This is a genomic window from Conchiformibius steedae (genome assembly GCF_014054725.1).
Taxonomy (GTDB): Bacteria; Pseudomonadota; Gammaproteobacteria; order Burkholderiales; family Neisseriaceae; genus Conchiformibius; species Conchiformibius steedae.
The window spans coordinates 2,006,273-2,060,668 of record NZ_CP059563.1 but is presented as its reverse complement, the minus strand read 5'-3'; the positions used below and the strand labels follow the sequence as shown (position 1 = coordinate 2,060,668).

The window sequence follows — 54,396 nt, the reverse complement described above, 5'->3', positions numbered from 1 at the left end:
GCAAATCCGTTATAATCGCAGCAGGTGCACAAATTGGGTGCAACGATTAAATCTTTTTGTTTTTTAAAGTAAAACGCCGTTTGTTGCGGTGTTTTGCGTTTTTTGTCCCCATGTGGGCTGCCTTGCCGCAAGGTGTGGGGCAGCCGCCTTTTTTAGCCGAGCCATCATGTTTTCCAGAGACAAAACCACCGCCGACAAACCCGCCGCGTCTGCACGCCCGAAAGCCGCCGCGCCGCGCCTGCCCAAACAACCGCCTGCCCGCGCCGCAGACAGTGCGCCCGCCGCCGAACCCAAACGCCACAGCACTGTGGTACACGATTCGGTGTGGCTGATGATGCTGATTGCCACGGTTTACGTTGCCTTGGCATTAGCCAGCTTCCACATGGACGACCCCGCCATGTCGCGCAGCGTGCCGCGTGGCGCAGACGTGCATAACTGGGGCGGATTGGCGGGCGCGTATCTGGCAGACGTGGGCTATTACGCTGTGGGTTTGTCGGTGTGGTGGGTGGTGGTGGCAGCCTGCGTGTGGCTGTACCGCAACTTCCGCGCTTTAGACCACGGCGAGCGTTATTCGCCTGTGGTGGCGGGCATCGGCTTGGGCGTGCTGATGCTGTTTAGTCCCGTATTGGAAAGCCTGTTGTGGAGCGATACCTTTACCGACAGCCTGCCCAACGGCGTAGGCGGTTTTTCCGGCAAAATCATTTCTCAAGGCATGGTGATGTTTTTGGGACAGATTGGCAGTATGCTGGTGTTGTTGGCGATGGTGTTGGTGGGCGTGAAGCTGCTGGTACAGTTTTCCTACCGCGAAACCGCCGCCATGCTGTGGCGCGAAATCAAGCAGACATGGCGCAACCTCTCGCCCGCAGCCCCCGTAGCCAGCGCACAAACCGCCACGCCCCAACCCGAAGCAAGCGCCGAAAAGAAAAGTTTTTTATCCAATTTGTTACCCAAAAAAGAAAAAAAAGCCGCTGCTAAAAAAGCCGAACCCTCTGCCAAAGCCGAACGTGTCCGTTCCGCCGTATCTGCTGCCAACAGCGCCGATAAACCCGCCGTATCGCGCCCCGCGCCCAGCCCGCGCAGCGACGGTTATTGCCTGCCCGCTGCGGACTTGCTTAAAGCCCCCGTGCGCGATGATTTTGCCGAAGTAGATGAAGCCAAAATTGAAGCCATTGGCGGACGCATTGTCGATAAACTTGCCGAATTCGGTATCAATGCCAGCGTGACTTCTGCCACACAAGGTCCTGTGATTACCCGTTACGAAATTGAGCCTGCGCGTGGTGTCAAAGGCAGTCAGATTGTCAATCTGGCAAAAGATTTGGCGCGTGCCTTATCGGTGCAATCGGTGCGTGTGGTGGAAACCATTCCAGGTAAAAGCACCATGGGCATTGAATTGCCTAACGAACACCGTCAAGAAGTGCTGTTGCAGGAAATCATTGCTTCCGATTTGTTTGCCGATGCCGAATCCAAATTATCGGTGGCATTGGGTAAAAACATTGAAGGTGCAGCCATGGTGGGCGATTTGGCGAAAATGCCGCATTTGCTGGTGGGCGGTATGACGGGTTCGGGCAAATCGGTAGGCATCAACGCCATGATTGTGTCCATTTTATATAAAGCCGCGCCTTCAGAAGTGCGCTTTATTATGATTGACCCGAAAATGCTGGAACTGTCGGTTTACGAAGGCATTCCCCACCTGCTTGCCCCTGTGGTAACCGATATGAAAGCCGCAGGCAACGCGCTCAATTGGTGCGTGGCGGAAATGGAACGCCGTTACCGTTTGATGTCGCATTTTGGTGTGCGCCATTTGGCGGGCTTTAACGAAAAAGTGCGCGATGCCAAACAACGGGGCGAAACTTTGGCGCACCCCTTTGATGCGTCAGAAGAAGTAGGCGAACTGCCACAAATCGTTGTCGTTATTGACGAATTGGCAGATTTGATGATGACCGAGAAAAAAGCCGTAGAAGTGCAAATTGCCCGTTTGGCACAAAAAGCGCGCGCCGCAGGCATTCACATGATTATCGCTACCCAACGCCCCAGCGTGGATGTGGTAACAGGCTTGATTAAAGCCAATGTGCCTACCCGCATGGCATTTACCGTGCAAAGCCGTATTGACAGTCGCACCATTCTCGACCAAACAGGCGCGGAAGACCTGTTGAAAAACGGCGATTTGCTGTTCTTGCGCCCCGGTGATGCCGAGCCTGTGCGTATGCAAGGCGCGTATGTAGATGATGCCGAAGTGCATCGTGTGGTTGCCTTTGTAAAAACGCAGGGCGAGCCTGATTATGTGGAAGGTATTTTAGACGGTGCTGCAAATGGGGATATGGGCGTAGCCCCACGCGGTACGGCAGGCGTGCGAGATGAATTGTTTGAACAGGCGGTGGATTTTGTGGTCAGCAGCCGCAAGGCTTCCATTTCGTCGCTGCAACGGCATTTGCGTATCGGCTACAACCGCGCTGCCAACCTGATGCAGGATTTGGAAGAAGCGGGCATTGTGTCGCCGCCCGAACCCAACGGCACACGCCATATTTACGGGCGCGAAGAGTAAAATTTTAAAACCCAATATCGGGACGGATAAGAAACTATCCGTCCCGATATTTTTGGGGCAAGACAAGGCAAAAAATACGCCCTGCGCAGGAAAACGCAGGGCGTGGGGGTGTCGGAATGGGGGAATAAATCGGAAAACCGAATAATGGGGAAGGTATTCCGGCGCAAGCCGATGAAGCAAAACGGCTGAACATGCCTGAAAATGCCACAACCAAAGAAGTGCGTAAGGCATTGGAAAGCTATTTGAAGCAGTCTCAGGGCAAAACCGTTATCACATCGGACGGTAAAACGGTGCGTTTTAGCGGCAAAAGCACTTCGCATTTGGTAAATAATAGTGTTTACGATAAGCGACTGATGGTTCAATCTGTTGCAAAAATTATTGAAGTGTTTAAAACAGGCGAATTTATTGCACGCCAAGATTTATATAAGGAGCGTAAGGATAAATTTGTAGCATTTCATATTTATCGCAAATGGGTTGATGTTGAAACGGAGAGTGTTTTACTACAAGTTAAAGCGGCTGAATTGGATAGTGGGAAATTAGTTGCTGGTGATGGTTTATTGGCGTATTCCGCCAAAGAATTAGAAAAGGGTACTTCTCAAACAGCTACGCTAGATAGCGTGCCAACGGCAAATAATACCTTAAGTCCGAGCCGTACCCATAGCGACCATTCTAACGAAATGAACAATAAGATACAAGTAGATAATTCGGCACAAGATGAACCGTATATTTTCCTTGAAATTTTGGAAGTGCGCGACCGGTAGGTTTCAGTCGGAAGCACGTTACAGGCATATTTTAGGGTTGAAGCGCGGCTTTGAGTTCGCGTACCAGTGCGCCTACGGCTTGGGTTTCGCGCTGGGGGTTGGCTTCAATTTCGGCAACAATGCGGCTGCCAATAATCACGGCATCTGCCACCGATGCCACGGCGCGGGCATCTTGGGCGTTGGCAATGCCGAAACCTACGCCAATGGGCAGGCTGAAATGACGGCGCAGCAGGGTCATTTTTTCAGCAACTTGGGCGGTATTCAGTTGGGCAGAACCGGTTACGCCTTTGAGAGAGACATAATACACAAATCCACCTGCATAGCGGGCAATGGCTTGCATGCGTGTTTCGTCGGTTGTGGGGGTAACGAGAAAAACGGTGGCAAGCTGTTGGGCTTGTAGGGCTTGGTGCAGGGGTTCGGCAACGTCAATGGGGCAATCAACGGTGAGTACGCCATCTACGCCTGCTTGGGCGGCGGCTTGGGCAAATGTTTCATAGCCCATGGCGTGTACGGGATTGAGATAACCCATCAGCACAACGGGGGTATGCTGATTGTTTTGGCGGAAACGGCGCACGATGTCTAAAACGGTAGTCAGATTAACGCCTTGGGCGAGGGCGCGTTCGGCAGCGCGTTGGATAACGGGTCCGTCTGCCATGGGGTCGGAAAAGGGGACACCCAGTTCAATAATGTCTGCGCCCGATTCGGCAAGGGTGTGCATTAGGGCGAGGGTGGTGTCGGGGTGGGGGTCGCCTGCGGTAATGTAGCTGATGAGGGCGGGGGTGGAGGCGTGAAAGGCTTGGGCGATGCGGTTCATGGGGATAACTTGTTCGGTTACGGAAAACAGGGGCTATTATAACGCGCCGTTTGGGGGAATGGGCGCGGTGGTATAATCGGGCAACAAAATCAGTAGGGGATAGACTTTGATGTTGCGATTGGCGGGCGAGAGCGATTTGCCTGATTTGGCGGCTTTAGACGGGCGCAGCCGTGCACACGCTTGGACGGCGGCGCAGTTTGCCGATTCATTGAATGCGCCGCATACGCAGATATGGCTGGCGGAACAGGACGGGCAAACCGTGGGTTTGGCGGTGTGGCAAACGGTGTGCGGGGAAACGGAACTGCATTTGATTGTTACCGATCCTGCTTGGCGGCGGCGCGGTTTGGCATCGCGCCTATTGGCAAAGTTGTTAGATGAAACGGCGGCGCAGGGCGGCAATCGGGTGTTGTTGGAAGTGGCAGCGGGCAACGCAGCGGCACAGGCTTTGTATTACGCTCACGGTTTTGTGGTCATGGGGCGGCGGACACAGTATTACGCCGATGGCGAAGACGCGGTTTTAATGGAAAAAATATGGTAAACAGCCGTTATGTGCATTTGCACGAAGCCTTGGGGCTGGGGGTAATGTGGTTGCCGCAGGGCTGGACGGTGCATGCTGGGTCGGAAATTGTGAATGGGGAAAAGGTATCGCGTTCTGCTGTGGCAACGCCGTCTCATTCCGCTGCTCGCGCTGATGTTGTGGATAACCAAAATAAAGCCAAACGGCATAATGTGAATTTGCCTGCGCGTTTGGCGGCATTGCAGCATGTACGCGCCCACGCACCTGAAACACCAAACCACGACCCAGCGCCTGTAACGGTGGTGTCTGCGCCGCCACCTGTGTTGTTGGGTAGCAAGCCGAAACCCGCACAGGTGGCGGCGTTGTGTGTGTGTGCTTCGCCAGCCGATATTGTGGCGGGGCGTTTGTTAAGCGGTGCGGCGGGCGATTTGTTTGACAAAATGTTAGATGCTATTCAGTTATCACGCGAACAGGTTTATTTGTCCTGCTGGTTGAAACAACTGCCTGACTTTAATCCCGACCCGCCTGCCGATTTAGTAGCGGCTGCCGTTGCGCCCTTGGCAGGGGAATTGGCAGCGGTGCGCCCGCAGGCATTGTTGCTGATGGGGCGTTTTTTTGAACGGGAAGACGTGCGCCGTCATCTGCATACTTTGGCGGCGGACGTGCCAGCGTTTTACATCGCCCATCCGCAACAAATGGTAGCAGACGCGCAATTAAAACGCCCTGCGTGGGCGACTTTGCAGCAGCTGCAAACTACCTTGTCTCAAAATTAATCTTTTAAATCAATTGCAAAAATCATGTTAAAACACCATCAAAAAGCCTTGGAAAGCCTGAATCCCGCCACTTTGTATATTGTTGCCACGCCGATAGGCAATTTGTCTGACATTACTTTACGCGCTTTGGCGGTGCTGCAAAAAGCCGATTGGATTTGTGCCGAAGACACCCGCGTTACCGCGCAATTATTGGGTGCATACGGCATACGCGCCAAGCTGTTGAGCGTGCGTGAACACAATGAACGGCAAATGGCGGGCAAGGTAATTGAGGCTTTGCGGGCAGGACAGACGGTGGCGCAGGTTTCCGATGCGGGTACGCCTGCGGTGTGTGACCCTGGTGCCAAGCTGGTGCAGTCGGTGCGCGAAGCGGGATTTAAGGTTGTGCCTGTGGCGGGGGCATCGGCGTTGATGGCGGTGTTGAGCGTGGCGGGCATCAGCGAACCGAATGTGTATTTTCACGGTTTTTTACCCGCCAAAAGCGGCGAAAGACAAAAACTGTTGGCAAGCTGGCGCGACTGTCCGTATGCCGTGATGGCGTTTGAAAGTCCGCACCGCATCGCCGCTGCCTTGGACGACATCGCCGCCGTGTTGCCGCAACGTCAAATCATGCTGGCGCGGGAAGTGAGTAAAACCTTTGAAACCTTTTTACACGGCAGCGTGGAACAGGTGCGCGATGCCGTACAAACCGATGCCGACCAGCGGCGCGGCGAAATGGTGCTGGTGTTGTATCCCGCGCCGCCGCAGCCTGCTGACGACACCTTACCCGAAGAAGCGCAACGGGTGATGCGGATTTTGTCAGCGCAACTGCCCACCAAACAAGCAGCGGATTTGGCGGCGCAAATTAGCGGCGCAGGTAAAAAGGCTTTGTATGATTGGGCGGTGGCGCAGAAAAATCAGGCGGGATAAGTTTGATGATTAAAGTAAATTATCTACTAGTTCGGGCGGACGGCATAGTGCTGCGCCTTTGTCGCTTTGCACAAAAGGGCGGTTGAGCAGGGCAGGATAACGCACCATGAGCGCGATACATTCGGCTTCGCTTAAATTTTGTTTGGCAACATATTGGGCATAGGCTGCATGGTCTTGGCGCATGGCATCTTGGGCGTTTACGCCGCTTTGCTGCAACAGTTGCGCGAGGGTATCGCCATCCAAACCGCCGTTTAGGTATTCAACAATATGCGGTTCAATGCCTGCGGCGCGGATGCGTGCCAGCACGGCGCGGGATTTGCTGCAATGTGGGTTGTGATACAGGATAACGGTGGTCATGGCATTAACAATCGGGTTGAAAAACAATCTGTTCGCCGCGATGCTGTTCTATCCAACGGCAATCGCGGGCTTGCAGGGCGTGTTGCAGAATTTGGCGGGCGTGTTGCAGCTTTAGTTCGCCGCATAAAAAAATATCGGCAGCGGCAAAACTGTGTTCGGGCCAAGTGTGAATACTGATGTGGGATTCGGCAAGCAGCAGCACACCCGTTACCCCGCCGCCGCCGCCAAATGTGTGCAGCTTGTGCCATAATACCGTTGCGCCCGCCGCTTCGGCACTTCGGCGCAAAATCTGTTCCAAAGCAGCGGCATCGCGCAGCAAATCAGGCGGACAGCCGTATAAATCCAGCAAGCCGTGCCGCTGTTTCACTTGTGTCCCCCGCCAAAACCGCCGCCGAATCCGCCGACAAACCCGCCACCGTGATGGCGAGAACCGCCATCGTCGTCAGAAAGCAAACCGTAGTTAAACAGCGTACCGAATAAAACCGTGGCAGATGCCACAATAATATAAGTCAGGCGCGACATGGTTTATCCTTGTAAAAAATGGTATGGGGCATTATACCCAATTCTCGGCAAGCGCATCGGCAGCCAGTGCGCCCCAGTGCGCCGCTTCTTCAAACACCGAATAGCCGCTTAAATCGCTGTGGGCAAACACGATACGTGAACGGTGTCGGCGCAGGGCGAGCAGGTCGGGACGGTTCAAATAACCGCGCAGCGGTACCGACATGGCGTGGGCGCGTACCGTTAAATCAATATGGGAAACGTGTTGCCAAAAGCGTTTGCCATAGACGGTGAGCAAATCGGCGGCGGCGGGTTCTAATAGGGCTTGAGCATCGGCGTTCAGCAATTCTTGGCGCACTTGCGCGGGTGGCGCGTGATGAAAGGCGCGGTAAGCGGTAAACACGGTGCGCGGCGGTTTGGCGGCGCGAATCAGTTGATGCGTGGCAACCACATAGCCCAAACCCGTTGAACCGTGTACCACATTATCCCATGCCAATTCGCTGTGTTTGGCTTCGGCGGGAAAACGGTGCAAAACAAAATTACTCACCAGCCAAGGCGCGTATTCGGGTGGGCGCAGCGGCAAACCGTAACGTTCGGGCTGATGCAGCAAACGCGCAGCCAGCAGCAGCGGCATGGCGCACACCACCTGTTCGGCGTGAACGGCAACGGTTTTGCCCGTGAGATTGTGGCGCAGATGCACTGCTACAAAGTCAGAATGTTCGCGTATGGCAACCGCGCTGGCAGCACAACTTGCGGGTGCGTCAAAATGCCATTCGCCTGTAGCGGGAAAATCGGACACGGGGCGCAGTTTTGCCAAACGGCGCAAGCCTTCGCCAATGTGGTTTAAGCCGTCAGACCACGTTAATACGCTGTCTTGCTCGTTGGCACGGGCGCAAAAATAATGCAGTCCCGCAAATGCGGAAACTTGGTTGATGCCTTGTCCGTAATCGTCGCGGCAGCAGTAATCCAAATAATGGCGCAGACTGGGGGAATGCAAACCCTGTGCGTTCAGCCATTGCGCGAAAGTGAGTTCGTCCAAACGCCGCCATGTTTCGTCTGCGGACGACAGCGCAATCGGAATGGCAAAAATTTTGCGCCCGTCGCTGCCTCGGGCGTGTTTCAGCGGGGCAATCAGCTGTAAAAAACGGCGGGCATCGGCATCGGGCAACAGCAAATGTTCGTGCCAACTGCCTTGATGCCACAGCCTTTCGGCGGGGGCGTGTACCAAATCGGTGTCGCGGTATTGCGGCGTGCCGTGGCGGTCGTAGCCCGTTAAAATCCCCAAATCCGCCAAAATTTGGCGCACGGTGGAGCTTTCCGTCGATGGTAATGCCAAATAATGCGCCCCTGTGGGGGCAGTCAAACCGTTGCCCGCATCAAACGCCGCCATATTGCCGTTGCGTTCATAGCCTTCCGCCAGCAGAAAATCATGAAAACCGCGCCGCGTGAACCGCCAAGCTGCGCTTAAACCCGCCGCGCCGCCACCCAAAATCAACACACGGCAACGGTGTTGCGAAACAGGTTTGTCATGCAAACTGCGGTCGCGCAGGGCGTGTGCCAAGGGTAAACCAATTTTGTGTAGGCTGACGGTGGGCGTATGGTGCAAATAGCGGTAGCCCAACCACGATGCGGGTACAGACGCACCCACGGCGGCGGCAGTTCCCAAAAAACGGCGGCGGTTCAAGCGCATCATAGCGATTCCGCAATGGCAGCGGCGATGCGTTCGGACGCGCCCTGATGTTGCGCGACAAAATCCCGCGCTTTTTCGCGCTTATCGGCGCACTGTTCGGGGTGCGCCAGCCACGCATTCACGGTGCGTACCAATTCGTCTGCCGAAGCAATTTGCGCCGCCGCGCCCGCTGCCAAGGCATCGGCGCACACCGCTTGAAAATTATAAGTAGATGTGCCGAATAAAACCGCTTTGCCACAGCTCATCGGCTCAATAATATTTTGGCAACCCGTATCCACCAAACTTCCCCCCACAAACACCACATCCGCCACCTGATAATAGGCAAACATCTCGCCCATGCTGTCGCCCACCCATACTTGTGTATCGGCGCGTACCGCTTCGCCGCTGCTGCGCCGCTGCACCCGCAAACCCAAATCCTGCGCCGTTTGTACCGCTGTGTCAAAACGTTCGGGGTGGCGTGGCACAATAATCAGCAAAGCCTGTGGCGAACCGTGTTGCTGCCATGCCTGCAAAATCATGTGTGTTTCGTCTGCATCGCCATGATGGCGCGTACTGCCCGCCACCCACACCTGCCGTTGCCCGATTAAGGCGCGAAACTGCGCCGCCAAATCCTGCGCCGCCGCAGGTGGAACAATATCGTATTTGGTATTGCCTAACACTTGAACATTTTCTGCACCAATTTCGCGCAAACGCTGCGCATCGGCTTCGGTTTGGGCAAAACAGCCGCGCAAACCGCGTAAAGCAGGGCGCACCAATGCCCCAATCCGCGCATAACCGCGTTGAGAACGTTCCGACAAACGCCCGTTTGCCAAAAACAAAGGTACGTCTGCTGCTGCGCAAGCATCTATCAGATTGGGCCAAATTTCCGTTTCCATCAGTACCCCGCAGCGCGGACGGTGTTCCGCCACAAAACGGCGCACCCAATCGGCGCGGTCGTAGGGCAGGTAACGGCATTGCGCCTGCGGATACAGAGCTTGTGCGGTGGCACGACCTGTGGGGGTGGATTGGGTCAGCAGCAGCGGTGCATCGGGAAAACGGGCTTGCAAAGCGGCAATCAGAGGTTGCGCGGCGCGGGTTTCCCCCACCGAAACCGCGTGAATCCACAGCGCGTTTTGCACAGGCTGCGGATACGGTTCGCCAAAACGTTCCGCCCAATGTTCCGCATAAGCGGGCGACAAACGGGCGCGACGGCGCAAATAAAGGCGCAACAGCGGCGCAACAGCATACCAAAGGGCATTGTAAAAAGTGCGTATCATGGCGCGATTGTAACCAAACTTACCGCTGCTTTACAAAACAAGATGGCGGGTTAGCGGTTTTTTACCTGATTTAGATTGTTTGCTTGAATGAAAGCCTTTAAAGTTCGCACATCTTTTTTCCATCTTGAATTTGTTGCAAAAAAGTAACGCTTTAATTCATTAACTGCATCATTGTTTGACAAAAGAAAAACAAACGACTGCCTTATTTCGGAACAACACATACCATGAAACATTCTTTTAAGCTGTTTGCCGCTGCGATGGCATTGTCCAGTGCCTTGGCTTCAGCACAACAATTGATTCCCACCAATACCCGTTTGCATGAAGACCTGAATTGGCTGTCAAACCGCAATATTATCCAATTGAACTTATCTACTTGGCCTTTAAGCGCAGACGAAATCAAATCGGCGCTGGACCAAGCCAAACCCGCTACGATAAACGATGCAGAAATTGTGGAACGGGTGCGCCAATATATTGACGCGGATAACAACCGTTTTAAATTTTCAGCACAAATCAACAGCAAACGCGATTTACTGCCTTTGGGGACGAATCAACCTGAAGACCAATATCGTGTATCGGCTGGGGGACATTTCGGTACGGATAATTTTGATTTAAACATACAGGCAGGGGCTGTGGGCGGCGACACTTTGGGGCGCAGCAGCCATTTGGATTTGGCGGAATCGTATGCGGGCTTGAAAATCGGTAATCAGTGGTTAAGCGTGGGACAGCAGTCACGCTATTGGGGACCTGCACATGAAGGCAGTTTGATTTTGGGTGATACGGCACGTCCGTTTGTGGCGCTCAATCTGCAACGCGGCGTGCAAAAACCGTTTGAAAGCAAATGGCTGTCGTGGTTGGGGAAATGGAATTATCAGATTTTTGTCGGACAACAATTAAATAAGGAAAACATGAAATCGCCGCGCCACACCAAATTATTGGGTATGCGCGTTACTGTGTCGCCTACCGATTATTTGGATTTTGGTATGTCGCGTACTGCACAATGGGGCGGACAAGGTCGTCCGCAGGATTGGAAGGCTTTGGGTAATGCCATTATTGCGCGTGAGAATGGTCAGGTAAAACAAGACCCTGGTAATCAGTTGGCTGGTTTTGATGTTAAGCTGAAGCTGCAACCTTTGGTAGGTGTACCTGTATCCGTTTACGGGCAGATGGTTGGTGAAGACGAAGCCAATAAAATGCCGTCTAAAAACTTCTTTTTGGCGGGCATTGATGGTAGCCATAAAGTATCGGAGCGGCAAACCTTAAATTGGCATTTGGAAGGTGCGGACACCAGTACCAAATTTGGAAAAATGACCAATGTGACTTATCGTCATACCACTTATAAAGATGGTTATTATCAGCAAGATATGCCTTTAGGGCATCCTTTGGGTGGCGATGTGCGTTCGGTGGTGTTGGGTATGAATTCCAGCATATTCCACGACGACAGCAACAAATGGTTTAAAAGCCAACACTTTGGCGGCAAGCTGGTTCACGCGCAAACCGTGCGTAAAAACAAAGCCCAACAGCAAAAAACACAAGGGGCTTCTGTGATGTGGGAAGGCGAAGTCAATACCAAAAACGACATCAATCTGCGTGTGGGCGCAAACGGTTGGTATGCCAAAGCCCAACATGGCAAGGGCAAAGGCGGCGTGGGCGTAAAAGCCGATATGTCGTTCTAAAGTTATTTGATTGGCTCAACCCGTCTTTTGGTTTTTTGTCTGTGCAAGACAAAAACCACAGGACGGGTTTTTGTCTGCGCTGCCCCATTATGGTGCGCCTGCGTTATAATCCCAGCCGTTTACAACCCCAATACACAAACCCCGACATCATGGACACGCCCCTGCTCGATACCGTTACCCTGCCCGAAGACCTGCGCCGTCTTGATTTGGCACAACTGCCACAACTGGCAGCCGAACTGCGTACTTTTTTATTGGAAAGCGTCGGGCAGACCGGCGGGCATTTTGCCAGTAATTTGGGCGCGGTAGAGCTTACCCTTGCCCTGCACTATGTGTACGACACCCCGAGCGACCATCTGGTGTGGGACGTAGGGCATCAAAGCTATCCGCACAAAATCTTAACGGGACGCAAAAACCGCATGAATACCATGCGACAATTTGGCGGATTGGCGGGTTTTCCCAAGCGCAGCGAAAGCGAGTACGATGATTTTGGTGTCGGGCATTCCTCCACATCCATCGGCGCGGCATTGGGCATGGCGGTTGCCGACAAACTTGCAGGCAGTGAAGCCCGCAGCGTTGCCATTATCGGCGACGGCGCCATGACCGCAGGTCAAGCATTTGAAGCCCTGAACAACGCAGGCGATATGGACATTGATTTATTGGTGATTTTAAACGACAACGAAATGTCCATATCCCCCAATGTGGGTGCATTGCCCAAATATCTGGCGCGGCGCGTGTTGCACGGCGATATGCGCGATGTTTTGCACAACATCAAAAAACAATCTGCGCCTATTTTGGACAAATTGCCTACTGTCAAAGGCTTGGCAGAAAAAGCCGAACAAAAGCTCAAAACCGTTGCCAGCGAAAGCGAACACGTCAAACAATCCTTGTCGCTGTTTGAGAATTTTGGTTTTGCCTACACAGGCGCAGTGGACGGACACAATGTAACCGAACTGGTACAAGTATTACGAGAACTGAAACAGCGCAAAGGTCCACAACTGCTTCATGTGATTACCAAAAAAGGTCAGGGCTATAAATTGGCGGAAAACGACCCCGTTAAATACCACGCCATTGGCAAAACCCCGTCTTCTGCACCTGCTGCGCCCGCCACGCCACGCCCCACTTACACCCAAATTTTCGGGCAATGGCTGATTGACCAAGCCCGCGCCGACAGCAAACTGGTGGCGATTACCCCCGCCATGCGCGAAGGCAGCGGCTTGGTGGAATTTGAAAAACAGTTTCCCGAACGCTATTTTGATGTCGGTATTGCCGAACAACACGCCGTAACCTTTGCCGCAGGGCTGGCTTGCGGCGGCATTAAGCCCGTTGTCGCCATTTATTCCACCTTTTTGCAACGCGCTTACGACCAACTGGTTCACGATGTTGCCCTGCAAAACCTACCCGTTTTGTTTGCCATTGACCGCGCAGGCATTGTCGGCGCAGACGGACCCACCCACGCAGGCGCGTATGATTTAAGCTTTTTGCGCTGCGTACCCAATATGGTGATTGCCGCGCCTTCCGATGAAAACGAATGTCGTCTATTATTATCTACTTGTTATCAATTGGATAAGCCTGCGGCGGTGCGTTATCCGCGCGGTACGGGCTGCGGCGCAGCCGTGCAAGAGCATTTAGACACCGTTGCCCTAGGCAAAGGCGTATTACGGCGCACAGGTGCAGGCAAAGTGGCATTCATTGCCTTTGGCAGCATGGTGCAACCCGCTTTAGCAGCAGCCCAAGCCCTAGATGCCAGCGTAGCCGATATGCGTTTTGTCAAACCCTTGGATACCGATTTACTGGCACAATTGGCGCAGTCGTATGATTATTTGGTGTGTGTGGAAGAAAACGCCGCCACAGGTGGTGCGGGCAGCGCGGTTTTGGAAGCCTTGGCACAGGCAGGCGTGGTTAAACCCGTGTTGCTGCTGGGGATTCCCGACATCGTAACCGAACATGGCGATGCCGATAAATTACTGGCAGATATGGATTTATGCGCCACAGGCTTGCAAACGCGGGTAAACGCATGGTTGGGCGCACATGCTTCAAATTTACCTGATAATGTGTTGCCTTAAAATCGTATATGAAAAATTCACTACGTTGTGCTACAATTAGCCTGCCCTAATTGGGCATATAGCTGATGTTGTATGTGGGTTATTGTGTGTAATAACCTTGTACAATTAATTTTTAAAAATTAAGATAGAAGGTTGAATCAAATGAAAAAATCCCCCCCCCGCCGTTTGGTGGTAAGCCTGATTGCTGCTTTGATGCTGACCGCGCCTGTTTATGCCAAGAGTGATGTACAAGTCAGCTCTGATGGTACGCAAATTCGTTTTACTTGGACATTGAATGAACCTACAAGTAGCGCAAATGCTAAAGCCTACGCCGCTTTTAAAAAAGGTAACTATGCTGAAGCCAAACGTTTGTGGGCAGTTCAGGCTGCTCAAGGTAATGCCAATGCACAATATTCATTTGGTGTTTTGTATTTAAAAGGGCTGGGCGTTACAAATATGGGGTAGTGATAATTATGTCATAGGGGAAAAGGGGAAAAAATTGGCGAAAAATTTAAGGTAATCAAAAAACAAGACGAAAATCAGGCGAAAATGCAAATTGGGTAAAACCGCGCAAAAATGGTCAGAATTTGGGCTATTTTGCGCGGTTTTTGTCATGGAATGGGCTGGCTATGGGGAAAAATGGTCAGCCTGCTACGCCTGCGCTCCATAAATACTTGCCGTATAACTCAAATTCGTGCGGTTCAAAACGACTTAAGTCCAATTCTACGGTGGGGTAGATGCTTTTGTTGGGGTTGTCGCTGATGATTTGGTAGCGGTCGGGGGCGGTACGGACAAGGCGTTTGACGCGAATCTCGTCGTATTGGCGGAACAGGTACACGCCCTCCCCTGTGAAACGGGCTGTGGCGTGCCACAACACGGCTCCACGGTCAATCAGGGTAGGAAACATACTGTCGCCTTGTACGCGGGTACAGAAGCAATGGGCGGGCTCTACGGCTAATTGCTGGATAAAGGACGCGCGAAACCACATGACATCGCAGTTGGTGTCCCAGACGATGTTGCCGTTGCCTGCGCTGGCAAATACTTGACTGTAATAGCGGATGGGGACGATGCGTTTGCGGTCCTGCTCGGCTGCCCATTGTTGGTATTGGCTAAAAGCGGGCTGCATGGACAGGGGTAAATCATACAGGGCAGATGGTGGGGTGGCTGTATGGGGGACACTGGGGGCGGTTTCCAGCAGGTGCAGTAAGCCTTTTTCTGTTAATTCATGGATTACCTTATCAGGTAAGGTGTACAACGTCTTGACACCATTGCGTCCACCTTTGCCTTTTACTGTGCGGCTTGCCCAGTTTTTACTTTCTGCTCTCTTCTTTACCCCTCCTTTACTTGAAGGCAAGTCAATTTCAATGCCTTGTTCTCGGGCGTGTTGAACCAAATCCACTATTTCTTGGGTGCTTAATTCCATCGTTTTTTGTTCCAAATGAAGTGTCCTACTTTTTGGAAAAGTAGGACACCAAGTCGGACACAGAGTTAATAAAATTAGTTCAATTATTTATCAATAGCTTACCTGAAAATAGGTAAACTTCTTTGGTAAACTAGTTGATTACTTTGGTGTACTACTTTATCATGTTTAAAACTTCCAAACAGAAATTATAAAACGTTTTGGAAATTGCTCTTTAACAATTTGGAAAAAAGCCGAATAAGTGCAAGCTATCTGTATCAAAGAAACAGTTGAAAGGCTGTTTAACAGGCAAACTTGGTGCATTGGCATCAGGTTTGCCGATTAAATGGTTTTGAACTTGAGAAAGGAGAGGTTGTGCATCCTGAATTGATACGGGCTGAAATCAGAATGCGGGGAAAAACCCTTACTGACCTAGCCCGTGAATACAATATCTCGCCGCGTGTGGTGAGTTTGGCATTGCAAAAACCAAGTTTGGCAGGCGAGAAAGCCATCGCTGATTTTTTGAACCGACCACTGCATGAGTTATTTCCGCAGCGTTGGACAAAAGACGGTAGGCGTATCCGTCCGCGTTATCGTTATCTATATGAGGAACAGGCAGCATGAGTATGCAGTTTTCCATTGCAGAATTATTGGCTTTGGAGCTGCCCGATTTGCCAAAAAGCAAATCAGGCTTAACCAAGCGAATTAAAACGGAAGCATGGGCATTTATTGAAGTGGCAGCCAAAGGCGGCAAAGGCGGTGTGAAAAAAATGTACACGCCGCCACCTGCTATCTTGAAACAGATACAGGCGCAACAGGCTGAAAAGCTGTTGGCGGAAACTGCACCTGCACCGTTGCCTGCTGTACAGGCTGATACCCGTGAAGATGCGTTGGCTGGCAGTACAGCAGCACAACGTAATCAGGAGGGGGCGCGGTTGGCGGTGTTGCAGGAAGTGGAAAAGCTGATGACGCAAACGGGTGTGGGTAAGGATGCGGCAATTACCACGCTGCTGACCCAAGCCAAACAAGCGGAATATCCGCATTTGGCGGCGATGTTGGCGGCAGCTAACGATAAGCGCGGCGGTGGTGGGGGCATACCCAGCAGTCGGACGATTAAACGTTGGTTCGCGCAGCGTGAGGCTTCGGGTAATCTGATTGCGAAAAAGATACAGGCAGATATGCGTGTGCCTGCGTGGTTGAACTTGTTTTTGCAGCATTGGCAGCAGCCGATGAAGCCGAGTGTGGAACGGGCTTACCTCTATTTTGTGTCTGATTGGGCGGCGCAAAAACCACTTGAAAAACCGCCGAGTGTCCATGCGGTGCGGCGGGCGTTGGCGAAAATGGGCATGGTCAGCCGTCAGGTGGGGCGCAAGGGGGCGCGGGAGTTGAAAAACGATTTGCCGTTTACGCGGCGGGAATTTTTGCACCTGCCACCTGCGGCGATTTACACGGCGGACGGGCATCAGTTTGACGCGGAGGTGTTGAATCCGTTGAGCGGTAAGCCGTTTAGACCTGAAATCACGACGGTGTTGGATATTGCGACACGGCGGCTGATGGGTTGGAGCGTGGGCTTGGCGGAAAGCCGTTTTACGGTGCTTGAAGCCTTGTGCCATGCGAGTCGTACGGCGATTGGGGCGGTGTGGTATGTGGACTGGGGTAAAGGCTTTGAAAATCTGATGATGACCGATGAGGCGGTGGGCTTAATGGGACGGTTGGGCATGACGATGAAACACGCCCGCGCTTATAACTCGCAAGCGAAAGGGGCATCGGAACGCAGCCACCAGATATTTACCCATGCAGCTAAAGCCTTGCCCAGCTATATCGGCAAGGATATGGATGATGAGGCACGGAAAACGGTGTATCGCTGGTCGCGCAAGGAAATCAAGCTGCACGGGAAAATCATCAATAGCCCGATTCCCACTTGGGATGAGTTTAAGGCTTATGTGGAAGCGATTGTGGACGATTATAACAACCGTCCACACCGCAGCCTGCCGAAAATCACGGACGCAAACGGTAAGAAACGCCACTTAACGCCACATGAGATGTGGGCGTTAAAGGTTAAGGAGTTTGGCGAGCCGCCAAAAGTGGGGGCGGAAGAGGAAGGCTGGTTATTCCGTCCGCAAATTGTCCGCACGGTAAGACGTGGTGAAATCAGTATTTTCAACAATGTTTATTTTAGTGAACAACTTAATGAGTACAACGGTTTGGAAATGCGGGTGGGCTACGATGTGCAGGACGCACAATGGGTGTGGGTGTATGACGATGCGGGCAGGCTGGTATGCAAGGCGGAATGGAATGGTAACAGTCAATCCTACTACCCTGAAAGTGTGGTGGCTCAAGCGATAGACAAACGCACGGAAGCGCGTATCAAACGGGCGGAAGTACGGGTGCAGGATGCGCTGGCAGAACGGCGCGGGGCGGCGTTGTTGGAACATCAGCCCAGCGTGAATTTGGGAGGCATGGTGTTGGATTTATCGGGGGCGGAACTGGCAGCCAAAGGGGAAGCGGCGATGGTGCGCTTGGCGGAACGGGCAAATGCGGACAAGCAGCAGGCGGTGGTTGTGCCAGTAAGCGAGGTACAGCAGGCAAATGTGTGGCGTGTGCCTGAAACGGCGGCGGAACGGTTTGCCGAATACTGGCGCATCTGCGACAGGGCGGATTTGCCTGATGCAGCGGCGCGGTGGGTTAAGCGTTATCCACAAAGCCATGAGTATCAGGCGATGCACAAGCAGGCTGCCTGACAAAGCGGCGCAGGAAACGGAACTTCCTGCGCCATGTGTTTAAAGATTTTTTAAAACCTATCTAAACGGAGTAATTCTATCATGAAAATTGCCAATATTAACAACCTTTCTTTGGTCGCGATTGCGATGGAAAAACTGACCAACCGTATGGACGGCTTGCCTGGACTGGGCGTGTTGTATGGTCCGAGCGGTTACGGTAAGACCACTGCTACGGTGGCGGTTGCCAACCGCACCCAAGCCTATTATGTGCAACTGCGCTCGGCTTGGAGCAAAAAAACCCTGCTGGAAAAAGCCTGTTTTGAAATGGGTGTACCCGTTGGCAAAAACGTTGCCGCCAGCTTGGACAATATTGTCGAACAGCTTGCTGCCAGCCAACGCCCCTTAATCTTGGATGAAGCCGATTATCTGGTCAGCAAGGCGGGCATGGTGGAGCTGGTACGCGACATCTACGAGGGCAGTCAAGCTCCTATTATGCTGGTGGGCGAAGAGCAGTTGCCCAACAAGCTGAAAAAATACGAGCGTTTCCACGGGCGCGTGTTGAGTTGGATTCCTGCCCAGCCCGTGAGCATGGCAGATGCGGAGCTGTTGGCGGCGGTGTATGCGCCTGATGTGCAGATTGATAAAGAGCTGCTGGCGCATATTGTGGAACTGGCACACGGGTCGGTGCGGCGCGTAACCGTCAATTTGGTGAATTTGGCGGAGGCGGCAGCGGTAAACGGCTATGAATCGGCGGATATGGGTAGCATTGCCAAAATGCAAGGCTTTGAATTTTATAAAGGGGAAGTGCCGAAACGCGGGGTGCGCGTATGAGAAAGCCCCGCCGTCAGCAAATTTGGGACATCCTGCGCCAGCAAAAAACGGTGTTTTTATCTGCCAACACACTGGCAGGCAAAACGGGCATCAATCCGAAAAATGTTGCCACCTTGATGTTGGGTTTGGAAAAGGCGGGCTATGTGGAAGTGTTGAAGCAGCGTGATGTGTTTACAGGCAAACTGGTTAAAACATGGCGGCTGTTGAAAGATTGCGGTGTGGATGCACCGCGTATTGACCGCCACGGACAGCCCTTGCCCGAAACCTTGTCGTCCGTAGCATGGCGCACCATCAAAATCCTGAAAAGTTTTGGGTTGGACGAGTTGCAGGTGCATATCGGTATGAGCCATACCATTGCCCGCAGCACCTTGCGCCATTACACAGCATGGTTGGCAAAGGCAGGCTATCTGAAAAACACGGGAACGGCGAACCGTCCGCATTATGTGTTGGTTAAAAACACGGGCGGACGTGCGCCGCAGGTATGGCACATCACGGAAGTGTACGACCCCAATACTCAAGCAACAGTTTATAAAAAGGAATACAGCGATGACGAATAAACGTATTAACAAGCCATATATGCATGAAGAGTGGTTTGGTATTTTGGAAGCAAAGGTGGCGGAAAGCTCACGCGGGATTGTCGCCAAAGACTTGGGGTACAGCCTGACTGCTGTCAGCCTGATTATGAATGGCAAATATGCAGGCAGTACGGATAAGGTGTGCGAGCGTGTGTTGGAAGTGTACACGCGCATCGCTTGCCCACATACAGGGGCGGAAATGCCATTGCTGATGTGCGTGGAAACCGCCAACGGTAAAGCCCCTACTCACAATCCCATGAAAATGGCGCATTGGCGGGCGTGTCAAAACTGCCCGAAGCGACCGAAACGGGAGTAAGGAGATGGCGCAGCGCAGATGGCAACGCCGCAAAGAATGCGCCGTGTGCCGCAAAGCCAAGTTTTTACGGAACTTCCGCTTTATCGGACACGGGCGCGGCGGCGGATTGAATAACTGGGCAGAAGTATGTTTAAAGTGCGAACACCAGCAACAGGAGCAGAAACATGAAGCAAGTACCGATTGAAGAGCGGCGCGAATGTTTGAATGAAGCCCGCGTGTTTATGAATGGTGGTTATGGTTTTGTCGCCATTCCCTATGTAACCGAAGAGCAGAAACAGCATCTGTTGCGCTGGCAGGAGCGGGTAATGGCGGAGCTGGCAAAACAGCAACATCGGCAGCCGCAAGCTGCATAAGCCTTTGGCGGGGCGATATATTTTTTTGCCCTGCCAATTTGATAAACCATTAATTTAAAGGAATTTGCACCATGAGTGGAAGATGTGGACTACTGCCAGATGCCCGCCGTGAATTTGCGGCAAACCTTGCGGAATTACTGGCTGAAAAAGGTTGGCGCAACATCCATGACAAGGAGATGGCACAGAAAATCGGCGAGTTTTGCCAAGTGCCTGTCTCTGGTCAAACAGTGCATTACTGGCGCAAAGGCAGTTTTTTGCCGCGTCAAGATTGGTTTGACCGTTTGGCGGATTGGCTGGACTGCGAGCCACACGACTTATTATCGCCACAGTATCAGTCTATTTTACAACAACGGAGTCATTGATGAGTAAACAACAAACCTACCACCTGACGTTGCAGGTAACAGAGCAGAACGGGCTACACGCAGCCACTCTGAAAAATGGCGACAAGCTGCTGGCTGATACCGATGGTTACCGTTGGCCGACTGCAACTGATGCTGCATCCGATGTGATGTTCAAGATGAACAGTTATTACAGCAATCATCAGAGAGACTTGGGCGTGTATGACGAGCTGGCGCAAGAATGGAAAAGCACAGGACAAAATGATGGACAAGAATAAGGCTTTAGAAAAAATCAAAAAATGCTTGGCATTAAGCCAATCCGCCAATGAAAACGAAGCGGCGCAGGCATTGAAGCACGCACAGGCATTGATGGCGCAATACGGCTTGAATCAGGTGGATGTGGACTTGTCAGAAATCAGTGAAGTCAGCCGCCCTGCCGCCAAAACGCGTAACTTACCTGATTGGCATTGGCAACTGATACACACGGTCAGCCATGCTTTCGGTGTGAACGACTTTTTTCAAGCAGGCTGTGCCGTATTTGTCGGTCCCGCGCACCGCGCCGAAATCGCTGCCTACGCCTACGAAGTGCTGCTGCGCCAGCTTCAGGCTGCCCGCCGCCGCTATATGGCAGACACCCTGAAATATGTGCGTCCGCGCTCAGCCAAAATCTACCGTGCCGATGCCTTTTGCATCGGCTGGGTGCAAACCGTAAGTGGCATGGTAAGCGAATTTGCCATGACTACCCATGAGAAAGGGCTGATTGAACGGCATATGAGCCGTTATGAAATCCAAGAAGCCCCCGACCGCAAACGCCATGCCGACGGCTATACGCAGTTGATGGCCGCCGCCGACTACAGAATCGGTCGCGATGCAGGCAAATCCGCGCAACTGCATCACGCAATGGGCGGAGAAGCGGAAACGGCGCGACAATTGGAGCAACCGTCATGAGCAACCTAAAAGATTTTATGCGCCAGATTGCGCGTTGTTTCGGAAACTATCCACCACCGCATCCCTGTCGTGGCATATCTATCTATAAAAACAGTTGGTATTTGGTTTTACAGGTTAATGATAGCGAATGTGGCATTCAGCGCGGCGACTGCATCAAATGGGCAGGATTGCAGGAAAGTGATGAAGTCGTGATTCTCACGCCATTTACATTTTTGCGGTTAAAGCGGGAGAGAAAGGACAGAGTGGCTGACATGGTCAGTCTGAATCTGACCCACTTGTCTGGTATGTCGCTGCGCCCGATTGATATGAAAGCGAGAAAATCATGAAAACCCGTTGCCCCTGCTGCGGCGCGGAAAACAGCCTAGACGCTCTGTTGGCGCACGATGATGCCCGTGAAGTAGTGGTTTTAACCGCGCAATTGGGCGAGCTGGCAAAACCTGCATTGCAGTATCTGGGTTTGTTTCGCCCAGCCAAAGGAAGCCTGTCATTTGGGCGCACGGCGAAGCTGTTGGCGGAACTGGCAAGCGACATACAGGCAGGCGAAATTACCCGCAACCGCGTTGTCCACCCCGCGCCGCCCGAAGCATGGCGTTATGCCTTTGCCACTGCATTAGCGGCACGCCACACGCTGAAGCTCCCCTTAAAAACACACGGCTGGTTGTATGAAGTGCTGGCAGGTTGGCAGCCTGCCGATACCACTGCCGTCCGACCCGCCACACCCCATCAATCCACCACCCCCGCTGTGTCCAGTAAAACCTTAAGCGCAGCGGTCAACTTGGAGAAATTTAAACGATGATGCCACCTGAAGTAAACAATACACTGGTTGAGTGTTTGCAATACACCTTAACCCTGCGTTTGGCCTATGCCCCTGCCGCCGATGCGATTGAAGGCACGATGATGGCATGGCAAACCACCTTTGATAACTTGCCGTGGGCATGGGATGAGGAGCGCGACAGCCAACGTCTGAAGCAGGCATTTGCCACCTTTTGGGCGAATGCCGAGCGGTTTCCGACACCCCGCCTGATTATTGACAGTCTGCCACCCGTGCCGCCGCCCACGGTCAAGCTGTTGCCCCATAAACCCACGCCCGAACAGATGGCAGCAAACCGTAACCGACTGCAACAACTTTTAAAAATCTTAAGTAAAGGAAAAACACTATGAGCAAAACCCGTGTAAAAACCGCCGCCCTGTCCAACCAAAGCAAACAGGATATTATTGATGCCATTAAGCAAATTGGCGACATCAGTCGTGAAGTCAAACGCCAAGAAGCCGAGATGAACGATGGCATTGCCGCCTTGCAACAGCAGTACGCCGAAGCCACTGCCCCGCTGAACGCCCAAATGGAAGAGTTGCAAAAAACCGTACAAGTCTGGTGTGAAGCCAACCGCGATGCGCTGACTGACAACGGCAGTGTTAAAAGTGCCGATTTGGTAACAGGTACGGTTAAATGGCGCAACAACCCGCCGTCTGTGCGGGTAACGGGTACGGCGGCGGTGCTGGCATTGTTGAAAGCCAACCCCGATTTGGAACGTTTTGTTCGCGTAAAAGAAGAAGTCAATAAAGATGCCGTCTTAAACGAGCGCGACAAGTTTGATAGCGGGCAAGTACCCGGACTGAAAATCGTGGAGGGACGCGAATACTTTGTGATTGAACCGCACGACCAAGATTTAAGCCACATTTAAACCGTTTTTAAAAACCCTTTCTGCAAGTTGAAACTTGCCCCAACCGCAGGGCGGCGGAACCGCCCAATCCCTTAACCCTTATAATGGAGTAAAACCATGAACAAAAAAGAACTGATTAAAGCCGTTGCCGAACAAGCAGGCTTAAACCAAGCCGATGCCGCCAAAGCCATTGACGCGCTGACTGCCGTTATCGGCAACACGCTGGCGCAAGGCAGTGAGGTGCAACTGACGGGCTTCGGTACGTTTGGCACGCTGAAACGCGCCGAACGTTTGGGGCGTAACCCCGCCACGGGCGAAATGCTGATTATCCCCGCCAGCCGTGTCCCCAAATTTAAAGCGGGTAAAAACCTGAAAGATGCGGTTGCCAACAGCTAACAGTTAATTAGTAACAAGCACCAGCAACGCCATGAAAGTATTAAATACTTTTGTGGCGTTTTTTTGTTTTTGCACTTGACATAGGAAGTATTGTTTCCTATAATACACACATCAACAACAAACACGGAGTCAAAATGATTAAAAAAGAAATGCGCCGCGCCACCCAGCGCAAGGATTGGGACACAGTACAAAAACTGGAAAACATCCTGAAAACACGCGAAGAGCGGCAGAAAATTCGCACAGAGCGGGAACTGGCAAAAGAGCATCTGGCAAAGGCACAAGCCGAAACCCGCAAACTAAACTATGATGTGCGTTTTTCATTCGCAGCCATGATTTTTGGCGCAGTGGGTGCGTTAAGCGGTTTAGTAGCATTAGTAAAATCATTTATTAACAAATAATTCGGGCAGCCCCGCAAGGGGCTGCGGAAAGGAAAACCATGTTTAATGATGAAGAATACCGTATTGAGCGTGAACGCTTACGGGCAGAATCAGAAAAATTGGATAAACAAGTCGCATGGCTCATCAAACACCGATATAAAATCTGGCTGTTATATGCCGTTGGCGGCGTATCCTTGTTGTGGTGGGCATTTAGCTTATGATTACTTACCCCGAAACGGGCTATACGCCCGCCAATCTGCGCCATCTGTTGGGTATCTTGGGTATGACACAGGCGGCAGCCGCAAACTATTTGGGCGTGTCTGACCGCACGGTCAGAATGTGGCTGGCGGAAACTGACAAACCGTCCCATACCGATATGCCCTTGCTGCAATGGCGTAAACTATCGGCATTGGCAAACACTGACTAAATCCTAACCCTGTTTGTTGTTGTTTCATCCCCGCAAGTGTGTGCTTGCGGGGATTTTTGCTGTTGGGGGCTTGCTCATCTTTGTAACTTATGTATATTTTGGACATTACAGGTATTGAAAGGCATCAAACGATGGCAAATCAATCTGATACACGGCAAAAACTGATTGCCAAAATCCATATCGGCAAGGTGCAGCTAGGCATGGACGACACCACTTACCGCGCCATGCTGATGCGTGTTACCAGTAAGCAATCATGCGCGAAAATGAACGAAGCGGAATTGGCACGGGTGGCGCAAGAGCTGGCGCGTTTGGGCTTTGGACACTCGCTTGGCAAAACCCCGCTGCGCCGCGCCGATGCGACACCGATGATGCGTAAAATCGCCGCTTTGCTGAATGAAACAGGCAAAACATGGAATTATGCACATGGCATAGCGAAAAAAATGTTTGGTGTGGAAAACGTAAACCGCTTGGACAACGACCAACTGCACCGTGTGGTGGCTGCGCTGCAATACCACGCGCAACGTCAAGAAAAGGAAACTGCAAATGGATAAGAAAATCAACGAACAGGATTTTGCGGATTTGCAACACCTGCTACCGCCGATGTTCGCGGAAATTGTGCGCCTGATTGGTTTGGATAGTGCGTATTTGCTGGTTAAAAACTATGGCGGCACAACGTTTAAAATCGGTAAAAACAAGAATAAACAGGGAAAAGTATTGCATTTCGCCCTTGCTGAAGTGGTGGGCGAAGACAATGCTTGCAAGATTGAGCAGCATTTGGGCGGACAACGCGAGCTAAATATCCCCAAATGTGATGCGGTGCTGCGCGAGCTGCGAAACAGGGAAATCCGCCGCGAATATGATGAGCTGACCACGCGGGCGCAGTATCCGATGGGTACGATGCTGGCAGCGCAGAATCTTGCCCGTGCCTACCATCTGACACAGCGGCGCATCTTTGACATCGTCAATGCCCCACCGTCCGAACCACCCGCGCAAACGCAGTTGTGGACAATGGCAGGTTAAACCCATCTGAAACCTATCCCCAAGCATCTCATGCTTGGGGATTTTGTATTGAAATGCAACAAGCAGCCGTAAGCGGTGCAAACGGGCAAAATGGCAGCAATATCAACCAAAAAGGAACAAAATGAACGAAAACCGCGCCGCCTTTTACGACACAGTACGGCACAGCCTGTTTTCAGGCAACCTGACACAAAAGCAGGTGGACGGCATGGAAGCCCTGCTCACCGCCATCAGTCCGTTTAGCGTGTGCGAGCAGGCGTATATGCTCGCCACCGCCTACCATGAAACCGCCCGCACCATGCAACCCATCGCCGAAATCGGCAAGGGCGCGGGGCGTAAATACGGCACATGGCTTACCAACAGCAACGGTGTGTGCTACTGCCACGCCCACGGCGATAAAAAACGCAAGCCCGTTGTGTACACCGAAACCGACTATCCGCACCTGTACTACGGGCGCGGTTATGTCCAATTAACGTGGTTAGAAAACTATCTGCGTGCGGGCAAAGAGCTGGGATCGGTGCTGACCGATGCTGGACAACTGGCACGCGAACCCAAGCTGGCGATGCGTCCCGATATTGCCGCCATGATTATGTGTTTCGGTATGCGAGACGGCTGGTTTACGGGGCGCAAGCTGTCTGACTACATACGCGGCGACCAAGCCGATTACGTCAATGCCCGCCGCATCATTAACGGCACGGATAAGGCGCAGGCGATTGCCGCCTATGCCCGCAAGTTTGAAGCCGCGTTGCGGGCGATGAATTAAGAAAGGAAAAGCCGATGAAACACACCCTTTATGCGGCTTTGGCTGCTGCTGTCGCCAAATTTAAACACGCTTTTACCGAACTGCCACAACCCCAAGCTGTGCGCCAACCGACTTTTTACGGCAAAGCCCACCGCTTCAGCGGTGTGGCCGCCGCCCGTCGCGCTGCTAAAAAACGCCGCGCCCGCCGCCGTTAAATCATCACCCCAAACCAGAGGAGCTAAAGCAATGCGAATTGCCGTGATTCCCATGATGCTGGCGGCTGCAATGGCCGCCGCAGATTGTACCGTTACCCTGCCTGAAGACGACTACCACCGCATCAAAGCCCTGTTAAAAGGTAAGCGCACTGTAACCCACCGCTATGCCGAAGGACGTGCGGTACACCTGCGCGTGGCGTTTGGCAATACTGACCCATTTACCGAGCAGCTGAATCGCCGAACATTAGCACGTTATGGACACTTGCAATGTGGAAAGGAACAAGATGCCCCACCCGAAACATTACCCGAAATCAGACCCACCAGCCCCACAGCCCCCGCCGCCAAAAAGCCGCCTCTCAAACTGGTTAGGCGGTTTGGTCAATAACCCAACCACGGGGCAAATCTCACACAGTAAGGTGTGGGCAAATATCGCTGCGGGTGTGATGACGTGGCAGTTTGTCAGTGGCGATGCCCCCGAATGGCAATGGTGGGCGTATGGGGGGATGGTGGGCGGCTATGGGTTAGCCAAACGTGCCATTGCCGCCGTGCAGCAGGTTTCCGAGATTAAGAAAGAAAAGGAATGATTATGAAAAACAAAGAATTAACATTTGGTCAAAAAGCGGTGGGTTTAACATTTAACCCAAGCGGTAACGAAAAAGTAACGCAATGCAAACAAGCATTTGCCGATTTAATTGACATGATGAATGACTTGCGTAGCGACCCAAATAGCTCGCAAGACGCAAAACGTCATGCGTCTGTGGCAATCACCGAACTGGAAACCGCGCAAATGCGTGCTGTAAAGGCTTTGACGGTGTAACGGTATGGGAAAGCAACCAAACCCAATTGACCATTTAACTGGCAAGCAGCGTAAAGCATTGGAAGAAGCCGTATTGTGGGCGGCTAGGCAAGGGAAAGTCCTATCCGATGCGGAAGTAGACGAAATCGCCCATCAACTGCTGCGCTTAAACAACCCTGCACGTGGCATAAATTACTGTCTTTAATAAGGAGTATCTATGTTTAGCTTGCCCCACTACCTGAAACCCGCCCTTGCCGCCGCCGCGCTGCTGTTTGTCGGCGCAACGGCTTATCAATCGGGCAGACACCACGCGCAAAACCGTTGCGATGCCCAAGTTGCCAAGCTGCGCGAAACCCACGCCGCCGCGCTGTTAAAAGCCGAGCAGCACTACACCGCCGCCCTGCAACAGCACGCCGCGCAATATCAGGCGCGTTTACAGGCAGCCCGTGAAGCGGACAAAAACCTGTTTGCCGCCACTGTCCAAGCCCGCACCGAATCCGCAAACCATAAAAAGGAAATCCCCCATGTTATCCAAAACGATGCTGCTGCCGATTGCAGCGTGCTTGGCACTCTCGGCTTGCAACATTACCAAAAATCACTCGGCTACTGATGCGCCCGTCAAAGTGATTGAAAAACCCGTGCTGCCGCCGGTGCCGTCCGCGCTGATGCAAAAGCCGCCACGCCCCGAACCGCCCGCATCGGGCAAAGCCGCCGACCTGTTGGCGCACGCTGCCGATTTTGGCGCGTATGTGCGCCAGTTAGAAATCAAACTGGACGGCTGGATTCAATGGGTGAATGAACAAGCAGAAAGCGAGAACGTGCCGTGATGAATTACCGCGAACAGGTGCAGCGCGTGCTGTCTATCTACCACGCCCGCGCCGAATTGGGATTAAGCCGCAGCCGCGAGCAGGAAACCTTTGCGCGGCTGGTGTACGGCTTGTTAAAGCGCAATCAAATCCCGTTTAACTGGCATTTAAACCGCGATTTTGATGCCGTCTTTACCGTATCGCGCCAACACGCAGGCAGCCTGAAACGCCTGTTTGAACCGCATACGCTGGCGTTTGAGCAAGGCGGTGCGGTGTTGTCGCAGTACGGGCAGGACGGCATACAGGTGCGGTTTGCGTGGGCAGAAAGGGGTAAAGCATGATTGGCAAAATTCCTTTAACGGTGGAATGGGCATTCGGCATTTTAATCAGCTTTTTAATCGCGCTGTTATGGCATTTTATCAATGATTTAAAACGCAGGTTTGCCGATGCCGAACACGACCGCACCCGTTTGCGCGAACAACTGCATCAGGTAGAAAAAAACTACCAAAGCAAAGCCGAAGCCCGCGAACAGCGCGGCGAAATTGCCGAGCTGCTGCGCGAAATCAAAGCGAATGTAAAAGAGGTCAGCGAAAAGCTGGACAGAAAGGCAGACAAATGAAATCCGAACAACAAGATGCCGTGTTGAAAATGTTGCAGGAAATCCGCGATAAGCAGGATGAAACCATTGCCAAACAGGACAAAATGGACGAACACCTGAAGCAAATCCACAAAGACTGCCGCCGTGATTCCATCATAGCGGGCGGCGCGGCAGGCGTGGTTACCGGCGGCGTGGTATCGGTGGGCGTGGCGTATATCCGCGCCAAACTGGGGCTGTGATATGGCGCACCCGCAAGAGACCCGTGAAAAACTGCGCCGCCTGTATGTGGTGGAACAGCAGTCCTTGGAAAACGCCGCGCTGATGTGTGGTATTTCCGCTGCGACTGCGAGAAAGTGGAAATACGCTGATCGAGAAAAAGGCGAGGACTGGGACAAACAGCGCACCGCCTACATGATGGCAGGTGGTGGTATGGAAGATGTGTCCCGTGCGATTTTGGCGGGCTTTTTGGTGCAATACCAGTCCACCATTGAAGGCTTACAGGCAGACGAGGCTATGCCCCCAGCCGCCAAAGTAGAATCGCTGACCAGCTTGGCAGATGCGTTTAACAAAACCGTTTCCGCCAGCCGCAAAGTGCTGCCCGAAACCAACGAGCTGGCAACGGGCATGAAAGTATTGATGGCGTTGGGCGACTATATCGGCGAACACCATCCGCAGCATACCGCCGCCTTTGTGGATATTTTGGACGGCTTTGCTGCCAAGCTGCCTGAAAAACTCAAGGGCTGATTATGTCTTTTAACAAAAAAGAATTTTTACAGCAAATCGCGGCGTATTCCGCCCGTCTGCGCCAAACCATTGAAGCGGAAGTATCGGGCTTTGACCCGTCGCCTGCCGCCGTTGCCGAGCGGCGCAATGCCGTATTTGACCCCGTAACGGGCTACGAATACTTTGTCCAAAACTACTTTCCGCACTATGTGCGCTCGCCCCATCAATCAGAGCTGCACCGCTATTTATTCCGCCGTTTACCCGCCATCCTGCAATCCGACAAAAACGAAACCGAAGCCGATGCCGCACCGCGTGGCGAAGCCAAATCCACGCTGGTAACGCAGTTGTTTTCGCTGTGGTGCATCGTAACGGGGCGCAAAAAATACATTGTCGCCATTATGGACAGCATCGACCAAGCCTACCCGATGCTGGAATCCATTAAAGCCGAGCTGGAATTTAATCCGCGCCTGATTAGCGATTTTCCCGAAGCCACAGGACAGGGGAAAGTTTGGCAGGCAGGCACAATCGTGACCGCCAACGGCGTTAAAGTCCAAGTGGCGGGCAGCGGCAAAAAGCTGCGCGGTTTGCGCCACGGCGCATACCGTCCCGACCTGACCGTCTTGGACGATATAGAAAACGACGAACAAGTCCGCAATCCCGACCAGCGCGACAAACTTTCCGCATGGCTGACCAAAACCGTGCTGCAACTGGGCGGCGTGGGGCAAAAATACGATGTGATTTACATCGGCACGGTGCTGCACTACGACAGCGTGCTGAACCGCACCCTGCAAAACAAGTTTTGGCACAGCCGCAAGTTTCAGGCAGTTTTGGCGTGGCCGGAGCGCATGGACTTATGGGAACGCTGGGAAAACCTGTACCGCAGCGAGGGCGAAGAGATTGCCGCCCTGTTTTACGACAAGCATCAGGCAGAAATGGTACGCGGCGCAAAAACATCATGGGCGGCACGCGATATTTTGGCATTGATGAAAATCCGCGCCCGTGACGGACACGATGCCTTTGACAGCGAGTACCAAAACGACCCCGTTTCAGGCAGCAATGCCCCGTTTGCCGACCTGATTGAACGCTGCATCTATGTGGAAAAAGACCTGCCGAATGATTTGGAAATCTTTGGCGCGATTGACCCATCTATGGGCAAATCGGGCAACGGGCGCGACCCGTCCGCTATTTTGGTGGGTGGGCGCAGCAAAAGCACGGGCAGGCTGTATGTGCTGGAAGCCGTGATTAAAAAAATGCTGCCCGACAAGATTATTGAAACCGTTATTGCCCTGCAACGGCAGTACCAATGCAAAAAATGGGCTGTGGAAATTATCCAGTTCCAAGAGTTTTTTAAAAGCGAGCTGGTGCGGCGTAGCGCATTGGCGGGCGTACCCGTCCCCGCACAGGGCATCCGACCCAATGCCGATAAAACTTTACGCATTGAAACCCTGCAACCGCATTTGGCAAACGGGCTGATTTGGCTGGGACGTGAGCATAGCGTGCTGCAAACACAGTTGCGCCACTTTCCCAAAGCCGACCACGACGACGGTCCCGATGCTTTGCATATGCTGTGGATGTTGTCGCAAAGTCGCGCAGGCGGCGGAATGCGCCCGATACCAATTTACGAAAACTGCCCTTATTAGGTATTAGGATAAAACCATGCCAAAAAGAAAGAAAAATCCAGCCAGCGCACTGGTTAAATCCAAGCCGCTGGATATGAAACAACTGGTGCAAGATACCGCCTACGCACTGGATGCTTTTGCCGCCCAAGGCAGCGATGATTTGCTGGGGTATTTGGGCTTGTCGCGGCAGCAGGTGTATCAGGCAGTGATGTCAGACGATGAAGTGGATGCCTGTCGTGAAGACGTGGTGTCCGCGCTGCTGGCCAGCACTTGGCGGCTGTACGGCGACGATACCGATGATGTGCAGATGGACAAGCTGTATAAGTGCATCCGCAAAAACCTGCCCGCCATTGCCGAGCAGGTGGTGGTCGCCAAGCTGTGCGGCTATGCGGTGGCGCGGCTGGTGTACAAGCAAGACGATGACGGCTTCGTGGTGTTGAGCCGCGTGATTAGCCGCCACGATGAATTGGACAGATACGTCCCCAAATTTGACCGCTTGGTTTACAACGGCGTTTTAGGTGAGGAAACCGCCGACACCGAATTTGCCCACCTGTTTTTAACCAACAAAGCCACCTCCAAAAACCCCGCAGGCGAAATGGCGGTGGTGCGGATTTATCCCGCCGTGATGCTGCGGCGCGAAGGCTGGCGTTATGCCTACCAGTTTACCCAACGTTATGCCCAGCCCTATCTGGTTGCCAAAACACAGGGCGACAAAGATGCGGCGGCGCAAACCGTCAGCCGTTTTAAAAATGGTGGTGCGGCGGCGATTGACGTGGAAGAAGAGCTGCAAATGCTGCAAAACGCGGCAACGGGCGAGTTTTTCAGGCTGCTGGAGCAGATGGCAAACGCCCGTATCCAAAAATCCGTACTGGGACGGGTTAAAACCAGCGAGCTGATAAACGGCAGCCGCTCGGCACAAAAGGTAGAGCAGGATAACCAAAAAGACCGCATTGATGCTTACCTTAACCTGATGGCAACGGCGGTACAGCATATTGTGGACGCGCTGGTTGCCCTAAACGGCTATTATGCCGCGCCGATTAAGGTTTCAGGCAATTTGTGGTTTGAGTATGCGTCCGAAAACAAAGTGGATAAAGACCGTGCCGAGCGCGATGCCAAATACTTGGCAACGGGCAAGGTGGAATTAACCGAAGCCTATTACACCGACGTGTTAGGTTTTGAACCCGAACATTTCCGCGTGGTCAGCGATGCAAAAGGTGGTGCAAACCTGCCCTTATCCGTGCGCCTGTCGGACAGCCAAGACCCCGTGCAGCTTTCCGCCGACCAAAAAATCATGCAGCCCAAAATCCAAGCCATTTTGTCGGCGGCCGCGCAAGCCAACAGCTACGCAGAATTTGAACGCCTGCTGGACGGTTTGGATTTGAGCGTGGGCGACCAAATCCTCATTGACCGCTTGGTGTACCAAAACAGCCAAGCCGTTGCCGACGGCATGGAGGGCAAGGCGTGAGCGTCCAGTTTACCAGCCTGCTTGACCGCGCTGCTTATGAGCATTTGGCAGGACGCGAGCTGCTGCCCAGTTACAGCCATTACGATGTTTGGCTGTACGAGCATTCTGTCAGCTTCGCTGTTGCCAAAATGATGGACATGGATTTACTGGCGGAAACCAAAGCCGCGCTGCAAACCGCCATGCAAAACGGCACGGCTTACCGCGACTTTGAAAAGCGTTTAAAACCCTTTTTAATGGCACGCGGCTGGTGGGGCGAGCAGGTAATGACTGACCCTGCGGACGGTGTTGTCAAAACCGTGCAGCTTGGCAGTACCCGCCGTTTGCGCGTGATTTTTCAGACCAATATGGCAACCGCCTATGCCGCAGGACGTTGGCAACGCATCCAAGCATACCAAGACGATTTTCCTTTTTTGAAATATATCCCGTCCGTTGCCGAGCAGAAACGCCAAAGCCATATGAGCTACTATAACCGCATTTGGCGCGTAAGCGACCCCATTTGGCAGACCATCTATCCCCCCAACGGCTACGGCTGCCAATGCACCGTGCGTCAGCTTACCGAAGCCCAAGCCCTGCGAGAGCGCGGCGAAGACATTGCCAAAAATCCCGATGCCTTTGATGCACAGCAAATTGAAAACCACCGCAAAGGCGTGATTGACGACGGGCAAGAGCATATAGAATGGGTGGAATTTACCAATCCGCGCACGGGGCAAACCGTGCAAGTGCCGTTTGACATCACACCAACCTTTGCGCATAACCATGCCAAACGGCTGGATAATTTGCTGGATTTGGCAGCAGAAAAGCACGGCACCGAGTTTGCGACAACTGCAGAGAATGAATTGGCACAATATTTGGCAAAACGTGCCGAGCAGGAACTGCTGTCCAGCAGCGACAACATTATCGCCGAAGGCAAACGCCTGTTTGAAAAACATCGAGAAACCATTATCACGGCATTTGAGCAAAAGCAGCCGCATTTGGGGATTATGGAAGCCATGCGCTTGGAGGGAGTGGAAACAGGCGAAAACGTTTTGTTAAACGGCACAGACCCCGACTTGGTTAAAGAATTTGGCGAAGTGGTGTCCCGATACCCGCAGGCTTGGCTGGATATGTCCAATGCCAAAGGGGTAACGGTGGTTGAAGCAGGAGATGTCCGCTCTTTCCAAACTTACCTGACCCTTAAGGATTATAATTATTTAATCAGTAATATTGATAATCCGCCCGCCATGTACGACCATTTTGTCTATGCCTTAAAAAACAAGATGACAAGAGCGGGCGGCAGCTTGATTTCCATCGCTTTGGAAACTAATCCAGTATTAAACCACTCTCGTTATATACATGAATTTGCCCACCGCTTACAGGCTGCCATGCCTGACTTGAATGATTTGTTTGTGCGCCTGTGGCATGAACGGACAACAGGGGAAACGGCACACCCGTTGCAGGAATTAACAGGCATTTTAAGCTACGGCAAACATGAGATAGCGAAAAAAGACGGCTTTCCCGACCCTTACTATGGTAAGATGTATGGCGATGAAAGCAATCCGCTTCCAAGAGAAATGATGACCATGACATTTGAGTCATTATTAGGCGGAAACCCCGCTTTATTTGCACAATTGGCTTCAAAGCCCGACTTTTTCCACTTCGGCTTGGCATTGCTATTGAGATACAAACCATGATTACCGTATTTACATTAACCCGTAACCGAACCCCTATCGGTCAGATTCACTGGGAAACAAAACAAAGGGGGGTATTCCCTATCGCCAATAGTGGGAAAATTTACGGTGACGAAACTGCGGTAAAGGCTTTGAATGCTTTGGTTGAGCGGGCTTTCTCGGAAAAGTGGAAGAACATTCTGCCGCCCAATCCCAATTTAAACGAATTAAGCGACCCGCTTACTTCCCCTAGCGAATTATTTTCCATGTTTATTCATGGCGGCTATGATATTCCGCCCGAATTGCAGCAGATGTACGACAAATTATGCGGAAATATAGATAGCGGCGGTATAGATGTGGATTTTTAATGTTAAAAACAGCCTGTATCATTCAGGCTGTTTTTTATTTATTTTGATTGTCCTGTACTGCCCGATTATCCTGATTTGCAAAAACGCCGTTTTACGGCGTTTTTTTATTCCACCCTTATCCTACTCCCACCCGATACGTCCAACGCAATCTGTGGCGTTTTTAAAGGGGGTTTAAAGGGGGGGTATTGTTTATTAGACCAACCACGCCCGATGCCATGCGTACATTCGGGCGTTTTTTTGCGTTTTCCGCGCCCAAAAATGATTTGAAACGGCACAAGCAGCCTAATTCCGTCTTACCCGCCATAATCGGCGATGTTTTCCCTTTTTATTTTTTTTGCCATGACCCTATCCGTCAAACTGGCCGCCGCGCTGACGGCGGTGGATTTTGCCGCCGACGGCACGGTACGCCGTTTTAGCGGTGTCGCCCATTCGGGCAAGCCGTTTGTCCAATACGACGTGCCGTATATCGTGGACTTGTCCAATATCGCCTACCGCGACCGCGTAGCCGTGTTGGTAGAGCATAGCCCCGACCGCAAAGCGGGTGCAGGCAGCCTGTCGTTGGGACAAGGCGGCTTGCTGATTAACGGCACGCTGCTGGACAACGAACACGGACGGGATATTGCCACATCTGCCGACCAAGGCTTCCCGTGGGAAATGTCCGCCTACATTCAGGCGGCGCGATGGGAAGAGCTGGCGGCAGGCGCAACTGCCACCGTAAACGGACAAGAGCTGACTGGTCCGATGGTGATTATGCGTGATTGTACTGTCCGCGAAGTGTCGTTTGTGGCGGTAGGTGTAGATAAGCACACGTCCGCCGTGGTGTTAAGCGATAGCGAAACCTTTAAACCCGATTTAAAACCCAAGCAAGAAAGCCAAAACATGACTAAAGAAGAGCAAGCCGAATTTGACAAACTGAAAGCCGAGTTGGAAGCGGAAAAAGCCAAGTCCGCCGAACTGGAAAAAGCCAAAGCCGCCGCCGAAAAGAAAGCGCAGGTGGACAAAAAGCTGTCGGCAGCAGGCGCAAAACCTGCCGCAGACGGCAACGGTTTTGACGGTATCAGCGCGGCAACCTATGAGCTGCTGCTGTCCGCCAGCCCCGAAGCAGCAGATGCGTTGATTGCCGATTTGAAACTGTCGGCAGCCGCCGAAAAACCGCCGCTGCCGCCGTCTTTAACGGGCGACACCGCGCCTGCCGAAACACCGCAGGGTGACGGCGTGAAGCTGTCGGCTGCCGAAGCCACCAATCCGCAGGGGCAAAAATATGTCTGAATACCAAGCCAAAACCCATCCGCAAAGCCTGCCGCCTGTGCTGGGCGATTTGCTGAAATACGAAGCCACGCGCCTAACCCGCATTGAAGTACCTGCCGATAAAGGCACGAAAATGGGGACGTTTGTAGATTTTCCGCTGCGCGGTAAGAAACTGCTGGCGTTGAGCGATGAGCAAAACGGCAAAGTCGTTGTGCAGCCGCACAACTGCATTATTAATCTTGATGCCGTTGCCGCCGATGCCATTAGCAGTGCGGGCGGTTTGGAACAGTTGAAGCGTGATGGTGATGCCTATGGCATCGTCTATCAAAGCACGTCTGAATAAACAAGAAAGGTCAAAACATGAGCAAAAACAGTTTGCCGCGTATTTTGGGCGCACTGCTGTTGTACGAACAAACCCCCGAAACCCGTACCCTTGTGGCTGCACCCGTAGGCACAAAGGCAGGGCAGTTTGTGAACTACCTGCCGCGTGAGGGTAAAAAACTGGTGGCATTAAGTGATGAGCAAAACGGCAAGGTTGTTGTACAGCCGTTTAACTGTGTGATTAACGCAGAATTATTGGATTTGGACGAAGCCCGCGCCGCCGCCAGTACCGAAGGTACGTTTGAGGGTTTGCAAAAAGACGGCGACCCCTACGGCATTATGTATGCCAATGCCCCGCTGGATAAGGTAACGAATATTGGTCCTGATGAACCGATTACAAAAGACAATCCGCCGCCTGAACCGATTGTTACAGATGGTTCGCCACCTGCACATGGTGAACGGGCGGACGGCGAATCGGCACAAGACAGCCCCGACCGCGAAGACCATCTTGACCTGTAAGCCAACTGACAAGGAAAAAAACCATGTTATCCGATAACAGCAAATTCGGTGTCCGTCCGTTGACGGAAGCCATTAACCGTTTGCCTGCTGCGCCCACGCAAATCCGCGATTTGGCGTTGTTCGAGGCACGCTTTTTGAATACCACTTATGTGGACGTAGAAAACCAATCAGGCGAATTGCGTGTGGTGCAAAGCCAGCCGCGCGGCAATCCCGGCAACAACGTGCCGCCCAAACACCGCGAAAGCCGCACCTTTAAAATCCCGCATCTGCCCGTTGATGACGTGGTGCGTGCCGATGATGTGCAAAATATCCGCGCCTTCGGCAGTACCCAAGCCGAAACGGTGCAAAAGAAAGTGGATGAAAAACTGGCAGACGGCAAAGCCATGTTAGAGATTACCCGCGAACATCTGATGCTCGGCGCATTGCAGGGCAAGATTTTGGACGCGGACGGCACGGTATTGTATGACCTGTATAAAGAGTTTGGTTTGAAACGCCAAACCCTGAATTTTGACTTGGGCAACAACAATGCCAATGTCGGTTTGGCAATGGACAAAGCCCTTGCCGCCCACAAAAAGCTGCTTAAAGGCGCGATGGTGCAAGGCTGGGTAGTGTTGTGCGGTATTGATTATCTGACCGCGCTGAAATACCACCCGTCCGTACAGCCCCTATACCAACGCTATATGGACGGCAAAGCCTACCGCGAAGGCAATCATTTGAATACAGTGGAGTTTGAACACAACGGCGTGAAGTTCATCCACTACACGGGCGACTTTGGCGCGAAAGGCGCAAAAATCGCCGACAACCAAGCCATTTTGCTGCCTGTGGGACGCAAACTGTATGCTGAATTTTTTGCGCCTGCCGATATGTCCGACACGGTAAACACCACCGCATTGGCATATTACGCCAGCCGCGAGCCTTTAGACCACAAAAAAGGCTGGAGCGTGCATATGCAATCCAATCCGCTGCCAATGGCCCTGCGCCCCGAACTGGTGGCGAGTTTGGAGGTGTAAAGCGTGATTACCCGCCAAGACATGATTGACCGCTTCGGCGAGGGCGAGCTGATTAAGCTGACCGACCGCACCCACCGCCGCGCCATTGACGATGCCGTATTGGATAAGGCAATGGCGGATGCGGCGGCGGAAGCAGGCAGCTATCTGTCGGCGGCGGGTTTTGTGCGGCTGCCGCCAACCCCGCCACGCGCCCTGACGGTTAAAGCCTGCGATATTGCCCGTTTTTACCTGTATGAAAACGGCACATCGGGAATCGTGCAAAAGCGTTACGATGAAGCCGTCAAATGGTTAAAAGAAGTGGTTAAAAACCCCGCCATGCTGGGTTTGGACGCGCTGCCTGAAACCAAACAAACAGGCGTGGTGGTGGTTGTACCCAATCAGCCTGTGGAGTGGCGTGATGTCTAGCTTACTTAACGTCTCGTCCGATTTGGGCGCAGCCGCCAACCTGCTGACTGCCTTGCACGGCAGACTGGGCGACAGCGGCAAGATGCGCCGCACTATGGGCGCAATCGCCACGCTGCTGGAAAACTCAACACGCAAACGCTTTGAAACCAAAACCGCGCCCGACGGCACACCGTGGGCAGCGTGGAAACCGTCCACCGTGCGCCGCTATGCGGTAACGGTCGGCAAAACGCGCAAACAAGCAGCGCACACCAAATTGCGCGACCCGCAACGGCTGCTGCGCGATACGGGACACCTGTTGAACAGCATAACCAGCCATGCCACCGAAAATTTAGCACAAGTGGGAACCAATGTGTTTTACACGGAATACCACCAGTTTGGTACGCCGAAAATGGCGGCACGCCCGATGTTTGGCATTTCCACCACCGACCGCACCGATATTAACGACTTGTTGCAGCAGCATTTGCAACGCGCCATAGGGGGTAAATGATGATGTTTCAACACACAGGGCTGCACATCAAGCACAGCCCTAATGTGTTGCCCTGATTCGGACGGGCTTGCGCCACGCCTGAATATCAAGCTGATTTTACCACCGTAAACGGTGGGGTTTCAAACCGAAAGGGAATTGAGATGAACCACAATATGCTGGCAATCTATCCCGTGCTGCTGGAGCAGGTGCGCCAAGTGCAAGGCGTGTATGCGGTGCAGGGTGTGCGCGAATTGGCGCAGATGTTGGACGACAACAGCATCCGCCCTGTGGACGGCACGCTGTATGCGGTGTTTGACGGCTGGCTGCCTTTAGCCGATGGGGTTAAAGCCAAACAGCAAAAGCGCAAACGCTTGAGTTTCAGCCTGATTTTGGCAAAGCAGTTTTACGGCGCGGAAGACGTACCCCACGAACAGCCCGATGTGGGCGAGCTGCTGGCACGGATTTGCGGTGCATTGCAAGGCTGGCATCCGCGTGATGATGTCGGCCGTCCGCTCACCGCTTCGCCGTTTGATGAAGTACAGGCAGCACCGATTCAGTTTTTTGATAATTTTGCGCTGTATCCGATGCGCTTTGAAACCGAAATTATTTCCAATTACACAGGAGTTTGACGATGACGCAAATCGTACAAGACAACGACAACGGCTTTTTGGTGGAAGGCACGGTATATGCCCGCAACCGCCGTATCGCAGGCAGCCCGCGCCTTGAAATGGGCAATACCACATCGCTGAAGCTGAAAGCCAAAAGCGAAACCAAAAAGCGCATCAGCCGCAAAAAAGGTTCGGCAGGCAAGGCTTTGGATTCGGTAACGATTGCCGATGCCACCGAAATCGCCATGACTTTGGACACGTTTAATAAGACGACCTTGGCAATGATTCTGATGGGCGAAACGGTGATGCTGGATACGGCTGCCAACAAGGTTACGGATGAAATTGTGCGCGTAACCGAAAAAGGCATTATGCTGGATTTGGCAAACAAAAACATTGACCCCGCCACTGTTAAGGTCAAAAACACAGGCAACCATGCCGTTGCCGCCACCGATATTGAAGTCAATGCCAATATGGGCTGGATTACCGTCAAAGCCGATTGCGCCAATGTGAACAAGGGCGAAGACATTAAGGTAACGTACAGCACCCGTGCAGGCGGCGGTATCCGCATTGCCGCCGAAACGCTGGCGGACTTTGATTTGGAGCTGTGGGTGGACGGCTTTAACCATGCCAGTCAAAAACAGTTCAGCCTGCATATCCCCAGCGCGGTGCTGAAATCAGGCAGCGAGCTGGATTGGCTGGCGGATGATTTCAACAAGGCGGACTTTGACGGCACAGTGGTGCTGGCAGACGGCAACAACGCGCCTTACTTCTATGAAGAATTTAACTAATCCGCATTAAGACAAGCCCCTGTAAGTAAATGCTTACAGGGGTTTTGTATTGAAACGCCCCAAGCAGTCCGCGCACGCCGAAACTGCCACAATGCAGGCTGCCTGAAAAGCATTTAAGGCGATTTTAAAACCCCATTTAAATAACGGATAAGGCATGGCAGACAATATTATCACAGCAGGTGTAGAGATTTCCGCCAATGTGGACGGACTGGAAAACATTAACCGTTTGGCGCAGGAAATTGAAGCGGCAGGCGGCGATGCTGCACACTTGCAAGATAAATACGCTGAATTAAACCGTGAATTTGGCGAAATTGGCGGACAACAAGCCTTGATTGACGGTTTCCGCCGTCTCAAAGCCGAATCGCAAAATGTAGCAGGACAGTTGGAGGCTGCCCGTAAAAAAACCGCAGAGCTGGCGCAAGCCGTACAAACCAATCCGACCGACAAACTGATTAAAGATTTTGAAGCTGCCAGAACCCAAGCCGCCGCCTTGAAAATCCGTCAGGAAGAGCTGAACCGCGAACTGCACCAATCCCGCCAAATCATGCAGCAGGCAGGCATCAGTGCGCGTGATTTGGCTGCATCACAAACCCAATTACGCCGTGAAAGTGCCGTAGCCCGACAGCAGTTGGAATCACTCAACCAAGAAGCTGCCGAACTCAAAAAACTGACTACTGCCCGCCATACACTCGGATTGAACGTACAAAGTAATGCTGAAGCAGAAATTGCCAAAATCCAACAAGCCTTAAGCGACTTAAAAAACGCCGCAGGCGTATCGCGTGCCGAAATCAAACGCGCCACCGCTGCTGCTGAAAGCCAAATCCAAACCCTGCGGCAGCAAATGGGCGAGCTGCCTGAAACCAATATGACTCCGATAGCATCGTCTATCGGCAAAATCGGTGTGGCGGCAGCAGGTGCGGCGGCATCGGTTTTGGCACTGCAAGGCAGTATCAACGCCGTATTGGACGTTACCCAACAATTTTCCGCAGTGGCAACCAAGTTAAATTATGCCTTTGGCGGTGCAGAAGCGGGCGCAGCGCAATTGGCGTTTGTGCGCGAGGAAGCCAACCGCTTGGGCTTGGAGCTGCTGGGTGCTGCCGATGGTTATGCACAATTGGCATCTGCCACCAAAGACCTGAACATCACGCACGAACAAACCCAACAGGTGTTTAAAGGCGTGGCATCGGCGGCTGCGGCAATGGGCTTAAATGCCGAAGAAGCCAACGGCGTGTTTTTAGCCTTGTCGCAGATTGCGGGTAAAGGCAAGGTTAGCATGGAAGAGCTGCGCGGTCAGCTCGGCGAGCGGCTGACCCCTGCAATGGCAATCGCTGCCAAATCCATGGGCGTAACCAGTGCCGAACTGGAAAAAATGGTGGAAAACGGCTTGGCAGCGGAAGTGTTTCTGCCGCGCTTCGGTGCGGCATTAGAAGAAGCCTTTAGTGCGGAAGCCGCCAAAAACGCCGAATCGCTGGGCGGGCAAATCAATCTCTTGCAAAACCGTTACAACGAGTTTTTAAATTATTTGGGCGAAAGTCAGGTCGCCAATGCTGCCGTTGCTGTGATGAAAGACATCGGCGCAGCGGTAGATTGGCTGGAGCAGCAGCTTAAAAACATTGACGGGGCAACCATCAGCGGCTTGGAAGAGGCTTTATCGTCTGCTTACGCGCTGTTGAAAGAATTGGGCTTGGAAATCGGCGGTTTGCTGACAACGGCTTTTGACAATATCAATGATTTGGGCAGCGCGATTAGTGGGATTTTAAGCGATGGTAAGGGCGAGTTTGATGCCATACGTTTTACGGTGGACAGCCTGAATCTTGCCATTGGCGTGATGCGTGACGGTGTCGCGGGTGTCGGGATTGCCTTTAACCTGTTTTCGGGTGCGGTCAAAGAAACGCTGGCATGGGCAGCGGAAGGCTTGGAAAAACTGTCGTGGGGCGATTGGAGCCGCGAACTGACCGAGTTCGCCCAAACCATGCACACAGAAGCGGGTAAGAGCTTTGAAAAAGCCGAACAAGCTGCCTTGAGTTTTGAAAGCAAAGCCACCGCTGCTTGGGACAAGATGGGCGATACCGCCGCCGAGCGCAGCACACGCATGGTGCAAGATGCCCAAGCCGCCTATGCCCAAGCTGCTGCTGCCGCCGAAGAAGCTGCCAAAAAAGCCGCAGAAGCGCAAATCCGCGCCCAAGCTGCCGTTGGTACAGCCACCGAAGAATCTGCCAAAAAACAAGCTGCCGAACTTGCCAAAGCCGCCGCTGCTGCCCAAGCCGAAGCCGACAAAGCCGCTACCGCATGGCACAAACAGATGGGGATTGAGTTACCCAAAGCCGCTGATATTGCCGCCGAAGCCATTGACAAAACATCCAAAGCCATTGCCGATGCCAAAAGTGCCGCACAAGGTTTGGGCTTGGATTTACGGGCAGCGATGGACGAGCCCACGCCCACCATCCGCGAAATGCTGGAAAACATTAACACCCTTGATGACAATTTAGACGCATTGAAAAAAACAGGTGCAGATACGGGGTTATTGTTGCGGCAAGCCTTGTCCAACGCGGTGGCAGGTGCAGCCAATGCAGCCGATATTGATGCCGTCAAACAGCGTTATCGCGCTTTGGGCGACGAGGGCAAGTTGTCCATGCACCAAGTGGAGTTGGGGATTTTGGCAGCAGACCAAAAACTGCAAGAATTGAAAGGCAATATTGACCCTGCTGCCGCTGCATTTAAAAAACTCGGCATTGAATCCAAAGAAGCCATGCGCTTGTCAGCAGAAGAGACCCGTTTGGCGTTTGAGACCGTTAAAAAAAGCGGGCAGGCAAGTGAAGAAAGTTTGAAACAGGCATTTGCGAATGCGGCGGAATCTATCTTAAAAAGCGGCAACGATGCCCAGCGCAATTGGGTTGCCAACCAAGCTGCTGCCTATGGTTACAAAGTAGCAGTTGATGCCACAGGCAAAGCCGCCCTGCAAGCCGCCAATGAAACCAAGCAAGCCACCGAGCAGCAAGCCAAAGCCCACCACCAAGCCGCTGCTGCCGCCGAAAAGCAAACCGAATCCACTCAACAACACACCGCCGAAACCGACCAAAACACCGATGCCATAGAACGCAACACCGATGCCGTTGCCACCCAAGCCGCCACTGTGGACGGCTATTGGGGGCATATACAAGACCGCTGGTTAGAGCTGCGTACCAGTGGTAAGCAGGTTGGCAGTATGTCGGAAGCCCTGCTGTTAAGCATGGGTAACGTTGCCCGCCAAGCCACAGGGCATTGGCAAATCTATGTGGACAGAATGTGGACGGCGTATGACAACGCCCAATCCGCCACCCAACAGCTTAATGCCGCTGCCGATAGTGGCACGGACGTGATGTCGCGGCTGGCAAAGGCAGAAGCCGTTGCCATCAGCCATGCCCGTGATTTGGACAAAACATCACTGGCGAATCTGCGTGCCGAAATTGATAAAGCCCGCGCCAAAATGCAGCAATTAGCGGATGAAGCCAAGCAAACCCGCGAAGACCTGCAAGCCAGCTTGGATGAATTAAACGGCGACAGCGATGCTTCGGCGCGGCTGGCGCAACAACGTAAGTTAAAAGAACTCGGCAAAAAACGCGATGCTGCCGCCCAAGCAGGCAATCAGGACGCACAAACCGAATACGACCGCGCCATAGAGTTGCAAAAGCAGGTGTACGCCCGTCAGCAGCAGAAAAAAGCGGAAGCCGAAGCCGAAAGGCAGCGTCAAGAAGCCCAACGCATCGAGCAGGAACGCCAACGCGAAGCAGAACGCCAACGCCAAGAAGCGGAACGACAACGGCAACAGGCAGAACGCGAAGCCCAACGCCGTCAAAAACGCGAACTGCCGCCGCCCAATGTGCAGGTTGATGTGGATAGCGATGAGATTATCGCCCAACTGCACCAGCGCGATAAGCAAGTGGCAGAGATGGCGGTACAAGGCTTTGTTGCACAATTAGACAATGCTTTACAACGGAGTCGATGATGCACGAACACTACACCTTAACCCGCCAAGACAACGGCGCAAGTATCGTCCTGCCGCAAGATATGCGCTGGACGGATGAGTACGATTGGAGCGCAGTCGCCCAAGCCGCGCCCGAGCGCACCCTATCAGGGGCGCAGGTAATTCAACAGGGCGTTAAGCGCAGCGGCAGACCCATCACTCTGGCAGGCGATTGGGTTTGGTTAGAGTTAGGTGTGATACGCACCTTGCGCGATTGGACGGACGTGCCAGAGCTGATGATGACCCTAACCCATTATGACGGGCGCGAGTTTAACGTCATGTTTAGGCTGCATGATAAGGCGTTTAACAACATTGCGCCTGTCCATTTTTCTACGCCCGAAACGGACGCGGAACGCTACACCGCCGAGATTTGTTTAATGACGGTTTAAATGCCATTTAAATAAGGACTAAATATGCCTCAAAAAACCGCACTCACAGAACAAGACCTGCGCCTGTATATGTCGCAGCGCAATACCGATACGCCCGATGGCGGCGGCAAAATGACCGCCACTGTTTTAACGGGCGCAGCCAATGAGTTGTTTCCGCCGATTTCCGATGTGGATTTGATTAACGGTCGCGTTAATGCGCGATTGGTTTACGGTGGCGTGTTGAAACCCGTCCCCGCCGCGCTGTGGGGGTCGCATATGGTGGTGTCCGAGCCGCCTAAAGCGTCCAATGTGTCGTTTTTAATGTTTGCCGCTGACCACTATGGTCAAGAGCGGCAAGCAGCAATGGCGAGAGTGGAAGCCTACGCCGTCCCCGCATCGCGCAGCCGCATGACGTTGTTAAACACCCAACTCAAGGGCAGCCGCATTATTACCGCCTACCAGCGTTACGAGTATCCCTTGCCTTTGGTGGGCGAACGCTATTGTCTGCAATATACGGACGACACGGGGCAAAAGGTTTACGACTATTTCCGCGTGGTCAAAATCAGCAGTGAAGTACGCACTTATGTGGATTCAAACGGCGAATTTCAGCGCAGATTTATTAAGTTGGAAACCCAAGACCCACTGTCCCGCGATTATGAAGGCTTGCCCGATGCCGTGCGCGGTTATGCCGAGCCTGATGTATTGATTTTGGAAACCCAAATCGCCGACAGCGGGCGTTATTACGGTGTACGCCCTTTGGCGGCGGCGGGAACGGCGGGCGATGCTTCACTTCATGTAGATACCATTTTTGAAAAACTGGTTCCCACGTCCACTGTTGAAACGGCGCATACCGATGATTTTAGCGGCGGTAAGCCGTTGTGGATTCCGACATCGCCGCGCCGCCAAGTGGCACAGGCGGGGACGGTAACGGGGGCACTGTATTTGGACAGCCCCGTGTTACCCGGCTCGGTAGAGCTGGCAGGTTGGACAGACGATGCCACGGGCATACTCAAACGCGGGGCTTCGGTTTTACAGATTGACTATGAAAAAGGCGTGGTGTCTGGGCTGAAAAACCTTAATGTGGGAACGGTTTACGCCGTGCCTGCTGCCCGTTTTTATAACCACGCCTACGCCGCCACCATTGAAATTGACCAGACCAATCTCGGCACAGAGTATGTGCTGACCTTGCGCCCCAAACCCGCCAAAGGCTCGGCGAGTGTGCTGTTTCGGTCAGGGCGGGCATGGTATCGCTTGGACGATGCGGGCGACGGTTTCCTGCGCGATTCGCAGGGCGTGCGCCGTGGTGTGGTAACGGCGGCGGGGTCGGTGTCAGTATCGCTGCCCGTTGTGCCTGACGATGGCAGCAAGCTGATGTGTTACTGGTCACCAGCCGATTTTTACAGGGCATACGGCGGCGGCGAGGCAGGAACGGCGATACAGGCGCAAAACGTCTCAACCACCCACACTGCCTTACCGCCTACCCCCAAACCCTTATTGAAACCCAGCACGGTACGGCTGACGTGGAATGATGGCGCAACGCGCAACGCATCAGACAATCACAGCTTTTTAAACGGCGATTGCGGCGGTTATCTGCTGTATGCCGCAGGCGAGTTACGTCCCACCCGTTTGAGTGCCGCATCGGTGGGCTTGGCGGCAGAGCAGTACATCGCCGCGCCAGAGCGCAAAACCGTTCCTGTAACCGATGGCGAGGTGATGACGTTTACAGTTGGTTCACAGATACAGGCAGGCAGTTTAAGCCTGTACTTCCCGTTCGGTTTGCAGGACATCTACCACACCCGCAGCCAAGCCAAACCCGTTGTTCATCAAGCCCCCGCCGCGCCCAAGCGCAATTACCCATTAGCCACGTCAGGATAATAAGCGATGAGTATTTTTAAACGTAACAGCAACGACATCACAGTCACAAAATCCCATATTACCGACAACAGCCTGCGTCTGTACGATGACGGCAACGGCGGTTTGATTACCGCCAAAGGTGTGCGGATTGACGGCGCAAACGTGGACTACCGCACGGGCAACATCCGCATTCCCAAAACCCCGCTGAAAGCCCAAATCCATGTACACCGCTACAACGAGTTTGCCCTGCAAACAGATGCACCGACTTATCAGGCAGTTGTATCCGAAAGCGGCGAAACCGTTACCGAAGTGGCAGTGATTGCCCCCACCAATGCACTGGCAGAATGGGTATCTGCGCCCGAAACGCGCACCATTTCCGAAACCATTTCACAGGGCGCACACGTTTTTGACGTGTTGGCGGGGATTCCGTTTCCGCGCAGCGGTGTTTTAAATTCGTGGCGGTTTGATGTTGCAGGCGAAGTCATTATTGAGCGGGACGGCGTATTGTATAAAAACTTTAACAACACCACGGGCGAAGGCGAGCGGGTGGGCAGTTTTAACCCGTTCAGCGGGCAGGTCAAAGTAGAAGGCATTGCCCCCGACCAAACGCCCGAAATCCGCGTGTTATCGGGTGCGTATATGGTGGGCGATTACCAAGTCAAGCAGTTTTACGGACACACCGCCGCCGCACCGCTCAAGCCCCGCAGCCTGACCGTTTACGCCGATGTGGACGGTAAAACCCTAATCGGGCAAAGCCAAGCCAACGGCAGTATTACGGGCGATTTGACGGGAAAAGTAGATTACGAAACAGGCTACTATGAAGTTGCCGCTGACAAACCGCTACCACCCGAATCGGTGCGCTACAACGCCGTATCGCAAGCCTATATCCCGCTGGACGGCAAAATCACAGGCATTAACGCCGTGCGCCTGCCCGCAGACGGGCGCGTGCCTGTGTTTCGTGCGGGCGACACCATTTTGATTTCCAACAAACTTAAACATGACCTTGGGTCAGCACACACATCAGGCAGAACCATACAACTGCCCCGCCAAAACAACCAACGCATCTGCGTATTGGACGCAGACGGGCAACACGTCTTGGCGGATAAATACAGCGTGGATTTGGCGGCTGGCAGTTTGACGTGGGCAGCCAATTTAGACTTGGCGGGCTACAAAATGCCCTTAACGGCGTGCTGTGTGTGGGAAGAGCATAACCGCATCCGCGCCACAGACATCAGCGGCGAAATCAAGTTGCAAAACGCTTTATCCCGCGACTGGCCGCAGGAAAACACCCATGTATCCAGCGCGGTACTGGGCGGCGACTTACAAGTCCGCGCCACCGAGCCGTTTGCCCAAGACGCATGGCGCGGCAGATGGCAAGAAATCAGAGAAGGCGACGCGCTGTTAAGCCGTGTCAATGTTAAGGATTACCCAATGGCATTAACCGCCGATGGCGCAATTACCGAGCGTTGGCTGATTCGCTTCAAATCCGACACCCAGTTTGACCTGTACGGCGAGCAGCTGGGTTTGGTGCTGCAATCGGATACGCTTAACGACCTTGCCCCCGTTAATCCCGCCACGGGCAAGCCGTATTTTACCTTGCCACATTTGGCATTTGGTGGTGGCTGGCGGGCGGGTAACTGTATCCGTTTCAATACCAGCGGCACGATTTTAGCGGTATGGCTGCTGCGTGTGGTGCAGCCGTCCACCGAAAAACAAGCTGAAAATGATGGTGTGACCGTATGTTTGCGCGGCAACACGGAAATCTTAAACAAGGAATAAACCATGATTACCACAAAAGACAACGAACTGCTGAAAAGTGCCTTATTGCAACGTTTAGCGCAAAGCGGTGTGCCATATTCGGCAAATTTGGCAGCGGAATTGGCAGCAGGATTTGCCTTACTTAATCAACATACTGATTGGGATTGTGAAAAATCTTATTCACATCATCAGATTGCAGCTGATTAAACATATTTAATTCTTGCGACAACGTTTGACAAAATTGCGCCAGCCGATGGGCTTGGTCGTTTTCTGTATGTTCCCCGCTTAATGAGCCAAAAATATATTCGGGGTGATGCCGTAACAGTATTTTGGTTAAACATAAAGCAATATGTTGTTGCTTTTGAATGTCGTGCATCAGTCAAACTCCATTTGAAACCTATATATTACTTCATCATTACTTGATTTGGATAAGCAAAATGATTCAAACCACTTTAAAACCCGTTACTTTATTCTCGTCAAAAGACAACGGCGCACCCCAATTAAGCGCATCCGCTGGCAGCCTTAAAACCGTATTAAAAGCCTGTTTGGTATCAGGTTATGGCGAAAAACGCGCTTTGGGCTGGGATATGCCCTTTGAAACGCCCAATGTAGCCGTGTTTCGCAGCGCATCGGGCGAAAGCAACCGCCATTATTTGCGCGTAGATAACAGCAGCACCCGCTCGGTGCGTCTGCACCCCTACCGCGAGATGACGGGCATTGATGCGGGAACGGGCTATTTTGGGCGTGACCGTAGTAATAACTACGACCGTTTCGGCTATGTTGAGCGGGATGTAAACAACACTGACCGCTGGTGGTTAATTGGGCATGACAAAGCCTTTACCCTGATTGTGGGCGCGATGGGCGACTATTACAAAACCAACGGTTGCTCCATGTTCTTTTTTGGCGATGTCCCCAGTCTGATACCTGATGACACGGGCAATACGCTGTTTGTATCCAGCCATTATGACGGTTACGATTATTTGTCTAACGGCAATTTGCGTGCATTGACCACCACCTACGGCAACAGCGCACGCATGGCGCGGACTTGGGGCAATACGGAAACAGAAGCGGGCGTGCTGCTGCACAGTTTGGGTTTTGCAGCGGCAAACGCCGACTATCCCGATGTGATTAGCGGCGGTACATTGGCTTCAGAGATTTATTTGGCGGAAGAAACCGTCCGCGAGCGTTACAGCCTGCGCGGACTGATGCCCGGCTGGTTTAAGGCACACAATAATTTGCGGATTGTGCATGACGGTTCGCCGATTGTGATTGATGGCACAGATGATGTGTATCTCAAGTTTAACGCGGGCGACCAAGAGCGCGGTTATTACCTGCTCAATGTCAGCCACTGGGAGTCCTGATGAACCTGCTGATTACCCGCCGTCCGCTGCGTACCCGTCCGCCGCGCCGCATCAATATCAGTTTGCGCCTGCCGCGCCGTGCGGCGGTGAGCAGCCGTTATTCGGGCAAGGGCTATATTGCGGGGACGGGTGCGGGCATTGTTACCGTAAACGGCATACCTGCCCGCCGCAAAATCTACCTGTACGACTGCGCCAGTATGCGCTGTGTCCGCAGCACTTGGAGCGCGGCAGACGGCACATACCGCTTGAGCCATCTTGACCACCGCCGCGATTATCTGCTGTTAGCGCGGGATTACAAGGGCGAGTACGAGCCAGTGGCGTATGATTTTGTGCGCCCCAAAGTGGATAGTGGTTAGCCATGTACATCCGTTTCAGCCATACCACCCGCCACCACGCCGCCGATACGTTACCGATACCCTTCGGCAAGCGCGATGATGCCACGCCCAAACCCAAACCGCAGCCGCCCATCGTGTCTGCCTGTTGGGGTGTGGCGTGGGCGCACGGCAAAAGCGATGCAGGCGGCGCAAACGCCCATTGGCAAGGCGCAAGTACCGCAGCCGAGCATCGCCATAATTGGGGCGAGGCAGCGGACGCGGTGTCGTGCAGCTTCCTGCCGTCTGCCGTGTTCGCACAGCTGTACCACGAAACACAGGCAAACTGGCGTGTACCGTTTGACCTGTCTGCCTGCGCCAAGCTGCTGGCTGATGTGTTCGCCGATGTACGCCATTGTGCTGATACAGGCAACACAGCGGGCGCACCGCGCCTATCCTGTGCTGCGGTGGAAACAACAGCAGTATTACCGCGCCACGGCTGCATCAACACACAAACAGGCACGGCAGCGGGTGTCAAAGGCTGCGCCCAAGCACACCAGCACGGCGCAGACGTGGTTTCCTGCGCCCGCACCACCACCAGCCCCAGCACGCAACCGCCGTGCGAATGGCGCGAAATCGTGATTGAGCGTCCCGACCCGCCACGCCGCCGCCGTTGCCCGCGCCCCGATGCGGGGCATCTGCCGATACCGTTCCTGCGCCGCCGCATGATGCCCGATGCCGCGCAAATCCCGCTGCCGTTTGCCTGTGGGCAGACATCCACGGAAATTCCACCGCGAGACAGTTATATTATGCAAAATCATATCTCTGCCAGCTTTGACGGCAAGCCTTTAGACCTGATTGCCGCTGAAATCCGCGCAGATATGGGCGGTTACTGCTGGCAAGGCAACCTGACCCTACCGCCTGATGAGTTTGCCCGCTTAAACCTGTCCAGCCGCGCCCACGGCGATGCGCCGCTGATTGACATCAACATCAACGGCGAAACATGGCGCATCATGGCAGAGCAATGGGGCGATAACCGCGTATTCGGGCGCAAAACCTACACCGTAACGGGGCGCAGCGTAACCGCCTTATTAGGCGCGGATTATGCGCCTGTTAATCAAGGCATTGCCCCCAATCTGTACGCCCGCCAAATTGCCGCGCAACAGCTTGAGTTTACAGGGGTCAAAATATCAAATTGGGAAATCGCCGATTGGCTGATTCCAGCGGGCGTATATGCCTTGTCGGACAAAACGCCAATGGCAGTGATTTCCGAAATTGCCACCACCGCAGGCGGTTTCGTAGAAAGCCACCCCGAATTACCACAAATCAGCCTCAAAAAACGCTGGTCAGCACCCGCATGGTTGTTGCGCGAGATTGCCCCCAAAGTGCAAGTGCCTGATAGCGCAATATTATCCATTAGCGGGCAAGTGCGCGTTTCTGCCCGCTGCAACGGCGCGGAAGTATGGGCAACCCATGCACAAGGCTATGCCGCGTTGGTGCGCCGTGACGGTACAGACAGCACCCCGCGCACCGCCGCGCAAACCCATCCGCTGTATGCCGCGCAAAACGTCTGCCGTGCTGCGGGCATCGCCGCATTAAGCGATACAGGCACACACAAAATAGAGACCGTCAAACTGCCGCTAATGCCCAAATACGGGCTGCATCGGGCAGGTTTGGGCGAGTTGTGGGGTTTCGCCGAAGCAGGCGGCACATGGCGCGGCGTGATTACGGGGATTAGCATCTCTGCCAGCGTGCAAAACGATGCGCCCACTGTCTATCAAACCTTAACCATTGACCGTTACATGGGAGATTAACACCGTGAATATCCTGCAACAATTAAGAGCCGTTTTACCCCACGAAACCCGCGCCGTTGCCAAAATCACTGCCCCCAAAGGTAACGGCGCATGGACGGCACAAACCACCGCAGGCAAGGCAGCGGTGGTGCTGTATGGCACGGGCTATCAGGTGGGGCAGACGGTGTTTTACGATGTTTCCACGGGGCGGATTTTAGAGATTGCACCTGATTTAACTGTCATTGAGATTGATGTGTGATTTAAATCCTGTTTAAAACTGCTTTTATCTGTGATATAAGCAGTTTTTTAACATCATGGCAAACAGATAGGTCCGATTATGGCATGGATTAAGTTGATTATTGTTGCAGGTTTGTTGTTGGGTATGTTCTTTGCGGGTGTGTATATTCAGGGCAAAAAGAACTTTAAAAACAATCAGGAAAAACTGGACGCATTAAACAAAAAACTGCATCAGGAAAAGCAAGCCATGATTGCCGAAGCTGATGCGGAAAAACGCAAACTGGAAGATGAACGCAAAGCATGGCGAACCGAACAGACAGAGCGCGAGAAAAAACAGCAGGACAAATATGCTGCACAACAAAACAAATTATCGGAAAAACAACGTCAAATCCAACAACAACTAAATGCCGCACAAGCCAAATTGGAAGCAGCCAAAGCCGAAGCCCAGCGCAGCTTATCTGCCACACGCCAAGCCGAACAAGCCATACAACGGCGCATCAACGGTTACGGCGACCAGTATCTGATTCCGTCCGTGCAACTGATTGACGACATCGCCCAAGAATACAGTATCCACAACGCAGGCGAAAAGCTGAAAACCTGCCGCAAACAAGTGCGCGACAGCATTCAGTCAGGCAATGCCACATCAGGCGATGCCGCTGTTTCCAAAGTATTGCTGGATTTTTTCAATACCAAAGCCGAACAACTGCTTGCCGAAGTCAAACACGAAAACTACGGCAAACTCAAACAAGAACTGGCAGATATTTACGCGCTGACCGAATACCACGCTAAAGCCGCCGCTTTTGCTGGTGCGGTGCGTAAAGATTACTACCAACTGCGCCAAGAAGAATTAAAGTGGGCAAGCGTATTGCACACGCTACGCACGGAAGAGCGCGAACAGCAACGCGCCATCCGCGAACAGGCACGCGAAGAAGAACGCGCCCGTAAAGAATACGAAAAAGCCATGCGCGATGCCGCCAAAGAAGAGTCCATGCTGCAAAAAGCAATGGACAAAGCCCGCGCTGAATTGGAACGCGCCACCGCCGAACAACGCGCCCAATACGAAAGCCAACTGGCAGATTTAAGCCAAAAACTTAAAGAAGCGGAAGAGAAAAACCAACGCGCCCTGTCTATGGCGCAACAAACCCGTGCGGGACACGTTTACCTGATTTCCAATATCGGCTCGTTTGGCGAAAACATGGTTAAAATCGGCATGACGCGCCGCCTTGAACCGCTTGACCGCGTGCGTGAGCTGGGCGATGCGTCCGTACCGTTTCTGTTTGACGTACACGCCATTATTTATTCAGACGATGCGCCCGCGCTGGAAAAACAACTGCACCGCGCCTTTAGCGATGCCCGTGTAAACAAGGTCAACCACCGTAAAGAGTTTTTCCGTGTCAGCCCGCAACAGCTTAAAGACAAGCTGGCGGAACTGGGTATTCAGGCACAGTTTACCCTTGCCGCCGAAGCTGCCGAATACCGCGAAACCTTGCGGATTGAAGCAATGGCACACGGCGAGCGCGATAAAATCCTCAATCACTTGTTGGAGCAGGAAACATAAAGTGTATTGAAACGCCGCAAGCAGTCAAGACAAACGCCGCCCGATATACTGGCGGCGTTTTTTGAGAAAGACGGCAACGCGGAGCGGTGCTACCAACACCATTTGCCCCGCGCCATCAGCAGAAGCAGCCTGCGTCAGAATGCCGCCACCTAGCTAGGCGGCGCGATTGTAACACTACGCAAAAGGACTGCACAGATGCAATACCGCCAACTTCGTTGTAAAAAATGTTTGTCATTACTTGCCCGCGCCACAGGCGGCACGGTAGAAATTAAATGCCGTAAATGTAAAGTGATGAACCGTTTTAGTTTTTAATCCGTTCAGAGTGCCACAGAGTTCCTTTAACCCAGAGTGCCGCGAGTACCAATAATAAGGAAACTAATGGCTAATTCCCCACCCGCCAGCCCGCTTCGCGGCTGGTTTGGCGGCAAATCCCGTTTAACTTCCACGCTAATCCCTTTGATTCCCGCCCACCACTGCTATGCAGAGGTGTTTGCGGGCGCAGCGTGGTTGCTATTCCACAAATCCCCCAGCCGCACCGAAGCCCTAAACGACATCAATGCCGACATTATCAATCTCTATCGGGTGGTTCAAAACCACAGCCCAGAGCTGTTGCGCCTTGCCGAGCAGATGCTGCCCAGCCGCGATGAGTATCAACGGCTACAAGCCACCCCGCCCGACAGCCTGACCGATGTACAGCGTGCCGTGCGCTTCCTGTATTTACACCGTTTGAGCTTTGGTGGGCGCGTGATAGAGCAGAGCTGTGCATCGCGCCGCAACCGTCCGCCACGCTTCAACCCACAAAAGCTGATGCAGGAGCTGACAGACAGCCGCCAACGTTTGCAGGGCGTGATGCTGGAGCGGTTACCGTATAGCGAGTTTATCCGCCGCTACGATGCCGACGATACCTTTTTCTATGTGGACCCGCCGTATTGGGGCTGCGAGGGCGCATACGGCAAGGGTATTTTCAGCCGTGATGATTTTAGCGCATTGGCAACCCAATTGCGCGGGATTAAGGGTAAATTTCTGCTGTCTATCAACGATGTGCCGCAGATTAGAGAGATATTTGACGGCTTCCACACGCTGCCCGTTAAACTGCGCTACAGCGTACCCAGCGGCGGCAACCAGCGTGCCAACGAGCTGCTGATTGCCAACTATCCGTTGTTCAAAAATAATATATAGCTGACAGATTTTATCATGCTTATTGATAACCGTCATCAGCGATGGCGGTTGTTTGTTTTTCCAACAGAGTGCCGTGAGTACCGCCATTAAGGAGATATATGGCATATACACAAGCACCTTTGCCGTTCACAGGGCAAAAACGCCGCTTTTTAAACCACTTTAAATCCCTATTAAATCAGCATTTAGATGGCGATGGTGCAGGCTGGACCATTATTGATGCCTTTGGCGGCAGCGGCTTACTCGCCCACACCGCCAAACGCTGCAAGCCCGCCGCCCGCGTTATCTATAATGATTTTGACGGCTATGCCGAGCGGCTGGCACATATCCCCGACACCAACCGCCTGCGCCAGATTCTTGCCGATTTGCTTCAACACCAGCCGCGACAAAAACGGCTACCCGATGCGGTCAAAAAAGCAGCCGAAGCAGCGATTAACGGCTTTGGCG

71 protein-coding genes (1 of these 71 running past the window's edge) are annotated in these 54,396 nt (G+C 53.0%); 64 read left to right on the top strand and 7 right to left on the bottom strand.

Features of this window, described 5'->3' with window-relative positions:
• The first annotated feature begins 166 nt into the window (after positions 1-166).
• Together H3L98_RS10590 and H3L98_RS10585 are read left to right on the top strand one after the other, a co-directional pair.
• A complete protein-coding gene (locus H3L98_RS10590) occupies positions 167-2,542 on the top strand; it encodes a DNA translocase FtsK (RefSeq protein ID WP_051532152.1) in 2,376 nt (791 codons plus the stop codon).
• Positions 2,543-2,733: 191 nt separating this feature from the next.
• Complete coding sequence (locus H3L98_RS10585) at positions 2,734-3,303, top strand: LPD3 domain-containing protein (RefSeq protein ID WP_027022643.1); 570 nt, start codon at positions 2,734-2,736, stop codon at positions 3,301-3,303.
• Positions 3,304-3,334: 31 nt separating this feature from the next.
• On the opposite strand, the gene trpA is transcribed toward H3L98_RS10585, so the two are convergent.
• Complete coding sequence (gene trpA, locus H3L98_RS10580) at positions 3,335-4,117, bottom strand: tryptophan synthase subunit alpha (protein ID WP_027022642.1); 783 nt, start codon at positions 4,115-4,117, stop codon at positions 3,335-3,337.
• 109 nt (positions 4,118-4,226) lie between these two features.
• Here trpA and rimI point away from each other — a divergent pair, with 109 nt between their 5' ends.
• From rimI to rsmI, 3 genes are read left to right on the top strand one after another with little or no spacing between them, the layout of a single operon-like run.
• Positions 4,227-4,655 carry a ribosomal protein S18-alanine N-acetyltransferase gene (rimI, locus tag H3L98_RS10575; protein WP_169733484.1) on the top strand — a complete coding sequence of 143 codons (429 nt, stop codon included), beginning with the start codon at positions 4,227-4,229 and terminating at the stop codon, positions 4,653-4,655.
• Entirely contained in the window at positions 4,649-5,407 is a 759-nt protein-coding gene (locus H3L98_RS10570) for a uracil-DNA glycosylase family protein (protein WP_027022640.1), read from the top strand. Before rimI ends, H3L98_RS10570 begins: the two co-directional genes overlap by 7 nt.
• Before the next feature lie 21 nt (positions 5,408-5,428).
• On the top strand, positions 5,429-6,313 hold the full coding sequence (gene rsmI / locus H3L98_RS10565; protein WP_156932348.1) for a 16S rRNA (cytidine(1402)-2'-O)-methyltransferase: 885 nt from the start codon (positions 5,429-5,431) through the stop codon (positions 6,311-6,313).
• A 9-nt stretch (positions 6,314-6,322) separates the two neighbouring features.
• Here rsmI and H3L98_RS10560 read toward each other — a convergent pair whose 3' ends face one another.
• Genes H3L98_RS10560 through waaA form a run of 5 tightly spaced genes read right to left on the bottom strand, consistent with a single transcriptional unit; the run spans position 6,323 to position 10,114 of the window.
• On the bottom strand, positions 6,323-6,670 hold the full coding sequence (locus tag H3L98_RS10560; protein ID WP_027022638.1) for an arsenate reductase family protein: 348 nt from the start codon (positions 6,668-6,670) through the stop codon (positions 6,323-6,325).
• Between the two features lie 4 nt (positions 6,671-6,674).
• Complete coding sequence (speD, locus tag H3L98_RS10555) at positions 6,675-7,037, bottom strand: adenosylmethionine decarboxylase (RefSeq protein ID WP_027022637.1); 363 nt, start codon at positions 7,035-7,037, stop codon at positions 6,675-6,677.
• Positions 7,034-7,192: a hypothetical protein gene (locus H3L98_RS10550; protein ID WP_169733483.1), complete on the bottom strand. Its 159-nt coding sequence runs from the start codon at positions 7,190-7,192 to the stop codon at positions 7,034-7,036. Before H3L98_RS10550 ends, speD begins: the two co-directional genes overlap by 4 nt.
• A 31-nt stretch (positions 7,193-7,223) precedes the next feature.
• Positions 7,224-8,858, bottom strand: coding sequence for an FAD-dependent oxidoreductase (locus H3L98_RS10545; RefSeq protein WP_034333883.1), 1,635 nt, complete (start codon positions 8,856-8,858; stop codon positions 7,224-7,226).
• On the bottom strand, positions 8,858-10,114 hold the full coding sequence (gene waaA, locus H3L98_RS10540) for a lipid IV(A) 3-deoxy-D-manno-octulosonic acid transferase (protein WP_027022635.1): 1,257 nt from the start codon (positions 10,112-10,114) through the stop codon (positions 8,858-8,860). Before waaA ends, H3L98_RS10545 begins: the two co-directional genes overlap by 1 nt.
• 224 nt (positions 10,115-10,338) lie before the next feature.
• On the opposite strand from waaA, the gene H3L98_RS10535 reads away from it, so the two are divergent.
• The 3 genes from H3L98_RS10535 (at position 10,339) to H3L98_RS10525 (ending at position 14,294) form a co-directional block, all read left to right on the top strand.
• Positions 10,339-11,787, top strand: coding sequence for a capsule assembly Wzi family protein (locus tag H3L98_RS10535; protein WP_051532151.1), 1,449 nt, complete (start codon positions 10,339-10,341; stop codon positions 11,785-11,787).
• A gap of 146 nt (positions 11,788-11,933) precedes the next feature.
• Positions 11,934-13,850: a 1-deoxy-D-xylulose-5-phosphate synthase gene (gene dxs / locus H3L98_RS10530; protein WP_156932353.1), complete on the top strand. Its 1,917-nt coding sequence runs from the start codon at positions 11,934-11,936 to the stop codon at positions 13,848-13,850.
• A gap of 141 nt (positions 13,851-13,991) precedes the next feature.
• Positions 13,992-14,294, top strand: coding sequence for a hypothetical protein (locus H3L98_RS10525; protein ID WP_027022633.1), 303 nt, complete (start codon positions 13,992-13,994; stop codon positions 14,292-14,294).
• Between the two features lie 178 nt (positions 14,295-14,472).
• Here the strand turns inward: H3L98_RS10525 and H3L98_RS10520 are convergent, their stop codons facing one another.
• Positions 14,473-15,252, bottom strand: a complete 780-nt coding sequence (locus H3L98_RS10520) for a S24 family peptidase (protein ID WP_027022632.1) — start codon at positions 15,250-15,252, stop codon at positions 14,473-14,475.
• A gap of 384 nt (positions 15,253-15,636) precedes the next feature.
• Between H3L98_RS10520 and H3L98_RS10515 the strand changes: the two genes are divergently transcribed.
• From H3L98_RS10515 to H3L98_RS10240, 56 genes are all read left to right on the top strand, one after another.
• Positions 15,637-15,852: a helix-turn-helix domain-containing protein gene (locus H3L98_RS10515; protein ID WP_246327825.1), complete on the top strand. Its 216-nt coding sequence runs from the start codon at positions 15,637-15,639 to the stop codon at positions 15,850-15,852.
• Entirely contained in the window at positions 15,849-17,969 is a 2,121-nt protein-coding gene (locus H3L98_RS10510) for a Mu transposase C-terminal domain-containing protein (protein WP_084481926.1), read from the top strand. The genes H3L98_RS10515 and H3L98_RS10510 overlap by 4 nt, the downstream gene beginning before the upstream one ends.
• An 81-nt stretch (positions 17,970-18,050) precedes the next feature.
• Positions 18,051-18,779, top strand: a complete 729-nt coding sequence (locus H3L98_RS10505) for an AAA family ATPase (RefSeq protein WP_027022631.1) — start codon at positions 18,051-18,053, stop codon at positions 18,777-18,779.
• A complete protein-coding gene (locus H3L98_RS10500; RefSeq protein ID WP_027022630.1) occupies positions 18,776-19,336 on the top strand; it encodes a hypothetical protein in 561 nt (186 codons plus the stop codon). Before H3L98_RS10505 ends, H3L98_RS10500 begins: the two co-directional genes overlap by 4 nt.
• A complete protein-coding gene (locus H3L98_RS10495) occupies positions 19,326-19,670 on the top strand; it encodes an XRE family transcriptional regulator (RefSeq protein WP_246327824.1) in 345 nt (114 codons plus the stop codon). The genes H3L98_RS10500 and H3L98_RS10495 overlap by 11 nt, the downstream gene beginning before the upstream one ends.
• Before the next feature lie 4 nt (positions 19,671-19,674).
• Positions 19,675-19,854 carry a hypothetical protein gene (locus H3L98_RS10490; protein WP_027022628.1) on the top strand — a complete coding sequence of 60 codons (180 nt, stop codon included), beginning with the start codon at positions 19,675-19,677 and terminating at the stop codon, positions 19,852-19,854.
• The gene (locus H3L98_RS10485; protein WP_027022627.1) at positions 19,835-20,023 is read left to right on the top strand and encodes a hypothetical protein; all 189 of its coding nucleotides are present in this window, start codon (positions 19,835-19,837) and stop codon (positions 20,021-20,023) included. The genes H3L98_RS10490 and H3L98_RS10485 overlap by 20 nt, the downstream gene beginning before the upstream one ends.
• 71 nt (positions 20,024-20,094) lie before the next feature.
• Positions 20,095-20,385 carry a helix-turn-helix domain-containing protein gene (locus H3L98_RS10480; RefSeq protein WP_027022626.1) on the top strand — a complete coding sequence of 97 codons (291 nt, stop codon included), beginning with the start codon at positions 20,095-20,097 and terminating at the stop codon, positions 20,383-20,385.
• Complete coding sequence (locus tag H3L98_RS10475; protein WP_027022625.1) at positions 20,385-20,639, top strand: hypothetical protein; 255 nt, start codon at positions 20,385-20,387, stop codon at positions 20,637-20,639. The genes H3L98_RS10480 and H3L98_RS10475 overlap by 1 nt, the downstream gene beginning before the upstream one ends.
• Positions 20,623-21,309, top strand: a complete 687-nt coding sequence (locus tag H3L98_RS10470; RefSeq protein ID WP_169733482.1) for a DUF2786 domain-containing protein — start codon at positions 20,623-20,625, stop codon at positions 21,307-21,309. The genes H3L98_RS10475 and H3L98_RS10470 overlap by 17 nt, the downstream gene beginning before the upstream one ends.
• Positions 21,306-21,635, top strand: coding sequence for a hypothetical protein (locus H3L98_RS10465; protein ID WP_027022623.1), 330 nt, complete (start codon positions 21,306-21,308; stop codon positions 21,633-21,635). The genes H3L98_RS10470 and H3L98_RS10465 overlap by 4 nt, the downstream gene beginning before the upstream one ends.
• Positions 21,632-22,105, top strand: a complete 474-nt coding sequence (locus H3L98_RS10460) for a hypothetical protein (protein ID WP_027022622.1) — start codon at positions 21,632-21,634, stop codon at positions 22,103-22,105. Before H3L98_RS10465 ends, H3L98_RS10460 begins: the two co-directional genes overlap by 4 nt.
• Entirely contained in the window at positions 22,102-22,470 is a 369-nt protein-coding gene (locus H3L98_RS10455) for a hypothetical protein (protein ID WP_034333878.1), read from the top strand. Before H3L98_RS10460 ends, H3L98_RS10455 begins: the two co-directional genes overlap by 4 nt.
• The gene (locus H3L98_RS10450) at positions 22,467-22,991 is read left to right on the top strand and encodes a host-nuclease inhibitor Gam family protein (RefSeq protein WP_027022621.1); all 525 of its coding nucleotides are present in this window, start codon (positions 22,467-22,469) and stop codon (positions 22,989-22,991) included. Before H3L98_RS10455 ends, H3L98_RS10450 begins: the two co-directional genes overlap by 4 nt.
• A 96-nt stretch (positions 22,992-23,087) precedes the next feature.
• Positions 23,088-23,366 carry an HU family DNA-binding protein gene (locus tag H3L98_RS10445; RefSeq protein ID WP_027022620.1) on the top strand — a complete coding sequence of 93 codons (279 nt, stop codon included), beginning with the start codon at positions 23,088-23,090 and terminating at the stop codon, positions 23,364-23,366.
• Positions 23,367-23,500: 134 nt separating this feature from the next.
• Positions 23,501-23,764, top strand: coding sequence for a hypothetical protein (locus tag H3L98_RS10440; protein ID WP_027022619.1), 264 nt, complete (start codon positions 23,501-23,503; stop codon positions 23,762-23,764).
• A 38-nt stretch (positions 23,765-23,802) separates the two neighbouring features.
• Positions 23,803-23,964: a hypothetical protein gene (locus H3L98_RS10435; protein WP_156932347.1), complete on the top strand. Its 162-nt coding sequence runs from the start codon at positions 23,803-23,805 to the stop codon at positions 23,962-23,964.
• The gene (locus tag H3L98_RS10430; RefSeq protein WP_027022618.1) at positions 23,961-24,170 is read left to right on the top strand and encodes a helix-turn-helix domain-containing protein; all 210 of its coding nucleotides are present in this window, start codon (positions 23,961-23,963) and stop codon (positions 24,168-24,170) included. The genes H3L98_RS10435 and H3L98_RS10430 overlap by 4 nt, the downstream gene beginning before the upstream one ends.
• Positions 24,171-24,301: 131 nt before the next feature.
• Entirely contained in the window at positions 24,302-24,721 is a 420-nt protein-coding gene (locus H3L98_RS10425; protein WP_034333907.1) for a gp16 family protein, read from the top strand.
• A complete protein-coding gene (locus H3L98_RS10420; protein WP_051532149.1) occupies positions 24,714-25,190 on the top strand; it encodes a Mor transcription activator family protein in 477 nt (158 codons plus the stop codon). Before H3L98_RS10425 ends, H3L98_RS10420 begins: the two co-directional genes overlap by 8 nt.
• A gap of 121 nt (positions 25,191-25,311) precedes the next feature.
• Positions 25,312-25,950, top strand: a complete 639-nt coding sequence (locus H3L98_RS10415; protein ID WP_027022616.1) for a hypothetical protein — start codon at positions 25,312-25,314, stop codon at positions 25,948-25,950.
• Between the two features lie 14 nt (positions 25,951-25,964).
• Positions 25,965-26,144, top strand: coding sequence for a hypothetical protein (locus H3L98_RS10410; protein WP_027022615.1), 180 nt, complete (start codon positions 25,965-25,967; stop codon positions 26,142-26,144).
• A gap of 31 nt (positions 26,145-26,175) precedes the next feature.
• Positions 26,176-26,529, top strand: coding sequence for a hypothetical protein (locus H3L98_RS10405; RefSeq protein WP_027022614.1), 354 nt, complete (start codon positions 26,176-26,178; stop codon positions 26,527-26,529).
• Entirely contained in the window at positions 26,519-26,728 is a 210-nt protein-coding gene (locus H3L98_RS10400) for a hypothetical protein (RefSeq protein WP_027022613.1), read from the top strand. Before H3L98_RS10405 ends, H3L98_RS10400 begins: the two co-directional genes overlap by 11 nt.
• Positions 26,729-26,730: 2 nt before the next feature.
• Entirely contained in the window at positions 26,731-26,961 is a 231-nt protein-coding gene (locus H3L98_RS10395; RefSeq protein WP_084481929.1) for an Acb2/Tad1 domain-containing protein, read from the top strand.
• Between the two features lie 4 nt (positions 26,962-26,965).
• Entirely contained in the window at positions 26,966-27,145 is a 180-nt protein-coding gene (locus H3L98_RS10390) for a hypothetical protein (RefSeq protein ID WP_027022611.1), read from the top strand.
• Between the two features lie 12 nt (positions 27,146-27,157).
• Positions 27,158-27,550: a hypothetical protein gene (locus H3L98_RS10385; protein ID WP_027022610.1), complete on the top strand. Its 393-nt coding sequence runs from the start codon at positions 27,158-27,160 to the stop codon at positions 27,548-27,550.
• Positions 27,465-27,767 (top strand): hypothetical protein, encoded by a 303-nt coding sequence (locus H3L98_RS10965; protein ID WP_246327823.1) that lies wholly within the window; start codon positions 27,465-27,467, stop codon positions 27,765-27,767. Before H3L98_RS10385 ends, H3L98_RS10965 begins: the two co-directional genes overlap by 86 nt.
• The gene (locus H3L98_RS10375; RefSeq protein WP_156932346.1) at positions 27,764-28,087 is read left to right on the top strand and encodes a hypothetical protein; all 324 of its coding nucleotides are present in this window, start codon (positions 27,764-27,766) and stop codon (positions 28,085-28,087) included. The genes H3L98_RS10965 and H3L98_RS10375 overlap by 4 nt, the downstream gene beginning before the upstream one ends.
• Positions 28,084-28,365: a hypothetical protein gene (locus H3L98_RS10370; RefSeq protein WP_027022608.1), complete on the top strand. Its 282-nt coding sequence runs from the start codon at positions 28,084-28,086 to the stop codon at positions 28,363-28,365. Before H3L98_RS10375 ends, H3L98_RS10370 begins: the two co-directional genes overlap by 4 nt.
• Positions 28,362-28,583: a hypothetical protein gene (locus H3L98_RS10365; RefSeq protein ID WP_027022607.1), complete on the top strand. Its 222-nt coding sequence runs from the start codon at positions 28,362-28,364 to the stop codon at positions 28,581-28,583. The genes H3L98_RS10370 and H3L98_RS10365 overlap by 4 nt, the downstream gene beginning before the upstream one ends.
• 1 nt (position 28,584) lies before the next feature.
• The gene (locus tag H3L98_RS10360) at positions 28,585-29,088 is read left to right on the top strand and encodes a DUF1804 family protein (RefSeq protein ID WP_027022606.1); all 504 of its coding nucleotides are present in this window, start codon (positions 28,585-28,587) and stop codon (positions 29,086-29,088) included.
• A gap of 2 nt (positions 29,089-29,090) precedes the next feature.
• Positions 29,091-30,707: a phage terminase large subunit gene (gene terL / locus H3L98_RS10355; protein WP_034333875.1), complete on the top strand. Its 1,617-nt coding sequence runs from the start codon at positions 29,091-29,093 to the stop codon at positions 30,705-30,707.
• Between the two features lie 16 nt (positions 30,708-30,723).
• Entirely contained in the window at positions 30,724-32,151 is a 1,428-nt protein-coding gene (locus H3L98_RS10350; RefSeq protein WP_027022604.1) for a phage portal protein family protein, read from the top strand.
• Positions 32,148-33,821, top strand: a complete 1,674-nt coding sequence (locus H3L98_RS10345; RefSeq protein WP_051532148.1) for a phage head morphogenesis protein — start codon at positions 32,148-32,150, stop codon at positions 33,819-33,821. Before H3L98_RS10350 ends, H3L98_RS10345 begins: the two co-directional genes overlap by 4 nt.
• Entirely contained in the window at positions 33,818-34,165 is a 348-nt protein-coding gene (locus H3L98_RS10340) for a hypothetical protein (protein ID WP_027022603.1), read from the top strand. The genes H3L98_RS10345 and H3L98_RS10340 overlap by 4 nt, the downstream gene beginning before the upstream one ends.
• Before the next feature lie 339 nt (positions 34,166-34,504).
• Positions 34,505-35,434, top strand: a complete 930-nt coding sequence (locus H3L98_RS10335; protein WP_182078433.1) for a hypothetical protein — start codon at positions 34,505-34,507, stop codon at positions 35,432-35,434.
• Positions 35,427-35,756, top strand: coding sequence for a hypothetical protein (locus tag H3L98_RS10330; RefSeq protein WP_027021960.1), 330 nt, complete (start codon positions 35,427-35,429; stop codon positions 35,754-35,756). The genes H3L98_RS10335 and H3L98_RS10330 overlap by 8 nt, the downstream gene beginning before the upstream one ends.
• A gap of 17 nt (positions 35,757-35,773) precedes the next feature.
• Positions 35,774-36,253 carry a hypothetical protein gene (locus H3L98_RS10325; protein ID WP_027021959.1) on the top strand — a complete coding sequence of 160 codons (480 nt, stop codon included), beginning with the start codon at positions 35,774-35,776 and terminating at the stop codon, positions 36,251-36,253.
• A gap of 23 nt (positions 36,254-36,276) precedes the next feature.
• Complete coding sequence (locus H3L98_RS10320; protein ID WP_034333188.1) at positions 36,277-37,263, top strand: major capsid protein; 987 nt, start codon at positions 36,277-36,279, stop codon at positions 37,261-37,263.
• 3 nt (positions 37,264-37,266) lie between these two features.
• Positions 37,267-37,668 carry a phage protein Gp36 family protein gene (locus tag H3L98_RS10315; protein ID WP_027021957.1) on the top strand — a complete coding sequence of 134 codons (402 nt, stop codon included), beginning with the start codon at positions 37,267-37,269 and terminating at the stop codon, positions 37,666-37,668.
• Positions 37,661-38,155: a phage virion morphogenesis protein gene (locus H3L98_RS10310; protein WP_084481865.1), complete on the top strand. Its 495-nt coding sequence runs from the start codon at positions 37,661-37,663 to the stop codon at positions 38,153-38,155. Before H3L98_RS10315 ends, H3L98_RS10310 begins: the two co-directional genes overlap by 8 nt.
• A gap of 140 nt (positions 38,156-38,295) precedes the next feature.
• Positions 38,296-38,763 (top strand): phage tail terminator protein, encoded by a 468-nt coding sequence (locus H3L98_RS10305; protein WP_027021955.1) that lies wholly within the window; start codon positions 38,296-38,298, stop codon positions 38,761-38,763.
• 2 nt (positions 38,764-38,765) lie between these two features.
• Positions 38,766-39,530: a phage tail tube protein gene (locus H3L98_RS10300; RefSeq protein WP_051532046.1), complete on the top strand. Its 765-nt coding sequence runs from the start codon at positions 38,766-38,768 to the stop codon at positions 39,528-39,530.
• Positions 39,531-39,684: 154 nt separating this feature from the next.
• Positions 39,685-43,515, top strand: coding sequence for a tape measure protein (locus tag H3L98_RS10295; protein WP_027021953.1), 3,831 nt, complete (start codon positions 39,685-39,687; stop codon positions 43,513-43,515).
• Positions 43,512-43,922, top strand: a complete 411-nt coding sequence (locus H3L98_RS10290; protein ID WP_246327822.1) for a hypothetical protein — start codon at positions 43,512-43,514, stop codon at positions 43,920-43,922. Before H3L98_RS10295 ends, H3L98_RS10290 begins: the two co-directional genes overlap by 4 nt.
• Positions 43,923-43,946: 24 nt before the next feature.
• A complete protein-coding gene (locus H3L98_RS10285; protein WP_051532045.1) occupies positions 43,947-45,776 on the top strand; it encodes a hypothetical protein in 1,830 nt (609 codons plus the stop codon).
• A 6-nt stretch (positions 45,777-45,782) separates the two neighbouring features.
• Positions 45,783-47,534: a hypothetical protein gene (locus H3L98_RS10280; protein ID WP_051532044.1), complete on the top strand. Its 1,752-nt coding sequence runs from the start codon at positions 45,783-45,785 to the stop codon at positions 47,532-47,534.
• Positions 47,535-47,537: 3 nt separating this feature from the next.
• Positions 47,538-47,720, top strand: a complete 183-nt coding sequence (locus H3L98_RS10275) for a hypothetical protein (protein ID WP_156932258.1) — start codon at positions 47,538-47,540, stop codon at positions 47,718-47,720.
• A gap of 230 nt (positions 47,721-47,950) precedes the next feature.
• The gene (locus tag H3L98_RS10270; protein ID WP_027021950.1) at positions 47,951-48,874 is read left to right on the top strand and encodes a hypothetical protein; all 924 of its coding nucleotides are present in this window, start codon (positions 47,951-47,953) and stop codon (positions 48,872-48,874) included.
• Positions 48,874-49,230 carry a hypothetical protein gene (locus tag H3L98_RS10265; RefSeq protein ID WP_246327821.1) on the top strand — a complete coding sequence of 119 codons (357 nt, stop codon included), beginning with the start codon at positions 48,874-48,876 and terminating at the stop codon, positions 49,228-49,230. Before H3L98_RS10270 ends, H3L98_RS10265 begins: the two co-directional genes overlap by 1 nt.
• Positions 49,231-49,232: 2 nt before the next feature.
• On the top strand, positions 49,233-50,999 hold the full coding sequence (locus H3L98_RS10260) for a hypothetical protein (protein WP_051532043.1): 1,767 nt from the start codon (positions 49,233-49,235) through the stop codon (positions 50,997-50,999).
• A gap of 4 nt (positions 51,000-51,003) precedes the next feature.
• On the top strand, positions 51,004-51,237 hold the full coding sequence (locus H3L98_RS10255; protein WP_027021949.1) for a hypothetical protein: 234 nt from the start codon (positions 51,004-51,006) through the stop codon (positions 51,235-51,237).
• Positions 51,238-51,315: 78 nt separating this feature from the next.
• Positions 51,316-52,773: a GIY-YIG nuclease family protein gene (locus tag H3L98_RS10250; protein ID WP_051532042.1), complete on the top strand. Its 1,458-nt coding sequence runs from the start codon at positions 51,316-51,318 to the stop codon at positions 52,771-52,773.
• Positions 52,774-53,151: 378 nt separating this feature from the next.
• Positions 53,152-53,952: a DNA adenine methylase gene (locus tag H3L98_RS10245; protein WP_027021947.1), complete on the top strand. Its 801-nt coding sequence runs from the start codon at positions 53,152-53,154 to the stop codon at positions 53,950-53,952.
• Positions 53,953-54,050: 98 nt separating this feature from the next.
• On the top strand, positions 54,051-54,396 hold the beginning of the coding sequence (locus H3L98_RS10240; RefSeq protein WP_027021946.1) for a DNA adenine methylase. Its footprint extends 485 nt past the window's final position; the window shows 346 of its 831 coding nt (coding positions 1-346); it begins with the start codon at positions 54,051-54,053; the stop codon falls past the right edge of the window.

What these genes read in the sequence shown, in the direction of transcription:
- H3L98_RS10590 (WP_051532152.1), top strand. Translation starts at nt 167, where the DNA reads ATGTTTTCCAGAGACAAAACCACCGCCGACAAACCCGCCGCGTCTGCA.
- H3L98_RS10585 (WP_027022643.1), top strand. Translation starts at nt 2,734, where the DNA reads ATGCCTGAAAATGCCACAACCAAAGAAGTGCGTAAGGCATTGGAAAGC.
- trpA (WP_027022642.1), bottom strand. Translation starts at nt 4,117, where the DNA reads ATGAACCGCATCGCCCAAGCCTTTCACGCCTCCACCCCCGCCCTCATC.
- rimI (WP_169733484.1), top strand. Translation starts at nt 4,227, where the DNA reads ATGTTGCGATTGGCGGGCGAGAGCGATTTGCCTGATTTGGCGGCTTTA.
- H3L98_RS10570 (WP_027022640.1), top strand. Translation starts at nt 4,649, where the DNA reads ATGGTAAACAGCCGTTATGTGCATTTGCACGAAGCCTTGGGGCTGGGG.
- H3L98_RS10560 (WP_027022638.1), bottom strand. Translation starts at nt 6,670, where the DNA reads ATGACCACCGTTATCCTGTATCACAACCCACATTGCAGCAAATCCCGC.
- H3L98_RS10550 (WP_169733483.1), bottom strand. Translation starts at nt 7,192, where the DNA reads ATGTCGCGCCTGACTTATATTATTGTGGCATCTGCCACGGTTTTATTC.
- H3L98_RS10545 (WP_034333883.1), bottom strand. Translation starts at nt 8,858, where the DNA reads ATGCGCTTGAACCGCCGCCGTTTTTTGGGAACTGCCGCCGCCGTGGGT.
- waaA (WP_027022635.1), bottom strand. Translation starts at nt 10,114, where the DNA reads ATGATACGCACTTTTTACAATGCCCTTTGGTATGCTGTTGCGCCGCTG.
- H3L98_RS10535 (WP_051532151.1), top strand. Translation starts at nt 10,339, where the DNA reads ATGAAACATTCTTTTAAGCTGTTTGCCGCTGCGATGGCATTGTCCAGT.
- H3L98_RS10525 (WP_027022633.1), top strand. Translation starts at nt 13,992, where the DNA reads ATGAAAAAATCCCCCCCCCGCCGTTTGGTGGTAAGCCTGATTGCTGCT.
- H3L98_RS10520 (WP_027022632.1), bottom strand. Translation starts at nt 15,252, where the DNA reads ATGGAATTAAGCACCCAAGAAATAGTGGATTTGGTTCAACACGCCCGA.
- H3L98_RS10515 (WP_246327825.1), top strand. Translation starts at nt 15,637, where the DNA reads ATGCGGGGAAAAACCCTTACTGACCTAGCCCGTGAATACAATATCTCG.
- H3L98_RS10510 (WP_084481926.1), top strand. Translation starts at nt 15,849, where the DNA reads ATGAGTATGCAGTTTTCCATTGCAGAATTATTGGCTTTGGAGCTGCCC.
- H3L98_RS10505 (WP_027022631.1), top strand. Translation starts at nt 18,051, where the DNA reads ATGAAAATTGCCAATATTAACAACCTTTCTTTGGTCGCGATTGCGATG.
- H3L98_RS10500 (WP_027022630.1), top strand. Translation starts at nt 18,776, where the DNA reads ATGAGAAAGCCCCGCCGTCAGCAAATTTGGGACATCCTGCGCCAGCAA.
- H3L98_RS10495 (WP_246327824.1), top strand. Translation starts at nt 19,326, where the DNA reads ATGACGAATAAACGTATTAACAAGCCATATATGCATGAAGAGTGGTTT.
- H3L98_RS10490 (WP_027022628.1), top strand. Translation starts at nt 19,675, where the DNA reads ATGGCGCAGCGCAGATGGCAACGCCGCAAAGAATGCGCCGTGTGCCGC.
- H3L98_RS10485 (WP_027022627.1), top strand. Translation starts at nt 19,835, where the DNA reads ATGAAGCAAGTACCGATTGAAGAGCGGCGCGAATGTTTGAATGAAGCC.
- H3L98_RS10480 (WP_027022626.1), top strand. Translation starts at nt 20,095, where the DNA reads ATGAGTGGAAGATGTGGACTACTGCCAGATGCCCGCCGTGAATTTGCG.
- H3L98_RS10475 (WP_027022625.1), top strand. Translation starts at nt 20,385, where the DNA reads ATGAGTAAACAACAAACCTACCACCTGACGTTGCAGGTAACAGAGCAG.
- H3L98_RS10470 (WP_169733482.1), top strand. Translation starts at nt 20,623, where the DNA reads ATGATGGACAAGAATAAGGCTTTAGAAAAAATCAAAAAATGCTTGGCA.
- H3L98_RS10465 (WP_027022623.1), top strand. Translation starts at nt 21,306, where the DNA reads ATGAGCAACCTAAAAGATTTTATGCGCCAGATTGCGCGTTGTTTCGGA.
- H3L98_RS10460 (WP_027022622.1), top strand. Translation starts at nt 21,632, where the DNA reads ATGAAAACCCGTTGCCCCTGCTGCGGCGCGGAAAACAGCCTAGACGCT.
- H3L98_RS10455 (WP_034333878.1), top strand. Translation starts at nt 22,102, where the DNA reads ATGATGCCACCTGAAGTAAACAATACACTGGTTGAGTGTTTGCAATAC.
- H3L98_RS10450 (WP_027022621.1), top strand. Translation starts at nt 22,467, where the DNA reads ATGAGCAAAACCCGTGTAAAAACCGCCGCCCTGTCCAACCAAAGCAAA.
- H3L98_RS10445 (WP_027022620.1), top strand. Translation starts at nt 23,088, where the DNA reads ATGAACAAAAAAGAACTGATTAAAGCCGTTGCCGAACAAGCAGGCTTA.
- H3L98_RS10440 (WP_027022619.1), top strand. Translation starts at nt 23,501, where the DNA reads ATGATTAAAAAAGAAATGCGCCGCGCCACCCAGCGCAAGGATTGGGAC.
- H3L98_RS10435 (WP_156932347.1), top strand. Translation starts at nt 23,803, where the DNA reads ATGTTTAATGATGAAGAATACCGTATTGAGCGTGAACGCTTACGGGCA.
- H3L98_RS10430 (WP_027022618.1), top strand. Translation starts at nt 23,961, where the DNA reads ATGATTACTTACCCCGAAACGGGCTATACGCCCGCCAATCTGCGCCAT.
- H3L98_RS10425 (WP_034333907.1), top strand. Translation starts at nt 24,302, where the DNA reads ATGGCAAATCAATCTGATACACGGCAAAAACTGATTGCCAAAATCCAT.
- H3L98_RS10420 (WP_051532149.1), top strand. Translation starts at nt 24,714, where the DNA reads ATGGATAAGAAAATCAACGAACAGGATTTTGCGGATTTGCAACACCTG.
- H3L98_RS10415 (WP_027022616.1), top strand. Translation starts at nt 25,312, where the DNA reads ATGAACGAAAACCGCGCCGCCTTTTACGACACAGTACGGCACAGCCTG.
- H3L98_RS10410 (WP_027022615.1), top strand. Translation starts at nt 25,965, where the DNA reads ATGAAACACACCCTTTATGCGGCTTTGGCTGCTGCTGTCGCCAAATTT.
- H3L98_RS10405 (WP_027022614.1), top strand. Translation starts at nt 26,176, where the DNA reads ATGCGAATTGCCGTGATTCCCATGATGCTGGCGGCTGCAATGGCCGCC.
- H3L98_RS10395 (WP_084481929.1), top strand. Translation starts at nt 26,731, where the DNA reads ATGAAAAACAAAGAATTAACATTTGGTCAAAAAGCGGTGGGTTTAACA.
- H3L98_RS10390 (WP_027022611.1), top strand. Translation starts at nt 26,966, where the DNA reads ATGGGAAAGCAACCAAACCCAATTGACCATTTAACTGGCAAGCAGCGT.
- H3L98_RS10385 (WP_027022610.1), top strand. Translation starts at nt 27,158, where the DNA reads ATGTTTAGCTTGCCCCACTACCTGAAACCCGCCCTTGCCGCCGCCGCG.
- H3L98_RS10965 (WP_246327823.1), top strand. Translation starts at nt 27,465, where the DNA reads ATGTTATCCAAAACGATGCTGCTGCCGATTGCAGCGTGCTTGGCACTC.
- H3L98_RS10370 (WP_027022608.1), top strand. Translation starts at nt 28,084, where the DNA reads ATGATTGGCAAAATTCCTTTAACGGTGGAATGGGCATTCGGCATTTTA.
- H3L98_RS10365 (WP_027022607.1), top strand. Translation starts at nt 28,362, where the DNA reads ATGAAATCCGAACAACAAGATGCCGTGTTGAAAATGTTGCAGGAAATC.
- H3L98_RS10360 (WP_027022606.1), top strand. Translation starts at nt 28,585, where the DNA reads ATGGCGCACCCGCAAGAGACCCGTGAAAAACTGCGCCGCCTGTATGTG.
- terL (WP_034333875.1), top strand. Translation starts at nt 29,091, where the DNA reads ATGTCTTTTAACAAAAAAGAATTTTTACAGCAAATCGCGGCGTATTCC.
- H3L98_RS10350 (WP_027022604.1), top strand. Translation starts at nt 30,724, where the DNA reads ATGCCAAAAAGAAAGAAAAATCCAGCCAGCGCACTGGTTAAATCCAAG.
- H3L98_RS10340 (WP_027022603.1), top strand. Translation starts at nt 33,818, where the DNA reads ATGATTACCGTATTTACATTAACCCGTAACCGAACCCCTATCGGTCAG.
- H3L98_RS10335 (WP_182078433.1), top strand. Translation starts at nt 34,505, where the DNA reads ATGACCCTATCCGTCAAACTGGCCGCCGCGCTGACGGCGGTGGATTTT.
- H3L98_RS10330 (WP_027021960.1), top strand. Translation starts at nt 35,427, where the DNA reads ATGTCTGAATACCAAGCCAAAACCCATCCGCAAAGCCTGCCGCCTGTG.
- H3L98_RS10325 (WP_027021959.1), top strand. Translation starts at nt 35,774, where the DNA reads ATGAGCAAAAACAGTTTGCCGCGTATTTTGGGCGCACTGCTGTTGTAC.
- H3L98_RS10320 (WP_034333188.1), top strand. Translation starts at nt 36,277, where the DNA reads ATGTTATCCGATAACAGCAAATTCGGTGTCCGTCCGTTGACGGAAGCC.
- H3L98_RS10310 (WP_084481865.1), top strand. Translation starts at nt 37,661, where the DNA reads ATGTCTAGCTTACTTAACGTCTCGTCCGATTTGGGCGCAGCCGCCAAC.
- H3L98_RS10305 (WP_027021955.1), top strand. Translation starts at nt 38,296, where the DNA reads ATGAACCACAATATGCTGGCAATCTATCCCGTGCTGCTGGAGCAGGTG.
- H3L98_RS10300 (WP_051532046.1), top strand. Translation starts at nt 38,766, where the DNA reads ATGACGCAAATCGTACAAGACAACGACAACGGCTTTTTGGTGGAAGGC.
- H3L98_RS10295 (WP_027021953.1), top strand. Translation starts at nt 39,685, where the DNA reads ATGGCAGACAATATTATCACAGCAGGTGTAGAGATTTCCGCCAATGTG.
- H3L98_RS10290 (WP_246327822.1), top strand. Translation starts at nt 43,512, where the DNA reads ATGATGCACGAACACTACACCTTAACCCGCCAAGACAACGGCGCAAGT.
- H3L98_RS10285 (WP_051532045.1), top strand. Translation starts at nt 43,947, where the DNA reads ATGCCTCAAAAAACCGCACTCACAGAACAAGACCTGCGCCTGTATATG.
- H3L98_RS10280 (WP_051532044.1), top strand. Translation starts at nt 45,783, where the DNA reads ATGAGTATTTTTAAACGTAACAGCAACGACATCACAGTCACAAAATCC.
- H3L98_RS10275 (WP_156932258.1), top strand. Translation starts at nt 47,538, where the DNA reads ATGATTACCACAAAAGACAACGAACTGCTGAAAAGTGCCTTATTGCAA.
- H3L98_RS10270 (WP_027021950.1), top strand. Translation starts at nt 47,951, where the DNA reads ATGATTCAAACCACTTTAAAACCCGTTACTTTATTCTCGTCAAAAGAC.
- H3L98_RS10265 (WP_246327821.1), top strand. Translation starts at nt 48,874, where the DNA reads ATGAACCTGCTGATTACCCGCCGTCCGCTGCGTACCCGTCCGCCGCGC.
- H3L98_RS10260 (WP_051532043.1), top strand. Translation starts at nt 49,233, where the DNA reads ATGTACATCCGTTTCAGCCATACCACCCGCCACCACGCCGCCGATACG.
- H3L98_RS10250 (WP_051532042.1), top strand. Translation starts at nt 51,316, where the DNA reads ATGGCATGGATTAAGTTGATTATTGTTGCAGGTTTGTTGTTGGGTATG.
- H3L98_RS10245 (WP_027021947.1), top strand. Translation starts at nt 53,152, where the DNA reads ATGGCTAATTCCCCACCCGCCAGCCCGCTTCGCGGCTGGTTTGGCGGC.